A 57,049-nucleotide genomic window follows, 5' to 3' on the forward strand; every position below is an offset into this window, starting at 1 on the left:
GGATCGGTGGCGGGCGATACGGCGGTGGACAAGGTGGATCTGGCGCTGTGGAACCGCACCCTGCGCCTGGACCTGGACGGCACCATGCTGTGCTGCCGCCACGCCGTGCCGGCGATTGTGCGCGCCGGCGGCGGCGCGGTCGTCAACATGTCGTCCGGGGCCGGCCTGCGCGGCAGCTTCGGCGGGCATGCCTACACGGCCGCCAAGGGCGCGGTGATTGCCCTGACCCGCGCGCTGGCCGCCGAATACGCGCCGCATGGAGTGCGGGTCAACGCCATCTGCGCGGGCCGCATCCGCACCGAACGCATACTGCGCAACCTGGACGCCGGCGCACCGGCGCAAGCCGGCGCGGCGCAACGCTATCCATGCCGCGAGGGCGACCCGATCGACATTGCCCACATCGCGCTGTTCCTGGCCAGCCACGAGTCGCGCATGATCACCGGCGAGGCCATCGCCGCCAACGGCGGGTACTCGGCGTTCTGAGGCAGACCCAAGGCGCTTGTTGCGGCGTGGGGAGGGCGTGCCTGTCCCCGCCGGGACAGGCACGCCGGAAACAAAAAAGCCCTGGACCACGTGGCGTGTCCAAGGCTTTTCCGTCTGGTGTTTGGTGGAGCGGAGGAGGATCGAACTCCCGACCTTCGCATTGCGAACGCGACGCTCTCCCAGCTGAGCTACCGCCCCAATGAAGTCCGCAACTATACACGGATTCCGGCCGTTTTGGTAGCGGCCGGCGGAAAATTTTCGCCGGCTTGACGGGCCGCCAGGCTTTCAGGGCCGGGCAGGGACGAAGGGCCGGCCGCGCGGGCGGGTGCGCATGCCGGGCGCCAGGCGCGTCCAGGGCAGGTCGGCGGGGTCGGCCTGCATGGGGCCGGGCGCCTTGGCGATCAGCACGGCGTGGGCGATGGGTTCGAAGTCGGCGCGAAAGTGCACCGAGCTCTTGACGACCAGGATGGCGAGGTCTTCGGGGTCGATGCCGCCCAGGCGGATGAGGTTGCGGTCCAGGGTCTGGGATTTGTTGCTGCTGACGATGACGCGCACGCCGCGGTGGCGCAGGCAGACGGTGGGGCCGAGGTCGGCCGCCATGCCGTGCATCATGGGGCCGTCGTAGCGGGTCTTGCCGTCGGACTGGTGTTCGACGATGAATTCGGCTTCGCAGGGGGCGTCGCCGGCGACGCCGGACTGGCCGCCCAGGCGCAGCCGTACGCACTTGCCCACGCCGGCGGCCAGGGCCTGGGCGACGGCCTGGGGGTCGCACATGAGGCCGATGGCGGCGTTGTCGGCGTCCGCGTCGATGAGGGCGCGCAGCATGCCGGTAGTGTTGGCGTCGCCGCCGGCGCCGGGGTTGTCCTGCGTGTCGGCGATGACCACGGGGCGGCGGGCGCCTTGCGCCAGCTGCCGGGCCTGGCGGATGGCTTCGTCCGGGGCGAGGAAGTCGGGCGCCCACTGGGCTTCGAGCCCGGCGATGCGGTCGGCCAGGGTCTGCACGGCGCGCTCGACGGCGTCGCGGTCGGGGCCGTGGGCCCAGACGACCGGGCCGCACTCGGGGAAATCGGCGGCCGGAAAGCCCAGGGCGCAGGACAGGCTGGCGATGCCCGGTTCGCTGCGCTCGAGCTCGGCCAGCAGGGCATACACGCCCCGGGCGGGTTCGAGCTGGGTGCACATGCCGTTGATGGGAATGAGGAACGGCAGGCGCCGCGCGGCACCATGCCAGTGCTTGCCGGCCTGCGCGCGCGCTTGCAGCAGGGCGGCGGCGCGCGCGCCGGTGTCGGCCATGTCGACGTGCGGATAGGTGCGATAGGCCACCAGCGCGCTGGCATGCGCCAGCATGGCGCGAGTCACGTTGGCGTGCAGGTCCAGGCTGGCGACGATGGGCGTGGCGGGGCCGACGGCGTCGCGCAGGCGGCGCAGGAGTTCGCCTTCGCCGTCGTCGTGGTGTTCGGTGACCATGGCGCCGTGCAGGTCCAGGTAGACGGCGTCGTAGCGGCCGGCGCGGGCGGCCGCCTCGATCTCGCCGGCGATACGCTCGAAGGCGTCGCGCGTGACGTGCGCCGAGGGGCTGGCGCCGGCCCAGAGGACGGGGTGCACGCTGTGGCCGTCCGCCAGGGCCGCGTTCAGGAAGCCGCCGGCGGGGATGTTGACGGCGAGCAGCGCCAGCAGGTCGTCGCCGCGCACCAGGGCGGGAAAGCCTTCGCCGCGCAGGAAGTTGTCATAGCCGGCCTTGGAAGGCGCGAAGGTGTTGGTTTCGTGTTGGAAACCGGCAACCAGGATATGCATGCTTGCCTCCCGGGCGTGGGGCGCCGCCGCGGCGCCGGGCGTCAGTCGAACGCCAGGGTGGCGATGACCGGCGCGTGGTCGGACGGCTGTTCGTTGGCGCGCGGCGCCTTGTCGATGACGCAGGCCACGCAGTGCGGCTTGAGCGCGTCGGACAGCAGCACATGGTCGATGCGCAGGCCGGCGTTGCGGCGGAACGCGAACTGGCGGTAGTCCCACCAGCTGAAGGATTTCTCGGGCTGCTCGAACAGGCGGAAGGAGTCGGTCAGGCCCAGGTCCAGCAGCGCGCGGAAGGCCGCGCGTTCGGGCTCGGAGACCAGCACCTGGCCTTCCCATTTCTCGGGGTTGTGCACGTCGGCGTCGGCCGGCGCGACGTTGTAGTCGCCCAGGATGGCCAGGCGCGGATAGGTGCGCATTTCTTCCTCGAGCCAGTCGCGCAGGCCGTCGAACCAGGCCAGCTTGTAGACGTACTTGTCGCTGTCGACCGACTGGCCGTTGGGGCAATAGGCGCAGATCACGCGCACGTCGCCGGCCGGGCTGGGCAGGGTCACGGCCAGGATGCGCTGCTGCGGGTCTTCGTAGCGCGGGTTGTTGCGCACCAGCGCGAAGCCGGGCTCGCGCGAGATGATGGCCACGCCGTTATAGGTCTTCTGGCCGGCCCAGGCGGCGTGGTAGCCGGCCTCGGTAAAGGCGTCGAGCGGGAATTTGTCGTCGGTCAGCTTGAGTTCCTGGATGCACAGCGCATCGACCGGATTGGCGGCCAGCCAGTCCAGCACCTGCGGCAGGCGCACATTCAGGGAGTTGACGTTCCAAGTCGCGAGTTTCACGGGTTCTCACTGCAAAAGTTCGGCCAACGGCGGATTTTCGCAGATTTGGGCCAGGCGGGCAGGAAACGCTCAGCGCAACGCGTCGATGTAGTACATCCCCTTGGCCAGCAACACGATCGCCACGACGTGGCAGAACACGCTCAGGTGCAGCCGCCGCGAACGCCGGCCGCGCAATTGGCCGCGCCGGCGCCAGCGCATGGCGGCGGCGAAATGGCCCAGGACGCTGAGCGCCAGCACGATCTTCAGGCTGAGTAGCAGGCCGAAGCTGCTGGCCAGCGGCTGTTCGAGCGCGCCGCGGTGCTGCCAGGCCATGCCGATGCCGGCGCCGAACAGCGCCAGCAGCACCCACGGCATGATGGCGCGGGCGCGGTTGCCGATGCCGCGCTCGACCGCGTTCATGGCTTCGCGCGGCACTTGCCGCCGCACGCTTTCGAGGATGAGGACTTCGAAGAAGACGGTGCCGATGAAGACGAAGGCGGCCAGCAGGTGCAGGGCCAGCAGGATGGGGTAGGTCATGGGCGGGACCGCACGGGCGTGGCGGCGGCGGTTGGTGCGCGCAGGCGCGGGCGCACCAGCAGGGGCGCGAAACGCCACAGGTACAGGACGAACGCCAGCACCCAGGCGGCGGTGGCGCCGTGCAGCGCGGCCAGGGTGTGCGGGCCGGGCCAGAGGGCGGCCAGGCGCAGCGCGGCCGCGCCGATGACCAGGAGGTAGCAGGCGAGCATGAGGCGGTCGGTGCGCAGCGGCCGGCCCAGGTGGCCCAGGGCGGTGCGGGTGATTATGCCGATGATGAGCAGGCCGAAGCCGGCCATGCCGATGACGTGCGCAGGCCACGCGGCGCGCGCGATGCCGCCCGCCGCGCTTGCCGCCGCCACCAGCAGGCCGGCGGCCAGGCCCAGGTAGCCGGCGTACAGGATCCACAGCAGGGGCACGCCGCGCGTGGCCCAGGGGCGCCAGGACAGCCATTGCGCCAGCGCGATCAGGCCGGCCGCGGCCAGCGCCACGGCGGTCAGCGCGCCGGCCTGCGCCAGCGTCGCCGCCACGGCGACCAGGCCGGCGGCCAGTTGCCATTGGCCGCTGCGCGTATGCATGGGGATCTGCAGGCCGGCGATGGCGCGCATGGCGAAAAAGGGAATGATGCGGCGCGCGATCAGCAGGGCGATCACGGCCATGCACAGCAGGCCCGCGTTGAAGCGCTGCAGCAGCAAGGGGTAGTCGCCGGCGCGGGCGGCCAGCAGATACAGGGCGTCGGCCGCGCCCAGCCCCAGTACCAGCAAGGGCACGCCGTCGTTGCGCCGGCTGGCGCCGCGCCGGTAGATGGCCCGGCCCAGCGCGGCCGCGGCCCAGGCGAAGAACAGCAGCTCGCAGGCCACGCCGGTCCAGAAGGCGGCCATGCCCGGCAGCAGGAAGGCGGCGCGGGCCGCCAGCCACAGCGCGGCCAGCGCGGCCAGCGGCGCGCCGCGCAGCGGGTTGACGCCGGTCCAGGTGGCCGCGGCGGTCAGCAGGAAGCCCACCGCGATGGCGCCGATGAAGCCCCACAGCATTTCATGCGCATGCCAGATGACGCCCGCCATGGCGCCACCCAGCCACTGCGGCGCGCCGATCCACAGCGCCACCGACAGCGCGCCCCAGGCCGCGCCCACCAGGTAGAGCGGACGAAAGCCCAGTTCCAGGAAGGCGCGCCATTGCGGCGCGGCGCGTGCGGCGGCGGGCTCGTCGATTTGCAGCAGTTCAGCCATGGGCGAGGTCCGTGGGGGCCTGGTCGGGGCTGCGGTGCAGCTGATAGCCGTACCACAGGCTTTGCGCGATGCGGCCGGCCATCAGGCAGGCCTGTTCGGCCATGGCCTGGTTGGGCTGCGCCGCGGCGGTGGCGCGAAACAGCCGCAGCCAGCGCTCGAACAGGCCCGCGTGCAGGCCGGGCAGGGCCACGTGCCTGGGCATGGGCGTGCCGCGAAAGCGTCCGGTGCCGCGCAGTATCGACGACCAGAAGTCGACCAGCTTGGCGAGGTGGACGTCCCAGTCGTCGACATGGGTGTTGAAGATCGGTCCCAACTCGGCGTCGCGCCGCACTTCGGCGTAGAACTGGTGCACCAGTTGCGTGATGTCTTCTTCGGTACAGAGATCGGGCGCGCCCACGAGGCCTCTCCTGCGGTTTATAAGATGTATCTATAATACATCTTATGGCTTAGGCATGGGGAAGGAAAGGCTCGGGCCTTGACGCAGCGCAAGCGCGGCGCTTTCTCTTTTACACTGGGCCGACGGGCATGCGCCCGCGTATTCCGCAGCCCAGCCGCCATGATCACGCCGCCAGACCATCCCCCCCGCATCGCCATCCAGTATTGCACGCAGTGCCAGTGGCTGCTGCGCGCGGCCTGGATGGCGCAGGAGCTGCTTTCGACCTTCGGCGCCGACCTGGGCGAGGTGGCCCTGGTGCCCGGCACCGGCGGGGTGTTCCGCATCCACTACAACGGCGCGCCGCTGTGGGACCGCGAGGTCGACGGCGGCTTTCCCGAGGCCAAGGTGCTCAAGCAGCGGGTGCGCGACCATCTCGATCCGGGCCGTCCGCTCGGCCATATCGACGGCCGTCCCAAGCCCTAGGTGTGAACTGTCAATAGGTTGTATTCGTCCAGGTTGAGTCTGGAGATGGGTACAGCGCGCCCGATGCCTTGGTGGGGTCGATGCCAGTTGTAGTGGTGTAGCCAGGATTTCATGGCATCGGCTCGGTGTTGGGAGTTCTGGTAGGTGTGAGCGTAAGCCCACTCACGCAAGGCCGACTGGATGAAGCGTTCGGCCTTGCCATTGGTCTGTGGGCGGTAAGGTCGGGTAAAGCGGTGCTTGATGCCCAGCTCATGGCACAGCGCGGCGAAGGCGCGGCTGCGAAAGGCCGAGCCATTGTCGGTGAGCAAGCGCTGGATGGTCACGCCCAGGCGCTGGTAGTAGGCCACTGCGTCCTTGAGGAACTGGACGGCGCTGGGGAAGCGCTCGTCGGGGTGGATGTCGGTGAAGGCCACGCGGGCGTGGTCATCGATGGCCACGAAGACGAAGTCCCAGCCGGCCCCCTCAACGGTATCGCGTCGGTTGCCCGTGACCCGGTGGCCAGGGCGCTGGATACGTCCCAGCTTCTTGATGTCGATGTGCAGCAGATCGCCGGGGGCCTGATGCTCGTAGCGCACCACCGGCTCGGCCGGCTCCAGGTCGGCCAGGTGCGACAGACCGGCGCGGGCCAGGACGCGGCTGACGGTGCTGGCTGACACGCCCAGCGCCTGGGCGATGCGCGCTTGGGTCAGCCGCTTGCGGCGCAGCTCCACGATAGCCAGCGCCTTGGCCGGCGCAATCGCTCGGGGCGAGACCGTCGGGCGCGAGGACGCATCGGCCAAGCCCGCCTGGCCCTGAGCCAGGAAGCGGCCCAGCCATTTGCGCACAGTCGGCGCGGTGACCCCATAGGCGCGGGCCGCTTCAGGCACACAAACTTGATGGGCGATCAATTGCTGGACCATTTCGAGTCGACGTAGGAAGGTCAATCGGGCATGCTTATGGGTGTTCATCCGGCCGGGCTCCTTGAGTGAACTGGGGGGGTGGCGATTTCCAGTTTCTCAAATCCGGTTCGGATGAACCATGCATACAACCTATTGAATCTTCACACCTAGCCGTCGCGCCCGCGTCCGCCGCCGTTGCCGCGCTCGCCCGGGCCGCGTTCGGCCTTGCCCCCGCCGTCCTGGCGGCCAGGCGCGCGCGGCTGCGAGGCGGCGCGCTCTGCCTGGGGGCGCGATTCGGCGCGCGGCGCCGGCGCGGGGCGCGATGACCGCTCGGGAGGGCTGCCGGCGTCGCGCCGCGGTTCGGCCGGCCGCGCGCGCTCGGGGCGCGGCGCGTTGTGCTGGCGCGGGGCGCTTTCCTGGCGCGGCGTGCTTTGGTTGCGGCGGACGTTTTCCTGGCGGGTATTTTCCTGGCGCGCGCCGGCCTGGCGCGGGACGCTGTCCGGGCTGGGGCGCGCGTCCCGGCGCGGCGCGGAAACATCGCCGGCGCGCGCCGCCGTCGAATTGGGCGCGGTCACGGCCGGCCTGGCGGGCGTGGTCGCGTTGCATGTCGGTGGGCGGCGTGTGGCGCTCGCGCGCGGCGGCCATCTCGCGCGGGTCGGCGCGCCGCTGGATGCCGCGCGGTCCGCCGTGGTAGCCGACGCGGCTCCTGTCGATGTGCTGGACGACCACCCTGCGTTCGTAGACGTGGGTGACGCGCGTGATGTTCACATTGGTGACGGCGCGGTTGTAATAGAAGCGGTCGCGGTTTCAGTAGCCGCCTACGTAGCCGAAGCCGATGTAGCCATAGCCGTAGTTGATGCCGCCGTAAAAGCCGATGTGCGGACCCCAATAGCCGCGCCGCCACCGGTAGTAGCCGGCATCGTAGGCCCAGTAGCCCGGCGTCCACAACGCGCCCGGGTAGGGCGCCAGCATCCAGACGCCGGGCACCCAGTAGAACCCCAGGGCGTTGAGCGCCCAATAGCCCGGCACCCAGATGTAGCCGTCGCCCGGCACGGGCGGTTGCTGGTAGACCGGCAGGGGCGGCGGGGCCTCGCGGGCCACTTCGACGGGGGCCAGGTTGGCGCCGGCGGGCTCGTCGTAGGCCGGTTCAGGGTCGTAGCCGACCTGCGCCAGGGCAGGTGGCGTACTCACGCCCAGGGCCAGGGCCAGGGCGGCGAGAGGGGCTTTGGCAGTATGCATGGCAATCCGCCGCGAGCGGCGTCCATAAATCCCGATGTCAGGATTAGGCCGTCGTTTCGGCCTTGGGGTTCGCCAGCGTAACGGGTTGGAAACACAACAAGCGTGACAGTTGATTACCAAGCGTCCAAAAAAACAGGGCCGCCCGAGGCGGCCCTGCGATCGCGGCGCGGCGGCGCGGCGCTCAGTTCCAGCGACCGCCCGACCCGGCCAGGCTGAAGCGGCCCGCGCCCATGAAGGCCAGGGCGAGCGCGCCGAACAGGAACATGCCCTGCAGCTCCAGGGCCCAGCCGCCGGTGTTGCTGATGGAGAACAGTTGGCCCATGTGGGCCAGCAGAATGGCCACCACCATGTTGAGCACGACCAGCAGGGCGCCCAGGCGGCAATAGATGCCCAGGATGATCAGCAGGGGGCCGACGATTTCGCCGACGTAGGCGAAGTAGGCGAGGAAACCGGGCAAGCCATGCGAAGACAGCATGCCGGCGATGCCGCCCACGCCGCTGCTCAGTTTGGCCAGACCGTGCATGATGACCAGAATGCCCAGCGCAAGGCGAAGAATCAGCTTGCCGGCGTCGTCAGATTTAATCATGGGGATCTCTATGTTCCAGAAGTTGATCGGCGTACAGAAGCGTAAGGGGCAAGAAAAAGAGTTGGGAAAACTTCCTTACAAGCGCGCTAATTATTGCAAATTCCGCACAGAATACAAGAGTAAATAGGTAGGATAAAGTTGCCGGAATGGGACGCGAGCCCGTGGCGAGAATCGGGCGCCCCGCAGCCTGGCAGGAGGAATGCGATGAAGCGACCTACCTCGAAAGCCGCGCGCCCGAGCGTGGTGCCGCCTTACTTGCTGGACCGGCTGGCGCAGGCGGCCGACGCGCGGCTGAGCGCGCGCGCCGTCAACACCTTGCGCATCGACACCAGCCAGCGCGCCGTGCGGCTTGCCGCGCCGCCGGCGCCCGCGTCCGCGCGCCCGCCCGGGCAGGTCGACAGGCAGGTGCACGATGCCGGCGGCGGCCTGCAATTGCCGGGCGCGCTGGTGCGGTCCGAAGGGCAGCCCGCGCATGCCGACGTGGCGGTCAACGAGGCTTACGATCATCTGGGCGCGACCTATGCGCTGTTCTGGCAGGCCTACGGCCGCCATTCGCTCGATGGCGCGGGGCGGGCGCTGGTGGCCAGCGTGCACTATGGCGAGGAATACGACAACGCGTTCTGGAACGGCGCGCAGATGGTGTTCGGCGACGGCGACGGCGACGTGTTCAACCGCTTCACCATCGCGGTCGATATCGTCGCCCACGAACTGACGCACGGGGTGATCGACCACGAAGGCGGCCTGCGCTACGAAGGCCAGTCGGGCGCGTTGAACGAATCCCTGTGCGATGTGTTCGGTTCGCTGGCCAAGCAGCATGTGGCGGGCCAGCGCGCCGACCAGGCGGACTGGCTGATCGGGGCGGGGCTGTTCACCGCCAAGGTGCGGGCGCGCGCGCTGCGCTCGATGGCGCAGCCCGGCAGCGCCTACGACGATCCCCTGCTGGGCCGCGACCCGCAGCCGGGACACATGCGGGACTTCGTGCAGACCGGCGAGGACAATGGCGGCGTGCATATCAATTCCGGCATTCCCAACCGTGCATTCCATCTGGCCGCCACCGCGCTGGGCGGCCATGCCTGGGAGGTGGCCGGCCGGATCTGGTACGACACCTTGCGCCTGCCGGCGCTGACGCCGCAGGCCGATTTCGCCCTGTTCGCGCGCCTGTCGGTGGAACAGGCCGGCCGCCATGGCGCGGCCCAGGCGGCGGTGCGGCAGGCCTGGACCGATGTAGGGGTACTGACATGATTGCGCTGCCATCGCTGGAGCAGGCCGCGGAAGTGCGCGTGTCGCGCCAAGGCGGCGTGGCGTTCGTGCTGGCCCTGGTCCGCACCCGGCGCTTCGAGCTGGGGGCGTGCTCGGCAACCCTGCGCGCGCAGATCGATGCCGCCCTGCACAGCGCGGCCGGACAGGCGCGCGATGCATGCGGGCAAGGAGACCAGCGCTATTTTCGCGTCGAGGTGCATTTTGGCGCCGGGTCGCGCGCCGAACCCTTGCGTTTCGACGTGCCCGAAGAGCTGGCGCCGCACGACCTGGTATGGCTGTGGCGCAGCGCGCCGGCGCGCTGAGCCTAGGCTTTATCGTTCCAGAATGACAGCGGCGGCGGCGCCGCCATGCCGGCGGCCAGGTTGTCGCGCATGTGGGCGGCCCGGCCGGTGCCGGGTATCGCGCAGGTGACCGCGGGATGGCTGAGCACGAACTTCAGCAACACTTGCGCCCAGCTGGTTGCGCCGATGTCGGCCGCCCAGGACGGCAGGGGCCGGCCGGCCAGGCGGCGCAGCAGGCCGCCGCCGCCAAACGGCCGGTTGACCAGCACCGCCACGCCACGGTCGGCGGCCAGCGGCAACAGGCGCTGCGCGGCCTGGCGGTCGTCCAGCGCATAGTTGATCTGCAGGAAGTCCAGCCGCTCGGCGCGCAGCACCGCCTCGACTTCGTCATACGCGCTCGCCGTGTAATGGCTGATGCCGACGTAGCGGATGCGGCCGGCGGCCTGCCATTCGCGCAGCACCGGCAGGTGGGTGCGCCAGTCGAGCAGGTTGTGGATCTGCATGAGGTCGATGCGCTCGCCGCCCAGCTGGCGCAGCGACGCCTGCATTTGCGCCAGGCCGGCGGCGCGGCCGCTGGTCCACACCTTGGTGGCGACAAAGGCGCGCTGGCGCAGGCCGGCTTCGGCCAGCAGCCGGCCGGTGACGGCCTCGGCGCGTCCGTACATCGGGGAGCTGTCCAATACCGTGCCGCCGGCGGCGAACAAGGTCCGCACGACCTCGCCGAGGGCGTCGTACTCGGCCGAGGGCCGGGCGACGTCGAAACCGATGTAGGTTCCGCAGCCGATCACGGGCAGCGGGGAGCCGTCGGCCGGGACCGGCCGCGTCAGCAGACTGGGCGCGGCCGGCACGCGCGGGGCGGCCAGGCCGAGGGCAGCCGCGCCGGCCAGGCGCAGGAAGCGCGCCCGGCTCATGGGCAGGTACTCGGCCGGGCGGGGCGCGGGACCTACTTCACCAGCGTGATCGGCACGTCGGCCAGGTGGATCACCTTGCGCGCCACCGATCCCAGCAGCAGGCCGCCGACCGCGCCCAGGCCCCGGGTGCCCATGACGATACGGTCGCACTGTTTCTCCTTGGCGTAGTTGGCGATGGTCTCGCCGTACTGCCCGGTGCGCATTTCGGATTCGAACGGGATGCCGGACTCGGCGACGACGGGCAGGACGGTGGCCAGGGCGGCTTCGCCTTCGGCCTGGTAGTAGCTTTGCAGCTCGTTGTGGCGCAGGAACATCTTGGCGTGGCCGGAGATGAGCGGCAGCTGCACGTTGAGCAGATGCAGCTGGGCGCCCTTGCTGTCGTTGGCGACCTTGATGGCTTCACGCACGGCGCGCACGGCGCATTCGGAACCGTCCACGGGAACCAGGATTTTCAGCATATCAGCCTCTGTGTTGAGAGTTGTCCATGGTTCAGCATAGGTTATCGCCTTTTTCAGCACATTGACAGGAATCAATCCTGGTCGCGGCGCCTGCGTTGCCTGGCGCCCAGCAAGGCGCCCAGGCTCATGCCCACCAGCGCCAGGGCGTAATCGGCCAGCGCGACGCGCAGGTGGGTGGCTTGCGCTTCGGGGGGCAGACAGGCGTAGGACAGTCCGTGGCGGTCGAACCAGACTCCCGGCGCGAGCTCGGCCGGCCGGCCATCGGGCGGCAGGTGGGCGCGGGCGCGGTTGTACAGGCCGAGGTTGCAGCCCAGCAGCGTGGCGGCATCGATGGCGGCGAGCTGGGCCGGCGTGCATTGCTGCAGCCAGGTCGTGGCGGCGGCCAGCAGCAGGAATGCCAGTGCGGCCACGGCCAGGGCCGCCACCCGCGCGCGGGGCCAGGCGCGCCAGCACGGCGCCGGCGGCCAGGGCGCTGAGCAGGGCGAGAAAGAATGTGAGGCTCACCCGGCCGATGGGCAGCCGCTGCTGCACGGCCGGCGCAAGGTGGTTGGCCAGGATGGCATGGAGCGCGGCGCCCACCACGCCGGCCAGGCCGATGCGGGAGAACTTCGACATGGCGCGCACTATATATGAGGGCCCGATCGCGAATCGCTGGAACAGCAGGCTAAATCGGCCGTTGCGCCGGGTCATCGGGGGGCGGCGACAAGGGGGCGATGGCCGCCGGGTGCAGGCAGGCATCCACCGAGCACGGGCCCGGGCCGTGGCACCACAGCAGCGCCAGGCAGGCCAGCCACAGGGCCGAGGGCAGGGGTATCCAGAGGCCATGGGCCGGCAAGGCCAGTGCGACGCCGGCGATATGGGCGGCGGTCATGCCGGCGGCGGCGATGCGGGTGGAGGCGCCGGCCATCAGCAGCACCGCGCAGCCCGCTTCGAATGCGGCGTAGAGCGCCAGCGGCGTGGCGCCGGCGGCCACGCCATCGAACAGCGGGCGAACCGGCCGCAAGTCGACCAGGTAGCGCCAGGCGCAGAACAGTCCGCTTATGCCCATGCCCACTCGCAGCGACAGGACCGTGGCCGCCCAGGCCAGGGACAGGAGCCGGTGCGGGCGGGGGGCGAGAGAAGAGAGGCTGGTGCGCGACATCTGAGGGCGTTCGGAAAATAACCGCCCCATTATGGGAAGTCGCCTGGTTGATGTGGTCAGGACTTTATTTACAGAAGCATAGGATATTTCTTAAGTCCGTCCCGCGCGTCCAGGCACAGCCGCAGGTCGCGCGCCAGGCGGCGCGCCGTGGCGTGCTCCAGCGTGGCGATGGTGATGCGCAGGCCATGGACGTCCTCGCGTACGCCGAAGGACCTGCCGTTGCGCAAGCGCCAGCCGCGATGCGCGAGCTCCAGCAGCAGCGCGGGGCTGTCCTGGGCCAGCGGCACCCACAGGTTCAGGCCGTCGGCCGGCCACTGCGCGGCGATCCCTTCGGCGCGCAGCGCGTCGGCCAGCCAGGCGCGCCGTTGGGCGTAGGCCCTGCGCGCCTGGGCCATCCGCGCTTGCACCGGCGCGGATGCCAGGCAGCCCGCCACGACGTCCTGCAGCAGGTGGCTGACCCAGGTCGTGCCGCTGGCCAGCCGCAGGCGCAGGCGCCGCGAGGTGTCGGGATCGCTGGCGACGAAGGCCAGCCGCAGGTCGGGCCCGAGCGCCTTGGAAACCGAGCGCACCAGGGCCCAGCGCAGGGCGGCGGCGGGAATGGGGCTGTGATAGGGCGAGGCCGACAGGTGGGCGAAGTGGTCGTCGGCGATGACCATGACATGCGGGTAGCGTTGCAGCACCTGGCGCAGCGCCCGCGCGCGGGCGCGGGTGAGGCTGGCGCCGGTCGGGTTCTGTGCGCGGGGTGTCAGCAGCACGGCCTGCGCGCCGTCGGCCAGCGCGCGCTCGAGGGCGTCGGGCAGCATGCCGGCGGCGTCCAGCGCCACGCCCTCGGCGCGCAGGCCCAGCGCGCGCAGCGCATTGATGCTGCCGAGAAAGCCCGGAGCCTCGACCGCCACCGTGTCGCCCGCGGCGAGGTTGGCGCCCAGCAGGCGCTCGATGGCGTCGATGGCGCCGTGGGTGAGATCGACCTCGAAGGCGGCCGGGCAGTCGCCGGCATACCACTGGCTTGCATAGGCCTGCAGGCGCGGGTCGACCGTGGCTTCGCCGTACAGGCGCGGCGGGCTGGCGCGTCCGGCCATGATGGCCAGCGGATCGGGCAGGCGGGCGGGGTCGGGGTTGCCGCTGGCCAGGTCGATCAGGGGCGAACCGGGATGCGCGCCGTCCTGCTCGCCCGGCTCGGACGGGCCGCGGATGATGGTGCCGCGCCGGCCCTGGCTGAGCGCCAGGCCGGCGCCGACCAGCCGCTTGTAGGCGGCGGCCACGGTATTGCGATTGACCCCCAGCGTCTGCGCCAGCTCGCGCACCGGGGGCAGCGCCTGGCCGGGCAGCAGGCGGCGCGCCTGCGCCAGCTGGCGCACGCTGTCGAAGATCTCGGCCGCGCTGGCGCCGGTGATGCTCATCTGGCCTGGGTCGTTATATACTTTGTCATAGGACAAATTCTATAGGATTCGAAACAGCCATGCACGCCGATACTGCCCAGGATGCGCCCGACGCGGCGGCGCGTTACCCCCGCGCCGACAGCGTGGCCGATTTCGAGCACAACCTGGCGGCGGTGCGGGCCCGCATGGCGGCGGCCTGCCAGCGGGCCGGGCGCGACCCGGCCGGCGTGCGGCTGTTGCCGGTCAGCAAGACGGTGGACGAGGCCCGCATCCGCATGTCGTATGCCGCCGGCTGCCGCGAGCTGGGCGAGAACAAGGTCCAGGAGGCCTACCGGAAATGGGAGGCCATGGCCGACCTGGCCGACTTGCGCTGGTCGGTGATCGGCCATCTGCAGACCAACAAGGCCAAGCTGGTGGCGCGCTTCGCGGCCGAGTTCCAGGCGCTCGACAGCGTGCGCCTGGCCGAGGCGCTGGAGCGCCGCCTGCAGGCCGAGGGGCGCGCGCTGGATGTGTACGTGCAGGTCAATACTTCGGGCGAGGCCAGCAAGTACGGCCTGCATCCGGACGAGGCGGCGGCCTTCATCCGCCAACTGCCGAGCTACGGCGCGCTGCGTGTGCGCGGGCTGATGACGCTGGCGGTGCTGTCGGCCGACGCCGCGCGCGTACGGCAGTGCTTCGTGCTGCTGCGTACCTTGCGCGACCGCCTGCGGCAGGAAGCGCCGGCCGGCGTGAGCCTGGACGAGCTGTCCATGGGCATGTCGGGCGACTACGAGATCGCCATCGAGGAAGGCGCCACCGTGGTGCGGGTCGGCCAGGCGATCTATGGCGCGCGCGCCTTGCCCAACGATTATTACTGGCCCGACAGCGGCGCGGCGGACCGGGCGGAGGACGAATGATGAAGCTGGCGGCCCCCAATCCGCAGGCGCTTGCGCCGCTGCCCATCGACGTGGTGTCGATCCAGTCGCAAGTGGTGTACGGCCAGGTCGGCAACAGCGTGGCCGTGCCGGTGTTCAATGGCTTCGGCCTGCGGGTGGCGGCGGTGCCCACGGTGGTGCTGAGCAATACGCCGCACTATCCGAGCATGCATGGCGGCGCCGTGCCGCTGGATTGGTTCGAGGGTTATCTGGCCGACCTGGGCGCGCGCGGCGCGCTGGCGGGGGTGCGGGTGGTGCAGCTGGGCTACCTGGGCGGGCCGGCGCAGGCCGAGGCGCTGGGCCGCTGGATCGCGGGCCTGGTGGCGGAGCGTCCCGACCTGCGCGTGCACATCGATCCGGTGATCGGCGACCACGACAGCGGCGTGTACGTGGCGCCCGGCATGGTCGCGGCGTACCGCGATCATCTGCTGTCGCTGGCGCAGGGCTTGACGCCCAACGGCTTCGAACTGGAATGCCTGACCGGGTTGCCCACCGGCACCATGGAGCAGACCATCGCCGCAGCCCGCACCCTGCTGGGCGGGCGCGCCCGCTGGGTGATCGTGACCAGCGCGGCGCCGGCCACCTGGCCGCCGGGCCGGGTGCGCGTGGCGGTGGTCACGCACGACGACGCGCAGGTGCTGGAGCATGCCCATGTCGACACGGCGCCCAAGGGAACCGGCGATATGTTCGGTGCTGCGCTTACCGGCCACCGGCTGGCCGGCCAGCCGGTGGCCGAGGCCGCGCGCCGCGCCGCCCTGCAGGTCATCGAGGCGCTGGAACGCACGCGCGAGGCGGGCTGCGGGGAGCTGCTGCTGGCGGGGCCGCTCAGGTAGCGTCGTGTTACCTCGCGTAGTGGTATGACCGGCGCGGCCTGCAATACAGTGGTTCATCGGGCCGGCGGCAGCCGGCCATGGCCGCCACACGAGGACCGCGATGCTGCGCAAGGGAGACCGGGTTTCCAGCCCGTGGACGAATACGCTGGCGCGTCTGGAGGACGAGCGGGTGATGCTGCAGCGCATCGCCGCAGGCGTGCCCTTGACCGACGTGCTGCTGCACGTGATGCAGGCGGTCGAGGCGCAGTCCAGCGTGGAGCTGCTCACCTCGATCGCGTTCGTGGATGACTCGGGCATGCGCCTGCGCCATGTGGCGACGCCCAGCCTGCCGGCGGCCTATGTGCAGGCCACCGACGGCGCGGCGATCGGCCCGGGCGTGGCGTCGTGGGGCGCGGCGGCGTTCCTGGGCACGCCGGTCTATGTCGAGGACCTGACCGTGCATCCCAATTGGCCGCCCTGGCGCGAGGCGGCGACGCAGCACGGCTTGCGCGCCTGCTGGTCCACGCCGATCAAGGCGACCGACGGGCGCACCCTGGGCGTGTTCTCCAACTACTATCGCCAGCCGCGCCTGCCCACGCGCGAGGACATCGAGGCGATCGCGCTGGTGACGCGCACCGCGGCGCTGGCCATCGAGCGCCACCTGACCGAACAGGCGCTGCGCAACAGCAGCGTGCGCTGGCGCGGCATGTTCGAGCGCATGCAGGAGGGTTTCTTCCTGGCCGAGGCGCAGCGCGACAGCACGGGCAGCGTGGACGATTTCACGCTGCTGGAGATCAACCCGGCATTCGAGACGCAGAGCGGGCTGGCCGTCGGCCAGACGCTGGGCCCCATGCTGCGCGTCATGAGTCCGGCCGCGGCCGACAGCATCATGCGGATCTTCGTGGGCGTGATCGAGAGCGGCGAGCCGGCGCAGTTCGAAGTGGAAGCGCCCGGGCCGCCGCAGGCCTGCTACGAATGCCGCGCCGGCAAGGAAGGGCATGATCGGGTGGCGGCCTTGTTTCTCAATGTGACGGCGCGCAAGCTGGCCGAGAGCGAGCTGTGGGAGCGGCAGTACCGCAAGAATTTCCTGCTGACCCTGGGCGATCGCATGCGCGAAATCCACCAGCAGGACCAGATCGAGCAGATGGTGTGCGAGGAGTTGGGCCGGCACCTGGAACTGGGCGCGGTGGCGGTAATGGAATCCGTGCCGCAGCGTGGCGACCGCATCGCCGCAAGCTGGGGGCCGCGGCCGCCCTACGATGGACGGTCGATGCTGGAGTCCGCGCCGCTCACGCCCGATTACTACGAGGCGGTGCGCAAGGGGCGCACGGCCTATCTGTCGCCGTATCTGGCCGGCCCGGCGGGCAACCAGCAGCCTTCGGCCATCGTGGTCCCGCTGCGCCGCTGGGGCCGCGCCGACGGCACCTTGCTGGTGCGGCCCGATCCGACCCATCCGCTCAAGGGCACGGACATCGCTTTTATCGAAGAAGCGGCCGAGCGTATGTGCGAAGCGATCGAACGTTCGCAGTACGCGCGCGTGCTGGAACAACGCGTCGAGCACGCCATCGCCGAGCGCGACCGCATCTGGCGCCTGTCGCCCGAACTGCTGGCGGTGGCCGACCATGGCGGACGGCTGGTATCGGTGAACCCGGCAGTGCGCGCCATATTGGGCTGGTCGCTCGAACAGTTCCTGGCGATGGGGCTGGACGAGGGCGTGCATCCCGAGGACCTGGCGTCGATGCAGGCCACGCTGGAGGCCGAGCCCGCCGAGGGCATGCAGTCGGTGCGGCACCTGGAAAGCCGCCTGCTGCACAAGGACGGCAGCTATCACTGGATTACCTGGAGCCTGTCGCGCGCCGAGGGCAATGTGTACCTGGCCGGGCGCGACGACACCGACCTGAAGGCGCAGGCCGAAGTGCTGCGCCAGACGGAGGACGCCCTGCGGCAGTCGCAGAAGCTGGAAGCGGTGGGCCGGCGACGGGCGGGATCGCGCACGACTTCAACAATATGCTGCAGGGCATCTCCGGCGCGCTGTACCTGATAGACCGCAAGCTGCGCCGCGGCAAGCCGGAGGAGGTCGGCAAGTATGTGCGCACCGCCCAGGAATCGACCGACCGCGCCGCGCGGCTGACCCAACGGCTGCTGACTTTCTCGCGCCAGCAGGCCATCGATCCGCAGGTGTTCGATCCGGGCGATATCCTGCGTTCCATGGATGAGCTGTTTCGCCGCTATACGGGCGAGCAGGTGCGCCTGACGCTGAAGCTGCCGGCGCAGTCGTGGCGGGTGCGCTGCGACATGAACCAGTTCGAGAACGCGGTGCTGAACCTGGTGATCAACGCCTGCGACGCCATGCCGGCCGGCGGCGATCTGGAGATCGAGGTCGCCCACCGCGAACTGGACGCGGCGGCGGTGCAGACCAATCCCTGCGCCGAGGCGGGCGAGTTCGTCGAGGTCTGTGTCTCGGACATGGGATGCGGCATGGCGCCGGACGTGCTGGCGCGCGTGTTCGAGCCGTTCTTCACCACCAAGCCGATGGGGCAGGGAACCGGCCTGGGGTTGTCGATGATTTATGGTTTCGCCCAGCAGGCCGGCGGCATGGTGACGATAGCCAGCGTGCAGGCCGAAGGCACCGCGGTGCGGCTGTTCCTGCCGCGCCATGTGGGCGAGCCCGTGGTCCTGCCGGCGCCCGAGTCGTCCGAGCCGCCCGCCGCGCCCGCGCATGCGGCGGTGGTGGCGCTGGTGGAGGACGATGAGCATGTACGCGACATGGTGCGCGCGGCGCTGGAGGAGCTGAACCTGACCGTGCTGACGGCGGCCGACGGCGACGCCGGCCATCGCCTGCTGCAAAGCGACGCCAGGATAGACCTGTTGTTGAGCGATGTAGGGCTGCCCGGCATGAACGGCCACGCGCTGGCGCAGGCCGCGCGGGCGCTGCGGCCGGCCCTGCGCATCATTCTGATGACGGGCTACGCCGATGAACGCGAGAATGGCTGGGCCCGGCAGGAGCGCGACATCAGCCTGATACGCAAGCCGTTCTCGCCCGGGGAGCTGACCGCCCGCGTGTGCCGCTTGCTGGCTGCCAGTCAGGACTGAACGCGGCACAGCGCCACCGGCCAGCGCGCGAGCAGTTCGCTCAGCGCCAAGGCGCGGCCCTGGTGGCCGGCGTGGGTAAGGATGTCGCGCCAGGGCGGGGCGTCGGCCGGCAGGTGTACGCAGGTGTCGCGCCAATGCGCGGCGGCGTCCCGGTCCGGTCCGGTCTGCCCGGCCAGCGCCAGGGCGCTGGCGCGCGGCACGACGATCAGGGCCTGTTGCGGCCCGCGGGTGCGCAGGCAGGCCAGCACATGCCGGGCGCGCGCGCCGCTGACGCGCAGCCAGCGGCAAGCGCCGTGTTCGAACAGCGCGGGTTGCTCGCGGCGCCATTGCAGGGCGCGGGCCACCAGGGCCTGCTTGGCGCGGCCGTCGCGCCACAGCTCGGGCAGCGCCAGCGCGCCGTTGCCGAGACTGGCCAGCGCGCCGCGCCGCGCGGCGTAGTCCACGGCGCGGCGGTTGTCCGGGTCCACCAGGCTGAGGTCCCACGTTTCACAGCCTTGGTATAGATCCGGCACGCCGGGCAGGCCCAGCCGCAGCGCGGTCTGGGCCAGGCTGTTGACCAGTCCGGCCGGCGCCAGCCGGCGCGCCAGGGCGGCGACGGCGGGCAGCGCCGCGCCATCGTCGGCCAGGGCGCGCAGATAGCGCGCGCACAAGGTTTCGTAGGCCAGGTCGGGACAGGTCCAGCTGCTGCGCTGCCTGGCTTCGCGTAGGGCCTTGGCCTGCCAGGCGGCCACGCGCCGCAACAGCGCGGCCATGCCGGCCTGGTCGTCGGGCGCGAGGTCGGCGGGCCAGGCGCCCACCAGGGTCTGCAGCAGCATGTAGCGGTCGGCCCAGGCGGGCGGGGCGGCGCTGCCGCCGGCGTCGGCCAGCCATTGCCGGGCCCAGTCGCACCATTGTTGCGGCATTTCGCTCAGCACCGCCAGGCGCGCGCGCACGTCCTCGCCGCGCTTGTGGTCGTGGCTGGCGGTGGCCAGCAAGGCTTGCGGATGGCGGCGCGCGCGCGCGGCCACACTGCGGCGCAGCGCGCCGCCGCCCAGCGCGAACTGGGCCGGCGCGGGACCGACTTCGTTGCGCGAGAGCAGGGTGCCGTCGCGGTAGAACCAGGTATCTTCGAGGGCCTTGGCCGCCAGGGGCGGGGTGAGTTGCTGCAGGCGCCGCAGCGCCAGACGGTGCGGCGCGTCCGCCATGCGTCCGTCGAGAGCCAGGCAGAGCGCGGCCAGCAGCGCCTGCTGGGCAGGGTCGAGGTGGGCGTTGGCGCGGGTCTGCGCCGTCTGGCGCCAGGCCTGGTCGGCGGCCTGGCCGGCGCCGCCTTCGGCATAGGTGCGGTAGACGGGAAAGCAGGCCAGCCATTGCGTGAGCACAGGGTCGATGGCGGCCGCCGAGGCGCGCAGTTCGGGCAAGTCGGCCAGGCTGCGCGCCAGCGCGCGCCGCTCGGCGCCGAAGTGGCGCCGCAACAACCGTAGACGTATCCGCCGCAATTGTTCGCGCCAGTGTGGCCAGGTGCCGGCATTGTCGCGCCAGAACGCGGCCAGCGGCGCGGCGCCGCGCGCGTCGTGCAGCCAGGCCGAGGCTTCGTTCATGAAGTCGTAGCCGGTGGTGCCCTGGACCGGCCAGTCGGTGCGCAGCGTCTCCTTGTCGCCGAGGATCTTCTCCACCACCACATAGGGTTCGGCGCTCAGGCCGCGCGCGGCGCGCGCCTGGCCGGCCTGCGCGAGCTCGGCGCGCAGGCGGCGGCAATAGGCGCCGGGCTCGGCCAGGCCATCGACATGATCGATGCGCAGCCCATCGATCAGGCCCGCGCGGTACAGCGCCAGGGGCAGTGCATGCACGGCGTCGAATACCTCGGGCCGTTCGACCCGTACGCCCACCAGATCGCCGATCTCGAAGAAGCGCCGCCAGTTGATGGCCTGCGCCGCGCTGCGCCACCATGCCAGGCGGTAGGCCTGCGCCCGCAGCAAGGCATGCCATTGGGCGGGCGTTCCGCCATGGTGCAGCAGCAGCGCGGCCATGGGCAGGCTCGCCGGCGCCAACGGCAGGTCCAGCCCGTTGGCATGCAGCGCCGGCGTGCCGTCGGAGCCGGCGCGCAGCCCGATCTCGCCGCTGGCCAGCGCGGCGCGCGCGCCGCAGGTGAGCACGGGCAGCAGCACCCGGCCGCGCAAGGTCCGGCCGGGGGGGCGCCAGTCGATGTCGAACCAGTCGGCATAGGCGCTGGCCGGACCGTCGCGCAGCACCTCGCGCCACCAGCGATTGTCCGGATGGGCGGCCATGTGGTTGGGCACGATGTCGAGGATCAGGCCCATGCCGCGCGCACGCGCCGCGCCGGCCAGGCGCCGCAGCGCCGCCAGCCCGCCCAGTTCGGGGTTGACCTGGGCGTGGTCGATCACGTCGTAGCCATGGGTGGAGCCGCACCGCGCGCGGGCGACCGGCGACAGGTACAGATGGCTGATGCCCAGCGCGTCGTAGTAGTCCAGCTGGGCGCCGGCGGCGTCGAGCGTGAAGCCGGCATGCAACTGCAGGCGGACGGTGGCGCGGATCATGGCCGTCCCCGGTGCGCGGCGATCGCCGCCAGCGCCAGGCGCGCGGCCGGCTGCGCCAGCATCGCCGCGGCGGTTGCGGGCATGCGCCGGCGCCAATTGGGATGGTCCGGGCAGCCCGGCACGTTGGGCTGTTCGGCCAGCCCCGCCAGATCCTCGAGCGGCACCAGCATCAGCGGCGCACGGCTGCGCGCCACATGGGACAGCAGGGCGGCGCAGGGCGGCTCGGCGGGCGGCGCCGTAGCGGCCAGGCCGGGCGGGGCCGCCTGGCGCCACAGGGCGCGCCGGTCCTGGTCGCGCTGCCGGCGCTGCGCGTCGGCCTCGTGCGCAGGCACGCACCAGTCCAGATCGCGCGCCTGCCACCAGCCTCGCAGGGTAGGCAAGTCGTGCGTGCTGGTCATGGCGACGGCGCTGGCGGGCCAGCGGCCCGGCGGGCGAAAGCGTCCCGCGCCGCCTGGCCCGGTTTCGCGCTGCAGCCACAGTACGTCCATCCCGAGCACGCCGTGCGCGCGCAGGCGCGCGTTGAAGTCCCGCGGCACCGTGCCGAGGTTCTCGCCGATGAGCACGGCGCGGTGGCGCCACGCTTCCAGGGCCGCCAGGCGCAGCAGGTCTTCGACCGGAAAGGCCAGGTACGCGCCCTGGTCGGGCGACGCGCCCTCGGGGATGACCCAAAGGCGCGCCAGGCCGAGTACGTGGTCGATGCGCACGCCGCCGGCGCTGGCCAGCGCGCGGCGCAGCATGTCGATGTAGGCCGCGTAGCCTTGCGTGGCGAGCGTGGCGGGCGAGCAGGCGGTCAGGCGCCAGTCCTGCCCGCCGGGGTGGCGCAGGTCGGGCGCCGCGCCCACGTTCAGCCCGCCGAGCATGGCGTCGGGCTGGGCCCAGGTCTGGCTGCCGGCCGGGTCCACCCCGACGGCGAGGTCTGCGATCAGTCCCACGCCCATGCCTGCCGCGCGCGCGGCGGCCTGGGCGTGCGCGGCGGCGCGACAGCCAAGGCGATGGACGCGCTGCCCAGCCGCAGCGTGTGGTAGCCGGGTTGCCTGGGTGCGCGCAGCGCCAGGCCGCCGGCGCCATCGGGCTCGGCCAGGCCGTGCGCCACCTGGCCGTCGTCCAGCTCGATGGCATAGCGCGTGGCGGTGTCGCCGGGCACGCGCAACATCCCGCCGGCGCGCGCGGTCAGCATGGCGGGAGGCCGGGCGCGCCAGCGCGCCAGGGTGTCGGCGGTCTGGGCCGGCGTGGCCGCCGGCAGGTCGAGCGCGGCCAGGACCGCGCGCAAGACCGGCGGGGCGACGTCACGCGCGGCCCCATACATCGGTCCAGCGCGGCGAGACGCCCGCCAGCGCGCACAGCCGGGCGAGGGCCTGGTTCTCGCTCATGGCGCGGGCTCCCACAGCGCCAGCGCGCAGCCGCCGCGCAGCACGCCGGCGACCAGGTCCTGGCCCGCGCCGGCTAGTTGTGAAGATTCAATAGGTTGTATGCATGGTTCATCCGAACCGGATTTGAGAAACTGGAAATCGCCACCCCCCCAGTTCACTCAAGGAGCCCGGCCGGATGAACACCCATAAGCATGCCCGATTGACCTTCCTACGTCGACTCGAAATGGTCCAGCAATTGATCGCCCATCAAGTTTGTGTGCCTGAAGCGGCCCGCGCCTATGGGGTCACCGCGCCGACTGTGCGCAAATGGCTGGGCCGCTTCCTGGCTCAGGGCCAGGCGGGCTTGGCCGATGCGTCCTCGCGCCCGACGGTCTCGCCCCGAGCGATTGCGCCGGCCAAGGCGCTGGCTATCGTGGAGCTGCGCCGCAAGCGGCTGACCCAAGCGCGCATCGCCCAGGCGCTGGGCGTGTCAGCCAGCACCGTCAGCCGCGTCCTGGCCCGCGCCGGTCTGTCGCACCTGGCCGACCTGGAGCCGGCCGAGCCGGTGGTGCGCTACGAGCATCAGGCCCCCGGCGATCTGCTGCACATCGACATCAAGAAGCTGGGACGTATCCAGCGCCCTGGCCACCGGGTCACGGGCAACCGACGCGATACCGTTGAGGGGGCCGGCTGGGACTTCGTCTTCGTGGCCATCGATGACCACGCCCGCTTGGCCTTCACCGACATCCACCCCGACGAGCGCTTCCCCAGCGCCGTCCAGTTCCTCAAGGACGCAGTGGCCTACTACCAGCGCCTGGGCGTGACCATCCAGCGCTTGCTCACCGACAATGGCTCGGCCTTTCGCAGCCGCGCCTTCGCCGCGCTGTGCCATGAGCTGGGCATCAAGCACCGCTTTACCCGACCTTACCGCCCACAGACCAATGGCAAGGCCGAACGCTTCATCCAGTCGGCCTTGCGTGAGTGGGCTTACGCTCACACCTACCAGAACTCCCAACACCGAGCCGATGCCATGAAATCCTGGCTACACCACTACAACTGGCATCGACCCCACCAAGGCATCGGGCGCGCTGTACCCATCTCCAGACTCAACCTGGACGAATACAACCTATTGACAGTTCACAGCTAGTGTGGCATAGGCCAGCTGGCCCGCCGGCGGCGCGGGCACGATGACGCTGCCGGGCAGCAGGTTGGCGTACAGCGTGAGCCGGGCGCCATCGCCCAGTCGCCACGCGGCGCGCACCGCCGCCGGGCCCAACGCCGCGGCGCCGTCTGCGCGCGCGCCAGTCAGGCGCTCGCCCAGCAGGCGCGCGCGCAGGCGCAGCAGTTCGCGGTAGTACTCGAACCAGGCCTGGCGTTCGGCGCCGGGCGGCGGCCAGGGGCACGAGCGGCGGTAAGTGTCCGGATCGTTCGGATCGGGCGGGGGATCGCAATCATGCATCGACGCCGCGAACTCGCGCGCCCGGCCCGCGCGCACCGCGGCGGCCAGCTCGGGACCGTGGCTGGTGAAGTAGAAGAAGGGCGCGGTCGAGCCGTACTCTTCGCCCATGAAGAGCAGGGGAATGTGCGGCGCCAGCAACTGCAACGCGATGGCCGCGCGCAGGGCCGGCGAGCCGGGAGCAAGCAGCGAGGTCAGCCGCAGGCCGTCGGCGCGGTTGCCGACCTGGTCATGATTGTGCAGGAACAGCACGAAGGCCCACGGCGGCAGGTGCGCGCTGGGCTCGCCGCGCGCGCGCCCGCCGCGCGTGGGCGCGGCCTGGCCCTGGTACACGTAGCCTTCGCCGAGCGCGCGCGCCAGCAGCGCGGCGGGCGCCTGCGCGTAGTCGGCGTAATAGCCTTGCCGCTCGCCGGTCAGCAGATGGTGCAGGACATGGTGGGCGTCGTCGTTCCATTGGGCATCGAACCCCTGTTCCAGCAGGCTGGCCTGGTTGGCGTCGTTTTCCACCACGAGGTGGACGCGGCGGTCCGGACAGGCCGCGCGCGCCTCGCGGGCCAGCCCGGCCAGCCAGTCGGTGCGGCCCATGGCGTGCACGGCGTCGAGCCGCAGGCCGTCGAAACGATATTTCCGCAGCCAGTACAGCGCGTTGTCGATGAAGTAGCGCTGCACGGCCTGCTGCCGATAGTCGATGGCCGCGCCCCACGGCGTGTCGGCGCGCGCGTCAAAGAAGTCGGCGGCGTAGCGATGGAGGTAATTGCCGTCGGGCCCGAAGTGGTTGTAGACCACGTCCAGCATGACGCCCATCTCCAGGCCGTGCGCCGCATCGATGAGGGCCTTCAGTTCATCGGGCGTGCCGTAGGCGGTGTCCGGCGCGTACGGCAGCACGCCGTCGTAGCCCCAGTTGCGCGGGCCGGGAAAATCCGCGATGGGCATGAGTTCGAGCAGCGTGACGCCCAGGCGCGCCACCTCGGGCAGGCGGCGGCGCAGGCCGGCGTAGCCGCCGCACAGGCCGGCATGCGCTTCGTAGATGACGCTGTCCTGCCAGGGACGGCCGCGCCACCCGGTGTGGCGCCACGGATAGCGGTCGGGTCCGACCACCACGCTGTGGCCGTGCACGTCGCCGTCCTGCAGCCGCGAGGCGGGGTCCGGTACGACGCAATCCGCGGCGAGCCGATAGCGATAGCGCAGGCCGGGCGCGCCGTCCACGATGGCCTGGGCGTAGCCGTCGGGGCCGGGCCGCAGGGCGATGGGCGCGCGGCCTTCGATCTCCAGGGCGAGCGCGGGCGGCGCGCTGGGGGCCCAGAGCCGGAAGCGGATCTTGCCGGGCGCGCAGACGGTCGCGCCGAGGGGCGCTGGCTCGTTCATGGCGCGTGCGCGCCGTCGACCGACGCCGTCAACAGCAGCACGGCGCGCGCGCCCACGATCGCTTCGCCCCCATCGCAAGGCGCGGCCGGCGCCTCGGGCGAGGCGCTGTCGAGCGCCAGGGTCCAGGCCAGCGTCGGCGCCGGCAGGACGCAGGGCCGCGGCTCGGCCGCGGCGTTGCACAGCAGCAGGGTGACGTCGACGCGGCCAGGCTGGGCCGGGTCCGGCAGGGCGCGGCGCAGGACCAGCAGACGGCCTTCGGGCGCGTCCCAGTCCGCGGACGTCATGGGCGCGCCCCGCCCATTGAACCAGTCGATGGCGCCCAGGCCTTCCTGCCATTGGTGCGCGGGGTCGCCGTAGCGCGTCGCGCGCAGGCTGGGGTGGGCGCGGCGCAGCCCCGCCAGCCGTGCGGCGTAGGCGGTTAGGGCGCGGCCCGGCGTGCTCTGGGCGACGGCCCAGTCCAGCCAGCCCATCGGGCCGTCCTGGCAGTAGGCGTTGTTGTTGCCGCCCTGGCTGTTGCCGAACTCGTCGCCGGCCAGCAGCATGGGCGTGCCGTCGGCCAGCATGACGGTGGCCAGCAGGGCGCGCTGCACCCGGGCGCGGGTTTCGCGGATGGCCGCGCTGCTGGCGGCTCCCTCGACGCCCCAGTTGCTGCTGTAGTTCTCGCCGTGGCCGTCGGCGCCGTCCTCGCCGTTGGCCTCGTTGTGGCGCTCGGCGAAGCTGACCACGTCCTGCAGCGTGAAGCCGTCATGGGCGGCGGCGAAATTGATGCTGCTCCAGGGCCGCCGGTGGCGGTGGTCGAACACGTCGCGCGAGGCGGTCAGGCGCGTCGCCAGCGCGCCGGCCATGCCCGCGTCGCCGCGCCAGAAGCGCCGCGCGGTGTCGCGGAACTGGTCGTTCCACTCGGCCATGCCGGGCGGGTGGCGGCCCAGCTGGTAGCCGTCGGGGCCGACGTCCCAGGGTTCGGAAATCAGCTTGACGCGCGCCAGCACCGGATCCTGCAGCAAGGCGTCGAAAAAGCCGCTGCCGGCATCGAAGCCGGTACCCTCGCGGCCCAGGGTCACGCCCAGGTCGAAGCGAAAGCCGTCGACGCGGTAGTGGACGGCCCAATGGCGCAGCGAGTCCATGACCATCTGCAGCACGCGCGGATGCGACAGGTTGAGGGTGTTGCCGGTGCCCGTGTCGTCGATGTAGCGGCGTTCGTCGCCGGGCACCAGCCGGTAATAGCTGGCGTTGTCGAGCCCGCGCCACGACAGCGTGGGACCGAGTTCGTTGCCTTCGCAGGTGTGGTTGTAGACCACGTCCAGGATGACTTCGATGCCGGCCGCGTGCAGGCGGCGGATGGCGCGCCGCAGGTCGTGGGGCTGGCCGTCGGCCAGATAGGCCGGCTCGGGCGCGAAGTACGCCAGGGTGTTGTAGCCCCAGTAGTTGCGCAGCCCGCGTTCGACCAGGGTGCGGTCCTGCAGGAAGGCATGCACCGGCATCAGTTCCAGCGCGGTGACGCCCAGTCGGTGGAGATGGTCGATGAAGCGGGGGTCGGACAGGGCGGCGCAGGTGCCGCGGATGGGTTCGCGCAGGTCGCTGCGCAGCATGGACACGCCGCGCACGTGCGCTTCGTAGATGACCGTGTGCGCCCACGCCGCGGCGGGGCGCCGCGTTGCGCCCCAGTGGAACGCCGGCTCGGTCACCACGGCTTTGGGCACGCCGGCGGCGCTGTCGCGCCGGTCCATGCTGAGGTCGGCGCGCGGGTGCTGCATGCGGTAGCCGAACAGCGCGTCCGACCAGCGCAGCGCGCCGGTCAGGGCGGTGGCGTACGGGTCGAGCAGCAGCTTGTGCGGATTGAAGCGATGGCCGGCGCGCGGGTTGTACGGACCGTGGGCGCGATAGCCGTAGACCAGGCCCGGCTGCGCGTCGGGCAGGTAGCCGTGCCACACCTCGTCGGTGCATTCGGGCATGGGCAGGCGCGCCAGCTCCTTGCGGCCGCGCGCGTCGAACAGGCAAAGCTCGATGCGCGCGGCGTTGGCCGAGAACACGGCGAAATTCACGCCCAGGCCGTCGCTGGTGGCGCCCAGCGGGGCGGGCAGGCCGGGCAGCAGTCGGTCGGGCAGCGACGGATACATGGCTTTACTCCGAGTGGCGCAGGTACAGCGCGGTGAAGCCGGGCAGGTCCAGGACCAGCGATTGCGGGTGCCCATGGGCCGGGATGGGTTCGCTGCGCAGGCAGATGGGCGGACCGCCGCCGGCGCCGCCGTAGCGCGTCGCCCCGGTGTCCACGCGTACGCGCCAGTCGCCCGCGTGGGGTACGCCGAAGCGATAGCCCGGTCGCGGCACCGGCGTGAAGTTGCACACGGCCACCAGGCAATGGCTGGCGTCCACGCGGGCGAAGGCGAGCACGCTGTTGTCCGCGTCGTCGCCGACGATCCAGGCGAAGCCGCTCGGGTCGGCGTCGCGGCAATGCAGTTCGGGCAGGGTGGCGTAGACGTGGTTGAGATCCGCGACCAGGCGCTGCAGCCCGCGATGGGCCGGATCGTCCAGCAACGACCACTGCAGCATGGCGTCGTGGTTCCACTCGCCTTGCTGGCCGAACTCGCCGCCCATGAACAGCAGCTTCTTGCCGGGATGGGCCCACATGAAGGCGTAGTACAGCCGCAACTGGGCCAGCTGGGCGGCCCGCTCGCCCGGCATCTTGCCCAGCAGCGAGCCCTTGCCGTGCACCACTTCGTCATGCGAGAGCGGCAGCACGAAGCGTTCGGCATAGGCATAGACCATGCCGAAGCTGAGATCGTGGTGGTGATGGCGGCGATGGATCGGATCGCGCCGCATGTAGCGCAGCGTGTCGTGCATCCAGCCCATGTTCCACTTGTAGTCGAAGCCCAGACCGCCGTTGGCCACCGGCGCGGTCACGCCGGGCCAGGCGGTGGACTCCTCGGCCACGGTGATGGCGCCGGGGCACTGGACGCCCACGGCGGCGTTGAGTTCGCGCAGGAAGTCGATGGCTTCGAGATTCTCGCGCCTGCCGTGGCGGTTGGGGATCCACTGGCCGGCCGGGCGGCTGTAGTCGCGATACAGCATGGACGCGACCGCGTCCACGCGCAGCCCGTCTACATGGTAATGGCGCAGCCAGTGGATGGCGCTGGCGATGAGAAAGGTCCGCACCTCGCGGCGGCCGTAGTTGTAGATCAGCGTGTTCCAGTCGGGATGGCGGCCTTCGCGCGGGTCGGCGTGCTCGTAGAGCGGCGTGCCGTCCAGGCGCGCCAGCCCGTGCGCGTCGTCGGGGAAGTGGGCCGGAACCCAGTCCAGGATGACGCCCAGCCCGGCCTCGTGGCAACGGTCGACGAAATGCGCGAAGTCGGCCGGCGCGCCGTGCGCGGCCGCCGGCGCGAACAGTCCGAGCGGCTGGTAGCCCCACGAACCGCCGAAGGGATGCGCCATCACGGGCAGCAGCTCGATATGGGTGAAGCCCAGCGAGCGCGCGTATTCGGGCAGGCGGGCGGCCAGGTTTTGCCAGCGCGGCGCGCCGGCGTCGTCGAACCAGGAGCCGGCATGCACTTCGTAGATGGAGATCGGCGCGTCGCAACGCTGGCGCGCCGCGCGTTGTTCCATCCAGGCCTTGTCGGTCCACGCGAAGGGGCGTTCGTCGGGGACGATGGACGCGGTGGCAGGCGGCGCCTCGGCCTGGCGCGCCAGCGGGTCGGCCTTGAGCACGGTATGGCCGTCGGCGCCCAGCACCTGGAATTTGTAGCGCGCGCCCGGCCCCACGTCGGGCAGGAACAGCTCCCAGACGCCCGCCGGATAGCGCAGGCGCATGGCGTGGCGCCGGCCATCCCAGCCGTTGAAATCGCCCACCACCGCCACGCGCCGGGCATTGGGCGCCCATAGCGCGAAGCGGGTGCCCGCGCAGCCGTCCACGCTGGCGGCGTGCGCGCCCAGCAGGCCGGCCAGGTAGCGCCAGCCGCCGGCCGCGCAATGGTCGAGCTGGGCGGCGTCGAGCACCGGCCCGAATGCGTAGGGGTCGGCGGTGTGCTGGATGCCTCCCTCCCATTCGATGCACAGTCGGTAGGCTGCCGGCGCGCCCGGCTGCAGGCCCGGCACGGTGTTTTCGAACAGGCCGGGCTGCATGGGCAGCAAGGGTGTGCGCTGGCCGCCGGGCAGCACGGCCATCACGGTGCGCGCGCCGGGCGCCAGCACCCGCACCACGGTATGCGCGCCGGCCTGGTGCGGCCCCAGCACGGAAAACGGATCGGCATGGCGGCCGGCCAGCAGCGCGTGCTGGGTGGCCGCGTCCAGCGTGCCCTGGATGGAAGGCGAATCTCGCATCATGGCGCCGGTCCTTCATCGTGGTCGACGGCGGCCGCCAGCAGCGCGGCGCGGGCGGTTTCGGCCAGGCCATGGATGGGCACCGGCAGGCGCTCGGGCCGGTAGGCCGACTCGTAGCAGATTTCGTAGGCGGCCTTCTCCAGCAGGTACAGGCAGGTAAGCGCCTGGGCACGCTCGGGCGGCAAGGCCAGCACGGGGTCGATGGCATTGCCATAGCTGGCCAGCAGGGCCGCGCCGGCGCGCTGCCGGAAGCGCGCCAGCAGCGCCTCGCGCGTTTCCCGGGGCGCGCTGGCCGGGTCGGCCGGCTCGGCCACGCCGGTGTTGAAGTCGCGCGGCGCGCCGCCCAGCGGATCGTCGCGGCTGAGTTCGGCCACCGCATAGTCGAACGAGCGCAGAATACCGGCAACGTCCTTGAACGGGCTGCTCAGTTGCCGGCGCTCGGCCATGGGCCGGGCCGGCTCGCCCTCGAAATCGATCAGGTAGGCGTCGGTCTGCGCGACCAGGATCTGGCCGAGATGGAAGTCGCCGTGCACGCGGATGCGCAGCGCGCCGGTTTCGGCCTGCGCCAGTGTCATGATGTGGGCCGCCAGCCGGTCGCGATGCTCGAACAGCCATTGCGCGCAGGCGTGCGATGCAGGGGCGAGCCCGCTCTCGCACGCCCGCAAGGCCTGCAGCGCGCGGTCCAGCTGCGCCACCGCGCGCTCGCCCGCCAGGGCGGCGTCGCGCTCGCTGGCCGGCCGCGGCGCGAAGCCCGGCAGTTCGCCGGCGCGCGCCAGCACCGAGTGCATCTGAGCCAGGCGTTGCCCGATGGTGCCGGCCAGCACTTCGTAGCCGGCCAGTTCCTGCTGGTAGTCGTCGGCGCTGGCGCCGGTCAGTATGGCGGCGTCGAGCGTGCGTTTCAGGTAGGCCACGGTCCAGTTCCACGCATCGCCTTCGTTGACGACGTAGGCGTGGGCCAGCGCCAGCGTATGGGGCGCCTGGTCGCCCTGCACGCGCACGACCTCGCCTAGCTGTGAAGATTCAATAGGTTGTATGCATGGTTCATCCGAACCGGATTTGAGAAACTGGAAATCGCCGATCCCCCAGTTCACTCAAGGAGCCCGGCCGGATGAACACCCATAAGCATGCCCGATTGACCTTCCTACGTCGACTCGAAATGGTCCAGCAATTGATCGCCCATCAAGTTTGTGTGCCTGAAGCGGCCCGCGCCTATGGGGTCACCGCGCCGACTGTGCGCAAATGGCTGGGCCGCTTCCTGGCTCAGGGCCAGGCGGGCTTGGCCGATGCGTCCTCGCGCCCGACGGTCTCGCCCCGAGCGATTGCGCCGGCCAAGGCGCTGGCTATCGTGGAGCTGCGCCGCAAGCGGCTGACCCAAGCGCGCATCGCCCAGGCGCTGGGCGTGTCAGCCAGCACCGTCAGCCGCGTCCTGGCCCGCGCCGGTCTGTCGCACCTGGCCGACCTGGAGCCGGCCGAGCCGGTGGTGCGCTACGAGCATCAGGCCCCCGGCGATCTGCTGCACATCGACATCAAGAAGCTGGGACGTATCCAGCGCCCTGGCCACCGGGTCACGGGCAACCGACGCGATACCGTTGAGGGGGCCGGCTGGGACTTCGTCTTCGTGGCCATCGATGACCACGCCCGCGTGGCCTTCACCGACATCCACCCCGACGAGCGCTTCCCCAGCGCCGTCCAGTTCCTCAAGGACGCAGTGGCCTACTACCAGCGCCTGGGCGTGACCATCCAGCGCTTGCTCACCGACAATGGCTCGGCCTTTCGCAGCCGCGCCTTCGCCGCGCTGTGCCATGAGCTGGGCATCAAGCACCGCTTTACCCGACCTTACCGCCCACAGACCAATGGCAAGGCCGAACGCTTCATCCAGTCGGCCTTGCGTGAGTGGGCTTACGCTCACACCTACCAGAACTCCCAACACCGAGCCGATGCCATGAAATCCTGGCTACACCACTACAACTGGCATCGACCCCACCAAGGCATCGGGCGCGCTGTACCCATCTCCAGACTCAACCTGGACGAATACAACCTATTGACAGTTCACACCTAGCAGCGCCGGCGTATGCGCGTAGCCGGCCTGGGTGAGGTAGCGCGTCATCTCGGCTTCGGGGTGCGGGCCGGCATGCAGCTCGCGCAGCAGCTTGAACACGACGCGCTCGCCGACCAGCAGCGAACTGTTGGACTGGTCGGCGCTGAGCGCGCGCACCTCGCTGTCATCGCGCAGCGCCAGGTCGGCCAGGCCCGGCTCGGGCAGGAAGCGCAGCCGCACGGCGGGCTCGCCGCCGGCCTGGATATCGCGGCCGGCCGTCAGGGCCGCCAGCAGCACGCGCGCATAGCCGGGCTGCAGCGAGGCGTCGGTGAGCGTGCCCAGCTGCGCGCCGCGCCGCACGCGCGCCAGCGGATACTGGGCGGCGGTATCGTCCTGCCAGGCCAGCGCCACCGGCGTATGGAAGCGGCGCGGCGGTCCGTCGTCGCTGACTTCGATCTCGGCTTCGTAATAGCTTTCCACGTCGTCGTTCAGCGGCACGCTGTAGGCCAGCCGCATGACGCCGGGCTTGCGGCGCGCGGCATACCAGCGCTGCCGCTGCAGGTAGGCCGGCAGCACGTCCGCTTCCAGCTGGCGGCGCGATGCCTCGGTCAGGCGCAGCGCCGCGCCCGCGCCGCGCGACACCAGGGTGATCGATTCCGGCATTTGCGGCGGCAGCTCGCTGTGCCACGCGGGCGGCGCGGCGCCGGCGCTCAGGTCCAGCCAGTAGAAGCCGAAAGGCGGCAGCGTCAGCAGATAGGGCAGCTCGCCGATCTGCGGAAAGGCGGTGCCGCCCAGCATTTCCACCGGTACGCGGCCGGCGTACTCGGACAGGTGCAGTTCGACCGGCTGGGCCGCCTGCGAAAGGTTGGCCACGCACAGCACCACCGTGTCTTCCCAGGTGCGCAGATAGGCCAGGATCTTGCGGTTGCCCGGATACAGGAACGACAGTTCGCCACGGCCGAACACATGGCTCTGGCGGCGCTTGGCCAGCATGCGGCGGGTCCAGTTCAGCAGCGAATGCGGGTCGCGCTGCTGCGCCTCCACGTTGACCGCCTCGTAGCCGTACAGCGGCCCCATCAGCAGCGGCAGCGGCAGGCGCTCGGGGTCGGCGCGCGAGAAGCCGCCGTTGCGGTCGGGCGACCATTGCATGGGCGTGCGCACGCCGTCGCGGTCGCCCAGGTGGATGTTGTCGCCCATGCCCAGCTCGTCGCCGTAGTACAGCACCGGCGTGCCCGGCATGGACAGCAGCAGGCTGTTCATCAGTTCGATGCGGCGCCGGTCGCGCTCGAGCAGCGGCGCCAGGCGGCGCCGGATGCCCAGGTTGATGCGCGCGCGCGGCTCGGCCGCGTAGACGTTCCACAGGTAGTCGCGTTCGCGGCTGGTCACCATCTCCAGGGTCAGCTCGTCGTGGTTGCGCAGGAAAATGGCCCATTGGCATTGCGGCGCGATGGACGGCGTCTGGCGGATGATGTCGGTGACGGGCAGGCGGTCCTCCTGCGCGATGGCCATGTACATGCGCGGCATCAGGGGAAAGTGGAACGCCATGTGGCATTCGTCGCCGGCGCCGAAGTACTCTTGCGCGTCCTCGGGCCACTGGTTGGCCTCGGCCAGCAGCATCCTGCCGGGATACTCGCTGTCGATGACGCGGCGGATGCGCCGCAGGATGGCGTGGGTTTCCGGCAGGTTCTCGTTGTTGGTGCCTTCCCGCTCGACCAGGTAGGGCACCGCGTCCAGGCGCAGGCCGTCCACGCCCATGTCCAGCCAGTAGCGCATCGCGCCCAGCACTTCGCGCAGCACCTGCGGATTGTCGTAGTTCAGGTCGGGCTGGTGCGAATAGAAGCGGTGCCAGAAATAGGCGCCGGCCACCGGGTCCCAGGTCCAGTTGGACTTTTCCGTGTCGCAGAAGATGATGCGCGTGCCGGCATAGGCCTTGTCGTCGTCCGACCAGACGTAATAGGCGCGGTGCGCCGAACCCGGCCGCGCGGCGCGGGCGCGCTGGAACCAAGGGTGCTGGTCGGAGGTGTGGTTGATGACCAGCTCGGTGATGACGCGCAGGCCGCGCGCGTGGGCCGCCCGCACCAGCAGCCGGGCGTCGGCCAGCGAGCCATAGTCGGGGTGCACCCCGCGATAGTCGGCGATGTCGTAGCCGTCGTCGCGGCGCGGCGACGGATAGAACGGCAGCAGCCAGATGGTATTGACGCCCAGCTCGACGATGTAGTCCAGCTTGGCCAGCAGGCCGGCGAAGTCGCCCACGCCGTCGTCGTTGGCGTCGAAGAAGGACTTGACGTGCAACTGGTAGATGACGGCGTCCTTGTACCAGAGCGGGTCGGGAGCGGGATGGGTGGCAGGCATGATCGGTACGCTCAGGATGACAGGGGTCGGGACCACAGGCGCCACAGCCGGTATGGACGTTGCGGCGTCAATTCCAGGTCCAGCGCGGCCTCGCGCCAGCTTGCGCGCGCGCCGTCGAGCAGGTCCTCGCCGTGCAGGTCGGCGCTGTCGTCCAGGCCGAACAGCCAGCGCGGCAGGGCCACCCGGACCGATTGCGGCGCCCAGGGGTCCAGGCTGATCGCCACCAGCACCACGCTGGCCCGGTTCGGCGTGGCCTTGCAGAACGTCAGCACCTGCTCGTTGGCGCACTGCAGCGGCACGTAGCCCAGGTGGCTGTGCAGCGCCGGGTTGGCGCGGCGGATGCGATTGAGCGCCGCGATCTCGGCGGTCACGTTGCCGGGGGCATGCCAGTCGCGCTGGCGCAACTGGTACTTCTCGGAGTCCAGGTATTCCTCCTTGCCGGGCACCGGCTGGGCCTCGCACAGTTCGAAGCCGCTGTACATGCCCCACAGTCCGCTGCCGGCGGTGGCCAGCGCGGCGCGGATGAGAAAGCCGGCCCGGCCCGAGGCCTGCAGGAAATACGGATTGATGTCGGGCGTGTTGACGAAGAAGTTGGGCCGGAACCACTCGCAGACCGGCGGGCGCGACAGTTCGCGCAGATAGCTGTCCAGCTCATGGCGGGTATTGCGCCAGGTGAAATAGGTATACGACTGGGTGAAGCCCAGCTTGGCCAGGCGGTACATCATGCGCGGGCGCGTGAAGGCTTCGGAAAGAAACACCACGTCGGGGTGGCGGGCGTGGACGTCGGCGATCAGCCACTGCCAGAACGGCAGCGGCTTGGTATGCGGATTGTCGACGCGGAAAATGCGCACGCCGGCGTCGATCCAGTACAGCAGCACATCGCGCAGCGCGCGCCACAGCGCCCGGCGCGGGCGGCCGCTGGCCTGGTCGTAGAAGCTGACATTGACGATGTCTTCATAGCGCTTGGGCGGGTTCTCGGCGTGCCGGATCGAGCCATCGGCGCGGTGCTCGAACCAGTCGGGGTGGCGTTGCAGCCAGGGATGGTCCGGCGAACACTGGATCGCGAAGTCCAGCGCGACTTCCATGCCATGCGCCGCGGCGGCTTGCACCAGCCGCGCGAAGTCGGCCCGGGTGCCCAGCTGCGGGTGGATGGCGTCGTGGCCGCCGTCGGGCGAACCAATCGCGTAGGGGCTGCCGGGGTCGTCGGCGGCGGCCTGCAGCGCGTTGTTGCGGCCCTTGCGCTGCGACTGGCCGATGGGGTGAATGGGCGGCAGGTACAGGACGTCGAAATCCATGGCGCGCAGCGCGGGCAGGCGCGCGATCACGTCGTCGAAGGTGCCGTGCGCGCCGGCGGGCACGGCCTGCGACCGCGGGAACAGTTCGTACCAGCTGCCGTGGCCGGCGGCCGCGCGGTCGACCCAGAGCGGTCGGCTTGCGCTGGTGTGCATGAAGGGCCGCGCGGCCAGCGCGCACATGGCCTGGGCCAGTCCGTCGCGCAGCAGGGCGGCCACGGCGTCGGCCGGCGCCGGTCCGCCATTCAGCATGGACAGGGCCGCTTCGATGGGCGCGCGTCGCCGCGCGCCTGGCGCCGCGCCAGGGCTGTCCGCAGGTGCGCGGCATCCTCGGCGAGGTCCAGCGCGATGTCCTGGTCGGCCTCGTGCTTGAGGCGCAGCTCGCGGCAGAAAGTCAGCCAGGTGTCGCGCCAGGCGCACACGCGGAACTCATGCAGGCCGACCCGGCGCGGCGCGAAGCGCGCGTGCCAGCGGTCGTTGTCGCCCGGCGCCAGCGGCACGCCGTGCCAGCCGGCCTGGTCGACGGCCCGCCATTGCAGCTCGCCGGCCAGCTGTTCGTGTCCGTCCGAGATCAGGTCGACGCCGACTTCGACCGGCACATGGGCCAGGGCCTTGGCGGCCAGGCTGCCGTGCGCCACCGAAGGCGCGACGTGCTCGAAGACGACGCGGGCGTCGCGGTCGCACGCCGAGGGCGGGCCGGGCAACAGCGCGCCCGCCGTGGCGCGCACCGGACGCTCGGCGGCAACGCGGTACAGCGCGCAGTGTTCGACCGGGTCGGCCAGGTGCCTAGGCACGCCGGCCGGCAGCAACGCGGCGCCGGCGCTCCAGTCGACCCGCGGCTCATGCGCGGCCTGCGGATCCAGCGCCAGCATGTGGCTCGTGCCGGGCGGGCCCGGGCGGATGATCAGCGTGGCCCAGCCATCGCGCCCGCACAGCAAGACCGGCCGGCCGCGCGGCGCGGCCTGGCGGCGCCAGCGCAGCGCGCGCGCCACGGCGGGCATCATGCGCTGCAGTTCGCTGCCCACCAGCAGCCCGTCGCCCCACAGCGCGGCCACCCAGAGGGCGCGCAGCGCGGCGTGCGCGGCCGCGCTGGCGGGCGCCAGCGGCGCGCCGCCGGCCGAGGCGAGCGGGGCGGCGAGCAGCGGCGCTATCTCGCGCAGGCGCTGCGATTCGGCGTCCAGCCACGTGGCGTCGGGCGACCACCAGGGGATCGAGCCGAATACGCCGTCGAACCCCACGCCGGCCAGGGCGGCCGATTGCGCCGGCGTCAGGCCCGCGGTCCAGGCCAGCAGCCGCAGCGCCGGCCGGCTGGCCCGCAAGGGTTCGAACAGGGCGCGCCAGTCGGAAGGATCGAGACGCTGCGGCGCGGTGCAGCGAAAGCCGGCCACGCCGGCGTCCAGCCATCCGGCTAGTTGTGAAGATTCAATAGGTTGTATGCATGGTTCATCCGAACCGGATTTGAGAAACTGGAAATCGCCACCCCCCCAGTTCACTCAAGGAGCCCGGCCGGATGAACACCCATAAGCATGCCCGATTGACCTTCCTACGTCGACTCGAAATGGTCCAGCAATTGATCGCCCATCAAGTTTGTGTGCCTGAAGCGGCCCGCGCCTATGGGGTCACCGCGCCGACTGTGCGCAAATGGCTGGGCCGCTTCCTGGCTCAGGGCCAGGCGGGCTTGGCCGATGCGTCCTCGCGCCCGACGGTCTCGCCCCGAGCGATTGCGCCGGCCAAGGCGCTGGCTATCGTGGAGCTGCGCCGCAAGCGGCTGACCCAAGCGCGCATCGCCCAGGCGCTGGGCGTGTCAGCCAGCACCGTCAGCCGCGTCCTGGCCCGCGCCGGTCTGTCGCACCTGGCCGACCTGGAGCCGGCCGAGCCGGTGGTGCGCTACGAGCATCAGGCCCCCGGCGATCTGCTGCACATCGACATCAAGAAGCTGGGACGTATCCAGCGCCCTGGCCACCGGGTCACGGGCAACCGACGCGATACCGTTGAGGGGGCCGGCTGGGACTTCGTCTTCGTGGCCATCGATGACCACGCCCGCGTGGCCTTCACCGACATCCACCCCGACGAGCGCTTCCCCAGCGCCGTCCAGTTCCTCAAGGACGCAGTGGCCTACTACCAGCGCCTGGGCGTGACCATCCAGCGCTTGCTCACCGACAATGGCTCGGCCTTTCGCAGCCGCGCCTTCGCCGCGCTGTGCCATGAGCTGGGCATCAAGCACCGCTTTACCCGACCTTACCGCCCACAGACCAATGGCAAGGCCGAACGCTTCATCCAGTCGGCCTTGCGTGAGTGGGCTTACGCTCACACCTACCAGAACTCCCAACACCGAGCCGATGCCATGAAATCCTGGCTACACCACTACAACTGGCATCGACCCCACCAAGGCATCGGGCGCGCTGTACCCATCTCCAGACTCAACCTGGACGAATACAACCTATTGACAGTTCACAACTAGGCCGCCCATCTGTAACATCGGACTTTCGCTTGCACAGCGCCGCGATTTCCTTTGTTGCCTGGATTACGGCAGGTTTGCGACGGACTTAAGCAAAAAAAGTGAAGTTCGGAAATGTGCGGGGGAATCTGGCTGCAAAGGGCATGCTCCTGCGGGGACAGGCGCCCGTGCGGCGGGGGCGGGATGCGGCAGGCGCCCGTGTGGCGCGGATGGGATGGGGCAGGGTGCCTGTCCCCGCAGGGGGACTGGCACCGTTGGCGCAGCGCTCGGCAGGCAGGCGCCGCGCGGCCATGGCATGCGCCTATACCACCTGCGCCAGGTGATGGGCGGTGGGCAGGCGGGCCCAGGCTTGCTCCTTGAGGCGGGCGCGGATGCGGGCGGTGGCCTGGGCGCGCAGTTGGCACACGCGCGCCTCGGTGACGTTGAGCACGGCGCCGATTTCCTTGAGGTTCAGGCCTTGTTCGTAGCACAGCGACAGCAGCAGCTTCTCGCGTTCGGGCAGGCCGTCGATGGCGTCGATGAGGGCGCGGCGCAGGTCGCCGGCGAGCAGGGCGTCGAGCGGATCGGCATGTTCGGCGCTGCTTTCAGCCCACGGGCTGTCGCTGTCGCCGTCGGTATTGAAATCTTCGTAGTGCAGGATCTGCACGCCTTGCGCATCGGCCAGCATGCCCTGGTACTCGGCCAGCGGCACGCCCAGCTCCTCGGCGATCTCGCCTTCGCTGGGAGCGCGCATCAATTCCTGTTCCTTGCGCTGGATGGCGGTTTCGATGCGGCGGCTCTTGCTGCGCACGCTGCGCGGCAGCCAGTCCTGGCTGCGCAGCTCGTCGAGCATGGCGCCGCGGATGCGCGCGGTGGCGTAGGTCTCGAACTGCGCGTCAGGGCTTTCCTGGTAGCGCCGCACGGCGTCGAGCAGGCCGATCATGCCGGCCTGCACCAGGTCGTCCAGCTGCACGCTGGAGGGCAGGCGCGCCAGGAGCTGTAGCGCCAGTTTGCGCACCAGCGGGGCATATTGGACCAGGCTGTCTTCGGGGTTGGGCATTCAGGTTCTGTCTGCGGATGTCTCGCGCGAACAAAGCTGCGAACGGGTGGGGTGTTGCTGGGCGGCGACAGTGGCCTGGCGGTCAGGCCGCTGGGCGCGGACCGGTTCGACCCTGTCGTTTCAAGGGGAGATTGTCGGCAAATAGCCGCTTTTCATTCGGAGAAGAACGCAACTTTTTATACGTTTATTTACGAAATTGCCGACATCGAAATGCAAATAATGTTACTAGTTAGTAACTTTACCGGAGATAATCTGCAAAATATCAATGTTTTGTCATAAAAGTCATAAAAAATGACACAATTCATGGTAAATTGCATTCAAATTGCGATGAAATAATACATTTCGCATTAAGACGAAAGCAGGCTGGCGCGGGGTTCTCGGGGCGCGCCGCCTGGAGTTCAGCCCCCCGGCTTGCCTAAGTCTCAGGAGTCATGTGTGAAAACAGCCGATAGTTCCTTGCTCGCGGATATTCGGGAAGTCAATCTTTCGTATCTGTTGCTGGCCCAGCGCATGCTGCGCGACGACTATGCCGCGTCGATGTTCCGCCTGGGTTTCAGCAATGAAGTGGCCGATATCCTGATGCGGCTATCGCCGGCCCAGCTGGTGAAGCTGGCCAACTCCAGCTCGCTGCTGTGCCGATTTCGCTTCGACGATTACAGCCTCCTGTCGGCCCTGACACAGGACGTGCTGGGCGGCGCCCTGCAACAGGCGCACGCCACCATCCTGCTGGCGCGCCAGCCTGTCGAAGAGCTGGCCTGAGCGCCGGCTGGATAGATAGGAACAAGAGGGCGCAATGGCCACCAAGAGTGTTTCGCAGGAAGCCGACGAGATCCTGCTTGCCAGTTCGATGATCACGCTGGGCGCGCGTCTGCAGGTGCTGCAGGCCGAAACCGGCCTCAGCCACGACCGGCTGGCGCGGCTGTACCGCGAAATTCGCGGCTGTTCGCCCCCCAAGGGCATGCTGCCGTTCTCGGTGGACTGGTTCATGACCTGGCTGCCGAACATCCATTCCTCGCTGTTCTACAACGTGTATACGTTCCTGAACCAGCGCACCTCGAGCCAGGGCATCCGGGCCGTGATCGACGCATACCGCCTGTACCTGGAGCACGCGCCGGCCGATGCCGCCGAGCCGGTGCTCAGCTTCACGCGGGCCTGGATGCTGGTGCGGTTCTTCGACGGCGGCATGCTGCAGCTGTCGGGCTGCCGCCAGTGCGGCGGGCATTTCATCGCCCACGCGCACGATCCGCAGACCGATTTCGTCTGCGCCATCTGCCGGCCGCCGCCCCGGGCCGGCAAGACGCGCGCGGCGGCCCGCGCGCGCGCCGGGCAGCTCGCCGCGCCGGCGCGGCCTTGAGCGCGCCAACTTCCAAATAGGCCAAAAGCACCAGAAAACCCCCCATAACCCGCGTTTTTGCCCGACGGGTCAGGGGGGATCATTGGCGTCGGTTCTAGACTTCGTTGGCAGAGGCCTGATGTGTTGATTGTTATCGGTTATGCAGTGGTCATCCTGGCGGTGGTCGGCAGTTTCATCGGCCTGGGCGGCCATCTGGGCGCGCTCTACCAGCCTTTCGAGCTGACGCTGATCGCCGGCGCGGCCGTGGGCGCCTTCATGGCGGGCAACAGCCGCAAGTCGCTCGGCCTGGTCGCCAAGGCGATCCCGGAGGCGTTTCGCAGCTCGCCCTACAGCAAGGACGTGTACATGGAGCTGATGGCGCTCCTGTACGTGCTGCTGAACAAGGCGCGCCGCGAAGGGCTGATGGCCATCGAATCGCACATCGAGGATCCGCTGTCCAGCCCGATCTTCAATGAGTATCCGCGCATCATGAAGGATGCCAAGCTGATGGAGTTCATCACGGACTACCTGCGCATCATGATCAGCGGCAACATGAGCTCGTTCGAGATCGAAACGCTGATGGACGAGGAGATCGAGACCTACCGGCACGAGCGCGAAGTGCCCACCCATGCGCTGCAGCAGGTGGCCGACGCCTTGCCGGCCTTCGGCATCGTGGCCGCCGTGCTGGGCGTGATCAAGGCGCTGGCGGCGGTGGACCAGCCGCCGGCGATCCTGGGCGACCTGATCTCCAAGGCCATGGTCGGCACCTTCCTGGGCGTGCTGCTGGCCTACGGTTTCGTGGCGCCGATGGCCGCCCGCATCGAACGGCGCACCTCGGAATCGGTCAAGGTGCTCGAATGCATCAAGGTGACCTTGCTGGCCAGCATGAACGGCTATCCGCCCCAACTGGCGGTGGAGTTCGGCCGCAAGGTGCTGTTCTCGGCGGTGCGCCCCTCGTTCGGCGAGCTGGAAGAGCATGTGCGCCAGGCCAAGAGCGCGGCCACCGGCCGCGCCTGACGGAGCCGCCGCATGAGCACGGTCAACAATCACCGTGTGGTGATCCGGCGCCGCAAGGTGCGCCGCGGCGGACACCACGGCGGCAGCTGGAAGATCGCCTACGCCGACTTCATCACGGCCATGATGGCGTTCTTCCTCGTCATGTGGCTGATCAGCATCGTGCCGCGCGAAGAACTCAAGGGCATCGCCGAGTATTTCCGCATGCCCCTGCGGGTGGCCCTGACCGGCGGCCCCAGCAGCTCGGCCGAGACCAGCGCGATCCCCGGCGGCGGGCAGGACCCGCTGCGCAGCCAGGGCGACGTGCGGCGCGCCGAGGGCAACCGGGTCGAGGCCCAGCCCATGGGCGACGCCGAGCGGCGCGACCGCCATCGCCTGGAACGCCTGAAGGTCCGCCTGGAAAACCTGATCGAGGAAAGCCCGGTCCTGAAGAATTTCCGGCCACAGCTGCTGATCGACATGACGACCGAGGGCTTGCGCATCCAGATCGTCGACAACCAGAACCGCCCCATGTTCGCCACCGGCAGCGCCGACGTGCAGCCGTACATGCGCGACATCCTGCGCGAGCTGGGGCCGGTGCTCAACGACCTGCCCAACAAGATCAGCATCGCCGGCCATACCGACGCGTCGCAGTACGCGCGCGGCGAGCGCGCCTACAGCAATTGGGAGCTGTCGGCCGACCGCGCCAACGCGTCGCGCCAGGAGCTGGTGGCCGGCGGCATGCACGAGGGCAAGGTGTTGCGCATCCAGGGCCTGGCCTCGAGCATGAGCCTGGTTAAAGATGACCCGTTTGCTGCCGTTAACAGACGTATCAGTCTGGTGGTGCTCAATGCATCGACCCAGCGGCGCATCGAGAACGAGAACGCCGCGGCGGCCGATGTCAACGCGCGCGACGCGCAGGGCGTCGGCGCGGCGCTGGCCGGCCAGTTGGCGGCCAGCGGCTCGGACGGGGGCGCCAGGTAGCGATAGGGAGAGGCATGACGGCAAGAATTCTGGTGGCGGACGATTCGGCGACGATGCGCATGATCGTGCAGGCCGCGTTGACGGGGGCGGGTTGACAGGTCGTGACCGCCAGCGACGGCAAACAGGCGCTCGAACTGGCCCAGGCGCAGGCTGTCGACCTGGTCGTCAGTGACTGGAACATGCCCGTCATGGGCGGGCTGGGCCTGATCCGGGGCTTGCGTGGGCAGGCCCGCTACCAGGATCTGCCCGTGCTGGTGCTGACCACCGAGGACGATGGCGACAGCAAGGCCGCCGCGCGCGATCTGGGCGTATGCGGCTGGCTCAACAAGCCGCTCGATCCGGATGTGCTGGTCGATCTGGCGGCGGAGCTGCTTGGCGTGGCGCCAGGCGCGTAGCGGTTTCTATAGGAAGCATACGGGTCATGAGTTCAGGTCTGGACCTCAGTCAGTTCTACGAAACATTCTTCGACGAAGCCGACGAGCTGCTCGCGCAGATGGAGCAGTTGCTGCTCGAGCTGGATGTGGGCGCGCCCGACATCGAGCAGCTCAACGCGATTTTCCGCGCCGCGCATTCCATCAAGGGCGGCGCGGCCACTTTCGGCTGCTTCCAGAAGCTGGCCGGAACCACGCATTTGCTTGAAAACCTGCTGGACGCGATCCGGCGCGGCGAGATGGGACTGCGCGCCGACATGGTGGACATTTTCCTGGAAACGAAAGACGTGCTCAAAAGCCAACTGGACGCCTACCGGGCCTCCGAAGAGCCCGAAGATGCCGTGTTCGAGCGCATTTGCGCCGTGTTGCGCCAGCTGGCGCTGGAAGGCGGACAGGCGCCGGCGGCCGCGGCGCCGGCGCCGGTAGCGGCTCCCGAACCCGACCCGGAACCCGAACCCGCGCCCCAGCCCGCCGCGGCATCGACGGCGGCGGGCCTGCCGTTGCGGGTGCGTTTCAGCAAGGTCTCGGACAAGGATGCCCAGTCGCTGCTGGAGGAAATGGGCAACCTGGGCGACGTGCGCGCCAGCGAGCGCGCCGGCCAGACGTTGACGGTGTGGGTCGACACGACCTGCTCGCCGGACGATATCGAAGCGGTGTGCTGCTTCATCATCGACGCGGACCAACTGGAAATCGCCCGCGAGGCCGAGCCGGCCCATGCGCCGGCGCAGGCGGCCGTAGCGGCCGCGCCGGATGCCGCCGCCACGCCGACGCCGGCTCCCGCTCCCGCCGCGGCCCAGGCCGCCGAGCCGGCGCGCGCCGCGCGCCCGAGCATTGCGCCCGCGCACGCCGACAAGGAGTCGACCTCGATCCGCGTCGGCGTCGAAAAGGTCGACCAGGTGATCAACCTGGTCGGCGAACTGGTGATCACGCAGGCGATGCTGGCGCAGACCGCCTCGACGCTCGATCCGGTGCTGCACGATCGCCTGCTCAATGGCATGGAGCAGCTCGAGCGCAATGCGCGCGACCTGCAGGAAGCGGTCATGTCCATCCGCATGATGCCGATGGACTACGTGTTCAGCTGCTTTCCGCGCCTGGTGCGCGATATCGCCGGCAAGATGGGCAAGCAGATCGAACTGCAGACCTATGGGCGGGCCACCGAGCTGGACAAGAGCCTGATCGAGCGCATCATCGACCCCTTGACGCACCTGGTGCGCAACAGCCTGGACCATGGCATCGAAACGCCGGACAAGCGCGTGGCGGCCGGCAAGGAGCCGGTGGGCCAGCTGGTGCTCTCGGCGCAGCACAATGGCGGCAACATCGTCATCGAGGTCAGCGACGATGGCGGCGGCCTGAGCCGCGAGCGCATCCTCAGGAAGGCCGTGGCCCAGGGGCTGACGGTCAACGAGAACTCGCCCGACGACGAGATCTGGCAACTGATCTTCGCGCCCGGTTTCTCCACCGCCGACCAGGTCACGGACATCTCCGGGCGCGGAGTCGGCATGGACGTCGTGCGCCGCAATATCCAAGACATGGGCGGCCACGTGCAGCTCTCCAGCGTGCCGGGGCAGGGAACGACCACGCGCATCGTGCTGCCGCTGACGCTGGCCATCCTGGACGGCATGTCGGTGCGGGTGGGCGAGGAAACCTTCATCCTGCCGCTGAACCATGTGACGGAATCGCTGCAGCCGCAGGTCGACCAGATCTATTCGGTGGCCGGCAACGAGCGCGTGATGCAGGTGCGCGGCGAATACCTGCCGCTGGTGGAAATGCACCGGGTGTTTTCGGTGGGCCAGGCGCAGGCCGATCCCACCCAGGCCATCGCCGTCATCATGCAGGCCGAGGAGCGCCGCTTCGCGCTGCTGGTCGATCACCTCGTCGGCCAGCACCAGGTGGTGGTGAAGAATCTCGAATCGAATTATCGCAAGGTGTCTGGCATTTCGGCCGCCACCATCCTGGGCGACGGCAGCGTGGCGCTGATCGTGGACGTATTAGCGCTGGCGCGCGCCAATCGGGAAAAGTGGTCCCAGCCCGAAGCCATTCTGAATTGACGGAGAGACATATCATGGCAGCCAAACCGCACACCCAGGCCACGCGCGCCGAAGACGTGGGCAACGAGTTCCTGGTCTTCACGCTGGGCGAGGAAGAATACGGCATCGACATCCTGAAAGTGCAGGAAATCCGCGGCTACGACGCGGCCACGGTCACGCGCATCGCGAACGTGCCGTCCTTCATCAAGGGCGTGACCAACCTGCGCGGCATCATCGTGCCCATCGTGGACCTGCGCATCAAGTTCAACCTGGGCAGCGTCGAATACAACGAGCAGACCGTCGTCATCATCCTCAACCTGGACCGCCGCGTGGTCGGCATCGTGGTCGACGGGGTGTCGGACGTGCTGATGCTCAACGCGGCCCAGGTGCGTCCGGCGCCCGAGTTCGGCGCCACCCTGTCCACCGAGTACCTGACCGGCCTGGGCACGGTGGACGAACGCATGCTCATCCTGGTCGACATCGAGAAGCTGATGACCAGCGACGAGATGGCGCTGGTGGAGAAAGTGGCGTCCTGACGGCGGTCAGTCCGCGGGCGGTGCGCCGCCCGTCGTTTCGTTCAACGCTTGCAGTCAAGGAGTGGTTCCTGTCATGCGCAAGTTCCTCGCGAACCTGTCGATACGCGGCAGCCTGTTGGGCGTGCTGGCGTTCTTCTCTTTCATGCTGGTCGTCGGCGCCGCCCTGGGCGTGCTGTCGCTGCGGGTCAGCAACGACACGTTGCAGGGAGTCAAACAGACCCAGGATGTCGCCGACGCGATGGATCGCGTCGTCAACAGCTACAAGGACGCGCTCAACGGCCTGGGCCGCGTCGCGGCGTCGCACTATGGCGCGATCGTGAGCGCCATCGGCCAGCCGGTGCAGGTCGAACAGGGCCTGGGCAGCGAGGCGGCGGGCTTGCTGCAGCGCGCCAAGGCTTCGCTCAACCGCGCCGAGACCGAATACGAGTACTACAAGGGCCTGGCCCGGCCGGCCAGCGCCGCCGACAGCCTGAAAGAAGTCGAGAACGCCTTCGAGGCGCTGGTCGGCCAGGGGCTCCATCCGCTGGCCGCCGCGTTGGAGAAGGGCGACATGGCCGGCTACCAGTCGCATGCGCAGAACGTCCTTGACGCGCTGGAAGGGCGTTTCTCGGGCGCCATCGCCGCATTCGACTTCTGGCGCGCCAGCGAGCTGCTCGACGCCCACGAAGTGGCCGAGACGCGCTATCGCTTCGTGCTGGCGGCCGTGGCCGCGGGCGGGGTGCTGGCCGCGCTGCTGGTGTTTTCGACCTATCTGTTCCTGCGCCGCCGCGTGCTGCAGCCGCTGCGCGAAGTGGGCCAGCATTTCGACAAGATCGCCGCGGGCGACCTGACCGCGCGGGTGGACGTGCGCAACAGCAACGAGATCGGCCAGCTGTTCGCCGGCCTCAAGCGCATGGAGGAAAGCCTGACGCGTACCGTCGCGGCGGTGCGCCGCGGGGTGGACGAGATCAACGTGGGTTCGCGCGAGATTTCGGCCGGCAACACGGACCTGTCCAGCCGCACCGAAGAGCAGGCGGCCTCGCTGGAAGAGACCGCGGCCTCGATGGAGCAGCTGGCCTCGACGGTCAAGCAGAACGCCGACAACGCGCGCCAGGCCAACCAGCTGGCGGGAGTCGCCTCGGACGTGGCCGAGCGTGGCGGTTCGGCGGTGTCCGAGGTGGTGACGACGATGCAGGACATCTCGGCCAGCTCGCGCAAGATCTCCGAGATCGTGTCGGTGATCGACGGGATCGCGTTCCAGACCAATATCCTGGCGCTGAACGCGGCGGTGGAAGCGGCGCGCGCGGGCGAGCAGGGCAAGGGTTTCGCGGTGGTGGCGGGCGAGGTGCGCTCGCTGGCGCAGCGCAGCGCCCAGGCGGCCAAGGAGATCAAGGTGCTGATCGAGGATTCGGTCGGCAAGGTCGGCACGGGTTCGCAGCAGGTCGAGCGCGCCGGCGCGACGATGCAGGAGATCGTGGCCTCGGTCAAGCGGGTGACGGACATCATGGGCGAGATCTCGGCGGCCTCGGAAGAGCAGTCCAGCGGGATCGAGCAGGTCAACCGCGCGGTGTCGCAGATGGACGAGGCGACGCAGCAGAACGCGGCGCTGGTGGAAGAGGCCGCGGCGGCGGCCGGCTCGCTGCAGGAGCAGGCGCAGCGCCTGGCCGAGGCGGTCGCGGTGTTCAAGATCAATACCGGCGAAGTGATCGAAGTGCCGGCGCACCAACTGGGATCGAGGCAGGCGCCGGGTGCGCGCGAGGCGGCGCTGGCGCGCGATGACGCGCTGGCGCTGGGGCACTGAGGTCAGGCGTGGCGACAGCAATGACGACGCCGGCTTTCAGCGCCGAGCGCCAGTTCGAGTTCCGCGACGCGGACTTCGCCCGGGTACGGCAGATGATCTACGCGCGCGCCGGCATTTCGCTGGGCGCGCACAAGCGCGAAATGGTGTACAGCCGCCTGGCGCGGCGCCTGCGCGCGCTGGGGCAGCAGGAGTTCCGCGTCTACCTGGACGGGCTGGAGAACGAGCCGGCCGCGCCCGAGTGGGAAGACTTCGTCAACGCCCTGACGACCAACCTGACCGCCTTCTTTCGCGAGTCGCATCACTTTCCCATCCTGGCCGATTTCGCGCGCCAGCGCGGCGGGCCGGTATCGGTGTGGTGCTGCGCCGCCTCGACCGGCGAAGAGCCGTACTCGATCGCCATGACGCTGGTCGAGAGCCTGGGCGCGCGCCCAGGCCAGCCAGGTGCTGGCCACCGATATCGATACCAACTGCCTGCAGCGCGCGCGCGCGGGCGTCTATCCGTACGAGCGGGTGGCCAAGCTGGACCCGGCGCGCCTGAAGCGGTTTTTCATGCGCGGACGCGGCGCCAATGAAGGGCAGGTCAAGGTGCGCGCGGAGCTGGCCGACATGGTGCGCTTCGAGACCTTGAACCTGCTGGCGCCGCACTGGCCGATCAACGAGAAATTCGACGCGATCTTCTGCCGCAATGTCATGATTTACTTCGACAAGCCGACCCAGGCCAGGATCCTGCGGCGGTTCGTCCCCTTGCTCAAGCCGGGCGGACTGCTGTTTGCCGGGCATTCCGAGAATTTCACCTATATCAGCCGCGACTTCCGCCTGCGCGGACAGACTGTCTATGAGCAGGCCAGCGGCGAGTTGCCAGTATGAAGAAGATCAAGGTCTTGTGCGTGGATGATTCCGCGCTGGTGCGCGGTCTGATGACCGAGATCATCAACAGCCATCCGGACATGGAGGTGGTCGCGACCGCGCCCGATCCGCTGGTGGCGCGCGAACTGATCAAGAAGCACAACCCGGACGTGCTGACGCTGGATGTGGAAATGCCGCGCATGGACGGCCTGGATTTCCTCGAAAAGCTGATGCGGCTGCGGCCCATGCCGGTGGTGATGGTGTCGTCGCTGACCGAGCGCGGCGGCGAGATCACGCTGCGGGCGCTGGAACTGGGCGCGATCGATTTCGTGACCAAGCCCAAGCTGGGGATCCGCGACGGGTTGATCGAGTATTCCGAGGTGATCGCGGACAAGATCCGCGCCGCCTCGCGCGCGCGCCTGCGCGCGCTGGCGCCGGCGAGCCACGCGGCGCCGCTGCGCCTGCGCAGTCCGTTCGCCAGCTCCGAGAAGCTGGTGATCGTGGGCGCATCGACCGGCGGCACCGAAGCGATCCGCGAGGTGCTGCAGCCCCTGCCGGCCGACAGCCCGGCGATCCTCATCACCCAGCACATGCTGGCCGGCTTCACGCGCTCGTTCGCGCAGCGCCTGGACGCGCTGTGCGCGGTGACCGTGCGCGAAGCCAGCGACGGCGAGCGGGTGCTGCCTGGCCACGTGTACCTGGCGCCGGGCGGCGAGACGCATATGCGCCTGGGCCGCAGCGGCGCCAACTACGTGATCGGGCTGCAGGCCAGCGAGCCGGTCAACCGGCACCGCCCCTCGGTGGACGTGCTGTTCCATTCGGCCGCCGAGGCGGCCGGCGGCAATGCGATCGGGGTGATACTGACCGGCATGGGTAAGGATGGCGCGGCCGGCTTGCTGGCCATGAAACGCGCCGGCGCACGGACCATGGCGCAGGACGAGGCCAGTTGCGTGGTCTTCGGCATGCCGCGCGAGGCCATCGCGCTGGGCGCGGCCGACGAGGTCGTGCCGCTGGCCGACATCAGTGAGCGGATTCTGACGCGTCTGGGCGACCGCGGGCATCGCGTTTGACGCCCCGGTCCCAACGGAGCGGGCGTCCGGACATTATTTTCTTGGAGTTGAGATGGTAGATAAGGGAATGAAGATACTGGTGGTGGATGATTTCCCCACCATGCGGCGCATCATACGCAACCTGCTCAAGGAGCTGGGTTTCGAGAACGTCGACGAGGCCGAGGACGGCGCCATCGGGCTGGAGAAACTGCGCAACGGCGCCTTCCAGTTCGTGGTGTCGGACTGGAACATGCCGAACCTCGACGGCCTGGAAATGCTCAAGCAGATCCGCGCCGACGCGGCGCTGAAGTCGTTGCCGGTGCTGATGGTGACGGCCGAGGCCAAGAAGGAGAACATCGTGGCGGCGGCCCAGGCCGGCGCCAACGGCTACGTGGTCAAGCCGTTCACGGCCGCGACGCTGGAAGAGAAGCTGAACAAGATCTTCGAGAAACTCGCCGGCTGAGGTACCGAATGAATGCGACGGACACTGGCATGCAGGCAGACCCGACCGACCTGATCCAGCGGATCGCCTCGTTGACGCGCATGCTGCGCGACAGCATGCGCGAGCTCGGGCTGGACCAGGCCATCAAGGATGCCGCCGAGGCGATTCCCGATGCGCGCGACCGCCTGCGCTACGTGGCGCAGATGACCGAGCAGGCCGCCAATCGGGTATTGAACGCCACCGAGGCCGCCGGCCCCATCCAGGACGGCATGGCGCGCGGCGCCCAGGCGCTGGACGAGCGCTGGCAGCAATGGTACGACCAGCCGCTCGAGTTGCCGCAGGCGCGCGCCCTGGTGCAGGACACGCGGGCCTTCCTGGCCGCCGTGCCGCAGCACACGCAGCAGACCCAGGCCAAGCTGATGGAAATCGTCATGGCGCAGGATTTCCAGGACCTGACCGGCCAGGTCATCATGCGCATGATGGACGTGGTGGGCGCGATCGAGCGTGAACTGCTGCAGGTGCTGCTGGACAACGTGCCGCAGGAGCGCCGCGACGAAGCCAATTCGCTGCTCAACGGCCCGCAGGTCAACCCCGGCGGCAAGGCCGACGTCGTCACCAGCCAGGACCAGGTCGACGACCTGCTGGCCAGCCTGGGCTTCTGAGCAGGGCAGGGTGCCTGTCCCCGCGGGGACAGATACCGTCTTGGCAGTCAACCGTTCATGGCGTAATTGGGCTGGTAGGGGATGCGGTTTTTGAGGACCCCGAAGCACAGATGCACCAGTTTTCTCATGGCCGCGCCCAGCGCGGCCTTTTTGCTTTTTCCTGTTTTGAGCAGGCGCTGGTAAAGGGCGCGGATGTGGGGGTTGTGGCGGGTCCCAACCAGGGCCGCCATGTATAACGTGGCGCGCACCTGGGAGGGGCCGGCTTTGGACAGGCGTGCGCAGCTGTTCAGACTGCTGCCGGATTGGCGCTGCACAGGGACCACCCCGAGATAGGCGGCCAGGCTCTGGGCGGAGTCGATATGCCGATTGTGCATGACGGCCAGGATGGCGTTGCCGGCCTGAGGCCCGATGGCGGGGATGGAGTTCAGCAGCTCGCAGTCTTGCTTGAGGTCGGGGTGGTTGTCGATGTGCTGATCGATCGCCCGCTCGATTTGTTTGATCTGTTCGCGCAAGAACGCGATGGCCTTGTCGATGGAACCATCGACCAAGGGCGCCGAGGGGCTGAACTGGCTCTTCTCTTTGCGATTGAGCTCACGCAACAGATCCTTGCTCAGCGCCTCGCGTCGCGTCAACAAGGCGCGCAGTTGACGCGCATGCAAGGGCGCCGGGTGCCACAGCGCCGGGCTCAGCGTCTGTCCATAGCGAGCCAGCACGTAGCTGTCGAGCGCATCATTTTTGGAGCGCAGCGCCAAGGCCTTGGCAAAGTCCCGGGCCTGGGCGGGATTGACCAAAGAGACCCGGACCTGGGGCAGCGCCGTGGCCGCTTGCTCGTGATACAGACCCGTAGGCTCCAGGATGGCGTGCAACTGCGCCGGCTGTGCGCCGTGTTTGGCGCACCACGCCAGCAGGGCTTGTACGCCCGCGGCGGTGTTGACCACCACCTTGGTCTTACGCTTGTCAGCCTCAGCCGTCAGCAACGTGCAATCCAGCTTGGCCTTTGATACATCAATACCTATGAAAACATGGACTTGGCCTCCTGCAGATAACAAACTGCTGTCAGCCACTGCGCCCACTTGCCTTGTACATACAGGGTCCTCGCCCTACGATACCGTCCAGTGTCTCGCCGGCCCAGCAGTGCGCTGCCGAGCCGCTATCTGTCCCACAAAGTCCTCGCTTTGGGCACCAACTCGCGGTCATCGGCGCGCGGTGGTGATAGCTAATCACCACCGGAGGAAAGATACAAGGCACCCCGTCATCAGGACGCCTGGTGCCTGCCCGCGCGCAGCAGCCGCAAGCCGTTGGCGACCACCAGCAGGCTGGCGCCGACGTCGGCGAACACCGCCATCCACAGCGTGGCCTGGCCGGCCATCGCCAGCACCAGGAACACCGCCTTGATGCCCAGCGCCAGGACGATGTTCTGGGTCAGGATGCGGTGGGTGGCGCGCGACAGGCGCACGAACGTGCCGATCTTGCGCAGGTCGTCGTCCATCAGCGCCACGTCGGCGGTTTCGATGGCGGTGCCGGTGCCGGCCGCGCCCATGGCGAAGCCGATGTCGGCGCGCGCCAGCGCCGGCGCGTCGTTGATGCCGTCGCCCACCATGCCCACGCGCAGGGCCGGATCCAGCTTGGCCTCGACGGCGTCCAGCTTGTCCTGCGGCAGCAGGTCGCCGCGCGCCTCGTCGATGCCGGCCTGGGCGGCCACCGCCTGGGCGGCGCGGGTGTTGTCGCCGGTCAGCATGAGGGTGCGCACGCCCAACCGGTGCAGGTCGGCCACGGCGGCGGCGCTGCTGGCCTTGAGCGTGTCGGCCACCGCGGCCAGCAGCAGGACGCGCTGCCCGTCGGCCAGGGCGATGGCGGTCTTGCCGGCCGCTTCATAGGCGTCGATGCGGGCCTCGATATCGGGCGTGCTGACGCCCAGCTCGCGCATCAGGCGGCGGTTGCCCAGCTGGAAGCGCTCGCCGCCGATCTCGCCCTGCACGCCGCGGCCGGGCAGGGCGGCGAAACCGTTCACCTCGTCCAGCGGCGCGTCCAGGGCGTGGTCGGCCTGGGCCAGCGCGCGCGACACGGGGTGGTCCGAGCGCGCCGCCAGGCTGACCGCGGCGCGCAGCGCCGGGCGCCCGCCCGCGCTGGCGTCGTGCAGCAGTTCCAGGTCGGTCTGCACCGGCTTGCCCTGGGTCAGCGTGCCGGTCTTGTCCAGCGCCAGCCAGCGCAGCTTGCGTCCTTCCTCCAGGTAGACGCCGCCCTTGATCAGGATGCCGCGCCGCGCGGCGGCGGTCAGGCCGCTGACCACGCTGACCGGGGTGGAAATCACCAGCGCGCAGGGGCAGGCGATGATCAGCAGCGCCAGCGCGCGGTACACGGAGTCGAGCCAGGCGTGGCCCAGCAGCAGCGGCGGCGCCAGCGCGACCAGCACCGCCAGCCCGACCACGGCCGGCGTGTAGATGCGCGAGAAGCGGTCGATGAAGCGCTGGGTCGGGGCGCGCGCGCCCTGGGCCTGTTCGACCGCGTGGATGATGCGGTCCAGCGTGGTATTGCCGGCCGCCGCCGTGACGCGGTAGTCGAACGACCCGGAGGCATTGACGGTGCCGGCGTAGACGTCGTCGTCCGGGCCTTTTTCCACCGGCAGGCTTTCGCCGGTGATGGGCGACTGGTCGATCGCGGACTGGCCTTCGCTGATGGTGCCGTCGGCGGCGATGCGCTCGCCCGGGCGCACCCGCACCAGGTCGCCCGGGCGCAGTCGCGCCGCCGGCACCTCGGCCCACGAGCCGTCCGGCTGGCGCGCGGTGGCGGTCTGCGGCGCCAGGTCCAGCAGGCCGCGCACCGCATGGCGGGCGCGGTCCAGGGCGCGGGCCTCGATCAGCTCGGCCACGTTGAACAGGAACATCACCATGGCCGCTTCCGGCCATTGGCCGATGAGCATCGCGCCGGTCACGGCGATGCTCATCAGGGCATTGATGTTGAGGTTGCCGTTGCGCACCGCGATCCAGCCCTTGCGGTAGGTCGACAGCCCGCAGGCCAGGATGGCCGCCAGCGCCAGGGCGGCGGCGACATAGACCGGCTGGCCGGTGAAGTGGGCGAGCTCGGACAGCGCCGCCAGCACCCCGCCGGCGGCCAGCAGGCGCCAGCCGCGCGAAGGCGCGGCCGCGCCGGCTGGGGTCGCCGGGGCGTCGCCGGCCAGGGGCTCGGGCGTCATGCCCAGCGAGCGGATCGCCGCGTCGATGCGATCGAGCGCGCCGTCGGCATGCAGCACGATCAGTACGCGCTGCATCAGGTTGAAGTCGAGCTCGTGCACCTCGGGCAGGCTGGCCAGCTTCTTGCGGATCAGCGTTTCCTCGGTGGGGCAGTCCATCTGCCCGATGCGCACCCGCGTGACCTGCTGGCCCGGACCGGGCTGCCAGGCCGGGGCGGCCGCGGGCGCGGCCGGCTGGCCGTGCCCATGGCCGCAGCAGGCCGGGATGCCATGGTCGTGGGCATGGTCGTGCCCGGCATGGTCATGGCCTGCGTGGTCGTGGCCTGCGTGGTCGTGGCCGTGGGCGTCCGTGCGTTGGCCAGATGGCATATCGAGGGCAAGGTCGCGGGTCGTGGAGGGCATCTGGTACGTCCTTTCTGGATGTTGGACGCATTTCACACCCTGGAGTTACTATAGGGTCAAGCACCCGGATCAAGGAGCCCCCATGAAAATCGGCGAACTGGCCCGCACGGCGGGCACCACGGTGGAAACCGTGCGCTATTACGAGAAGGAAGGGCTGTTGCCCGCGCCCGAGCGCGGCCTGAACAACTACCGCAGCTACGGCGAGGCCCATGTCGAGCGGCTGCGCCTGATCCGCAATTGCCGCGCGCTGGACATGACGCAGGACGAGATTCGCACCGTCCTGGCCCTGGCGGACAACCACGAGGCCGGCTGCGCTCCGATCAACCAGGTGTTCGACGAGCACATCGCCCACGTGGACGCCCGCATCGCCGAGCTGACCCAGCTGAAGGCCCAGCTGGGCGAGCTGCGCCAGCGCTGCGCCTCGGCCCGCCCGGACGCCGAGGACTGCGGCATCCTGCACGGCCTGAGCGAGATGCAGGTCGAAGAGCGTCCCGAGCGCCACACCCACCTCGGCTAGCTGTGAAGATTCAATAGGTTGTATGCATGGTTCATCCGAACCGGATTTGAGAAACTGGAAATCGCCACCCCCCCAGTTCACTCAAGGAGCCCGGCCGGATGAACACCCATAAGCATGCCCGATTGACCTTCCTACGTCGACTCGAAATGGTCCAGCAATTGATCGCCCATCAAGTTTGTGTGCCTGAAGCGGCCCGCGCCTATGGGGTCACCGCGCCGACTGTGCGCAAATGGCTGGGCCGCTTCCTGGCTCAGGGCCAGGCGGGCTTGGCCGATGCGTCCTCGCGCCCGACGGTCTCGCCCCGAGCGATTGCGCCGGCCAAGGCGCTGGCTATCGTGGAGCTGCGCCGCAAGCGGCTGACCCAAGCGCGCATCGCCCAGGCGCTGGGCGTGTCAGCCAGCACCGTCAGCCGCGTCCTGGCCCGCGCCGGTCTGTCGCACCTGGCCGACCTGGAGCCGGCCGAGCCGGTGGTGCGCTACGAGCATCAGGCCCCCGGCGATCTGCTGCACATCGACATCAAGAAGCTGGGACGTATCCAGCGCCCTGGCCACCGGGTCACGGGCAACCGACGCGATACCGTTGAGGGGGCCGGCTGGGACTTCGTCTTCGTGGCCATCGATGACCACGCCCGCGTGGCCTTCACCGACATCCACCCCGACGAGCGCTTCCCCAGCGCCGTCCAGTTCCTCAAGGACGCAGTGGCCTACTACCAGCGCCTGGGCGTGACCATCCAGCGCTTGCTCACCGACAATGGCTCGGCCTTTCGCAGCCGCGCCTTCGCCGCGCTGTGCCATGAGCTGGGCATCAAGCACCGCTTTACCCGACCTTACCGCCCACAGACCAATGGCAAGGCCGAACGCTTCATCCAGTCGGCCTTGCGTGAGTGGGCTTACGCTCACACCTACCAGAACTCCCAACACCGAGCCGATGCCATGAAATCCTGGCTACACCACTACAACTGGCATCGACCCCACCAAGGCATCGGGCGCGCTGTACCCATCTCCAGACTCAACCTGGACGAATACAACCTATTGACAGTTCACAGCTAGCTGGCCGCCGCGCCGCCCAGCTCCCATTGCGACAGGCCGCGCGTCAGCTCCAGCGCCTGGCGTTCGAACAGGCGCCGGTACACGCCGCCGTGCAGGCGGATCAGCGCTTCGTGGCTGCCTTCCTCGATGACGCGGCCCCGGTCCATGACCAGCAGGCGATCCAGCGCGCGGACGGTGGACAGGCGGTGCGCCACCACCAGCGTGGTGCGGCCCTCCATCAGGCGCTCCATGGCCCGCTGGATGAGCACCTCGCTTTCGCTGTCCAGGCTGGAGGTGGCTTCGTCCAGGATGAGGATGGGCGCATCGGCCAGGAAGGCGCGCGCGATCGCCACGCGCTGGCGTTCCCCGCCCGACAGCTTGACGCCGCGCTCGCCCACCAGCGTGTCGTAGCCCTTGGGCAGCGCCATGATGAAGTCGTGCGCGCTGGCCAGCCGGGCGGCGCGCTCGATCTCGGCCTGCGTGGCCCCGGGCCGCCCGTAGGCGATGTTCTCGGCCAGCGAGCGGTGGAACAGCACCGGGTCCTGCTGCACGATGGCGATCTGGCTGCGCAGCGACGCCTGCCGCACCGCGGCGATGTCCTGCCCATCGATGGTGATGCGTCCGCCGTCCACGTCGTACAGGCGCTGGATCAGCTTGATGAACGTGGTCTTGCCCGAGCCGGAGTGGCCGACCAGGCCGACCCGTTCGCCCGGCGCGATGCGCACCGAGAAGTCGCGGTACAGCGGCTGCTCGTGCGGGCCATAGCGGAACGTGACGTTCTCGAAGCGGATCTCGCCCGCGCCGATGTCGATCGGCCCGGCGCCGGGCAGGTCCTCGACATCCAGCGGCTGGCGCTGCAGCGAGACCAGCTCCTCCATGTCGTTGATCGAGCGCTGCAGGTTGCGGATGTTCATGCCCACGTCGCGCAGGTAGCCCTGCAGCATGAAGAAGGTCGTGAAGGCGAAGGTCACGTCGCCCACGCTGGCCTGGCCGCGCTGCCACAGCAGCAGCGCCACGCCGAGGATGGCCGCCTGCATGGCCACCAGCATCGCGCCCTGCACGCCGCCGTTGATGGTTCCGCGCACCCACCCGCGCCGGGTGCGGTGGCGCCATTTGTCGGTGACGCGGGCCAGCCGGGCTTCCTCGCGCCATTCGGCGCCGAAGGCCTTGACCACGGCGTTGCAGCTCACCGCGTCGGCCAGCGCGCCGCCCATGCGGGTGTCCCAGGCGTTGCCCAGGCGCGCCGCGGGCGCCACGTAGTCCAGCGACAGCGCCATCGTTACCGCCACGTACAGCAGCGAGCCCAGTCCGACCACCAGCCCCATGAGGGGCCAGTGCCAGCCCAGCAGAGCGGTGGCGCCGGCCAGCATGGCCAGCGAGGGCAGCAGGGCGATCAGCAGCGTGTCGTTGAGCAGGTCGAGCGCCCACATGCCGCGCGTGATCTTGCGCACGGTCGAGCCGGCGAAGGTGTTGGCGTGCCAGTCGGACGACAGCCGCTGCACCTGGTGGAACGCCAGGCCGACGATGTCGTGCATCATCTTCAGCGTCAGCGCGATGATGTTCATGAAGATGGCCTGGCGCAGCAAGGTGGCGCCCACGCCCAGCGCGATCAGCAGCCAGAAGGCGCCGAGCGCGGCGTTGCGCGCCACCGTGTCGGCGGGCGCGCCGCCGGCCACGGCGTCGATCAGCCGGCCGACGTACAGGGGCGTGAGAATGTCGGCCAGCGCCGAGAGCAGCGCCAGCATGGCGATGAGGCCGATGCGCCAGGGTTGCCTGGCCCAGTGCCTGAAAGTAAAGCCGAGAACGGCCTTGAACGCGGATCCGCGCAAGTCGAGTTTATTGCGAGCCATTTGCCAGGGTCCGGCCACGCGGCGCGCGCCAGGACGTCAGTAGAAAGTGAATGCCAGCCAGCGCGGGCCGCCCATGGGGGGCCGGCAGGCTACGGATTGCGTAGGGGAGGGCGCGTGGGCCGCGATGCGGCCCG

47 protein-coding genes, 1 tRNA gene and 5 pseudogenes (1 of these 53 cut by a window edge) are annotated in these 57,049 nt (G+C 69.7%); 25 read left to right on the forward strand and 28 right to left on the reverse strand.

Annotated elements, in window-relative coordinates:
• Positions 1-483, forward strand: partial view of an SDR family NAD(P)-dependent oxidoreductase gene (locus BN118_RS07240; RefSeq protein ID WP_019247851.1) — the 3' portion only. 351 nt of this gene lie to the left of the window's left edge; the window shows 483 of its 834 coding nt (coding positions 352-834); its start codon lies beyond the left edge, outside the window; the stop codon is at positions 481-483.
• Between the two features lie 122 nt (positions 484-605).
• Here the strand turns inward: BN118_RS07240 and BN118_RS07245 are convergent.
• The 6 genes from BN118_RS07245 to BN118_RS07270 form a co-directional block, all read right to left on the reverse strand.
• A tRNA-Ala gene (locus tag BN118_RS07245) sits at positions 606-681 on the reverse strand.
• A gap of 87 nt (positions 682-768) precedes the next feature.
• A complete protein-coding gene (locus BN118_RS07250; RefSeq protein WP_014905672.1) occupies positions 769-2,274 on the reverse strand; it encodes a M81 family metallopeptidase in 1,506 nt (501 codons plus the stop codon).
• 41 nt (positions 2,275-2,315) lie between these two features.
• Positions 2,316-3,098 carry an exodeoxyribonuclease III gene (xth, locus tag BN118_RS07255; protein ID WP_003812032.1) on the reverse strand — a complete coding sequence of 261 codons (783 nt, stop codon included), beginning with the start codon at positions 3,096-3,098 and terminating at the stop codon, positions 2,316-2,318.
• A gap of 69 nt (positions 3,099-3,167) precedes the next feature.
• Positions 3,168-3,614 (reverse strand): CopD family copper resistance protein, encoded by a 447-nt coding sequence (locus tag BN118_RS07260; protein ID WP_003812030.1) that lies wholly within the window; start codon positions 3,612-3,614, stop codon positions 3,168-3,170.
• Positions 3,611-4,837, reverse strand: coding sequence for an NnrS family protein (locus BN118_RS07265; protein ID WP_010930743.1), 1,227 nt, complete (start codon positions 4,835-4,837; stop codon positions 3,611-3,613). Before BN118_RS07265 ends, BN118_RS07260 begins: the two co-directional genes overlap by 4 nt.
• On the reverse strand, positions 4,830-5,234 hold the full coding sequence (locus BN118_RS07270; protein ID WP_003812026.1) for a group III truncated hemoglobin: 405 nt from the start codon (positions 5,232-5,234) through the stop codon (positions 4,830-4,832). Before BN118_RS07270 ends, BN118_RS07265 begins: the two co-directional genes overlap by 8 nt.
• A gap of 159 nt (positions 5,235-5,393) precedes the next feature.
• Between BN118_RS07270 and BN118_RS07275 the strand changes: the two genes are divergently transcribed.
• Entirely contained in the window at positions 5,394-5,696 is a 303-nt protein-coding gene (locus tag BN118_RS07275) for an Rdx family protein (RefSeq protein WP_003812024.1), read from the forward strand.
• Here BN118_RS07275 and BN118_RS07280 read toward each other — a convergent pair.
• On the reverse strand, positions 5,693-6,643 hold the full coding sequence (locus BN118_RS07280; protein WP_005013747.1) for an IS481-like element IS481 family transposase: 951 nt from the start codon (positions 6,641-6,643) through the stop codon (positions 5,693-5,695). The genes BN118_RS07275 and BN118_RS07280 overlap by 4 nt on opposite strands.
• A gap of 17 nt (positions 6,644-6,660) precedes the next feature.
• On the opposite strand from BN118_RS07280, the gene BN118_RS20395 reads away from it, so the two are divergent.
• Complete coding sequence (locus BN118_RS20395) at positions 6,661-6,900, forward strand: hypothetical protein (protein ID WP_023999972.1); 240 nt, start codon at positions 6,661-6,663, stop codon at positions 6,898-6,900.
• 481 nt (positions 6,901-7,381) lie between these two features.
• Here the strand turns inward: BN118_RS20395 and BN118_RS07290 are convergent, their stop codons facing one another.
• Entirely contained in the window at positions 7,382-7,813 is a 432-nt protein-coding gene (locus BN118_RS07290; protein ID WP_019247530.1) for a YXWGXW repeat-containing protein, read from the reverse strand.
• Between the two features lie 181 nt (positions 7,814-7,994).
• The gene (locus BN118_RS07295; RefSeq protein ID WP_003811318.1) at positions 7,995-8,399 is read right to left on the reverse strand and encodes a DoxX family protein; all 405 of its coding nucleotides are present in this window, start codon (positions 8,397-8,399) and stop codon (positions 7,995-7,997) included.
• 204 nt (positions 8,400-8,603) lie between these two features.
• Between BN118_RS07295 and BN118_RS07300 the strand changes: the two genes are divergently transcribed.
• A complete protein-coding gene (locus BN118_RS07300; RefSeq protein WP_003811319.1) occupies positions 8,604-9,641 on the forward strand; it encodes a M4 family metallopeptidase in 1,038 nt (345 codons plus the stop codon).
• Positions 9,638-9,961, forward strand: a complete 324-nt coding sequence (locus BN118_RS07305) for a protealysin inhibitor emfourin (RefSeq protein ID WP_010930301.1) — start codon at positions 9,638-9,640, stop codon at positions 9,959-9,961. Before BN118_RS07300 ends, BN118_RS07305 begins: the two co-directional genes overlap by 4 nt.
• A gap of 2 nt (positions 9,962-9,963) precedes the next feature.
• On the opposite strand, the gene BN118_RS07310 is transcribed toward BN118_RS07305, so the two are convergent.
• The 5 genes from BN118_RS07310 to ptsJ all read right to left on the reverse strand — a co-directional run bounded on the left by BN118_RS07310 (position 9,964) and on the right by ptsJ (position 13,850).
• Entirely contained in the window at positions 9,964-10,851 is an 888-nt protein-coding gene (locus tag BN118_RS07310) for an aldo/keto reductase (RefSeq protein ID WP_010926674.1), read from the reverse strand.
• Positions 10,852-10,883: 32 nt separating this feature from the next.
• Positions 10,884-11,309: a universal stress protein gene (locus BN118_RS07315; protein ID WP_003811322.1), complete on the reverse strand. Its 426-nt coding sequence runs from the start codon at positions 11,307-11,309 to the stop codon at positions 10,884-10,886.
• A 71-nt stretch (positions 11,310-11,380) separates the two neighbouring features.
• The gene (locus BN118_RS07320; protein ID WP_080361848.1) at positions 11,381-11,719 is read right to left on the reverse strand and encodes a hypothetical protein; all 339 of its coding nucleotides are present in this window, start codon (positions 11,717-11,719) and stop codon (positions 11,381-11,383) included.
• Between the two features lie 254 nt (positions 11,720-11,973).
• Positions 11,974-12,480: a hypothetical protein gene (locus BN118_RS07325; protein WP_003811324.1), complete on the reverse strand. Its 507-nt coding sequence runs from the start codon at positions 12,478-12,480 to the stop codon at positions 11,974-11,976.
• A 38-nt stretch (positions 12,481-12,518) separates the two neighbouring features.
• On the reverse strand, positions 12,519-13,850 hold the full coding sequence (gene ptsJ, locus BN118_RS07330; protein ID WP_014905673.1) for a MocR-like B6 salvage transcription factor PtsJ: 1,332 nt from the start codon (positions 13,848-13,850) through the stop codon (positions 12,519-12,521).
• A 59-nt stretch (positions 13,851-13,909) separates the two neighbouring features.
• On the opposite strand from ptsJ, the gene BN118_RS07335 reads away from it, so the two are divergent.
• From BN118_RS07335 to BN118_RS07345, 3 genes and pseudogenes are all read left to right on the forward strand, one after another.
• Positions 13,910-14,725 carry a YggS family pyridoxal phosphate-dependent enzyme gene (locus BN118_RS07335; protein ID WP_003811326.1) on the forward strand — a complete coding sequence of 272 codons (816 nt, stop codon included), beginning with the start codon at positions 13,910-13,912 and terminating at the stop codon, positions 14,723-14,725.
• Positions 14,722-15,576: a pyridoxine/pyridoxal/pyridoxamine kinase gene (pdxK, locus tag BN118_RS07340; protein WP_010930303.1), complete on the forward strand. Its 855-nt coding sequence runs from the start codon at positions 14,722-14,724 to the stop codon at positions 15,574-15,576. The genes BN118_RS07335 and pdxK overlap by 4 nt, the downstream gene beginning before the upstream one ends.
• A gap of 100 nt (positions 15,577-15,676) precedes the next feature.
• Positions 15,677-18,648, forward strand: a pseudogene (locus BN118_RS07345) (GAF domain-containing protein).
• Here BN118_RS07345 and treY read toward each other — a convergent pair.
• Genes treY through BN118_RS20525 form a run of 4 tightly spaced genes read right to left on the reverse strand, consistent with a single transcriptional unit; the run spans position 18,639 to position 22,710 of the window.
• A complete protein-coding gene (gene treY, locus BN118_RS07350) occupies positions 18,639-21,182 on the reverse strand; it encodes a malto-oligosyltrehalose synthase (RefSeq protein WP_010930304.1) in 2,544 nt (847 codons plus the stop codon). The pseudogene BN118_RS07345 and the gene treY overlap by 10 nt on opposite strands.
• Positions 21,179-22,114: a 4-alpha-glucanotransferase gene (locus BN118_RS07355; RefSeq protein ID WP_050692325.1), complete on the reverse strand. Its 936-nt coding sequence runs from the start codon at positions 22,112-22,114 to the stop codon at positions 21,179-21,181. Before BN118_RS07355 ends, treY begins: the two co-directional genes overlap by 4 nt.
• Positions 22,105-22,488, reverse strand: a complete 384-nt coding sequence (locus BN118_RS20730) for a hypothetical protein (protein WP_019247536.1) — start codon at positions 22,486-22,488, stop codon at positions 22,105-22,107. The genes BN118_RS07355 and BN118_RS20730 overlap by 10 nt, the downstream gene beginning before the upstream one ends.
• A gap of 60 nt (positions 22,489-22,548) precedes the next feature.
• Entirely contained in the window at positions 22,549-22,710 is a 162-nt protein-coding gene (locus tag BN118_RS20525) for a hypothetical protein (protein WP_197536196.1), read from the reverse strand.
• A 17-nt stretch (positions 22,711-22,727) separates the two neighbouring features.
• On the opposite strand from BN118_RS20525, the gene BN118_RS07365 reads away from it, so the two are divergent.
• A complete protein-coding gene (locus BN118_RS07365) occupies positions 22,728-23,678 on the forward strand; it encodes an IS481-like element IS481 family transposase (protein WP_014905674.1) in 951 nt (316 codons plus the stop codon).
• Here BN118_RS07365 and treZ read toward each other — a convergent pair.
• Genes treZ through BN118_RS07385 form a run of 4 tightly spaced genes read right to left on the reverse strand, consistent with a single transcriptional unit; the run spans position 23,658 to position 30,757 of the window.
• Positions 23,658-25,352 carry a malto-oligosyltrehalose trehalohydrolase gene (gene treZ, locus BN118_RS07370; RefSeq protein WP_014905675.1) on the reverse strand — a complete coding sequence of 565 codons (1,695 nt, stop codon included), beginning with the start codon at positions 25,350-25,352 and terminating at the stop codon, positions 23,658-23,660. The two genes, BN118_RS07365 and treZ, sit on opposite strands and share 21 nt — an antisense overlap.
• Entirely contained in the window at positions 25,349-27,469 is a 2,121-nt protein-coding gene (gene glgX, locus BN118_RS07375; RefSeq protein ID WP_010930306.1) for a glycogen debranching protein GlgX, read from the reverse strand. Before glgX ends, treZ begins: the two co-directional genes overlap by 4 nt.
• Before the next feature lie 4 nt (positions 27,470-27,473).
• A complete protein-coding gene (gene glgB / locus BN118_RS07380; protein ID WP_010930307.1) occupies positions 27,474-29,669 on the reverse strand; it encodes a 1,4-alpha-glucan branching protein GlgB in 2,196 nt (731 codons plus the stop codon).
• Positions 29,666-30,757, reverse strand: a complete 1,092-nt coding sequence (locus BN118_RS07385) for a putative maltokinase (RefSeq protein ID WP_080019426.1) — start codon at positions 30,755-30,757, stop codon at positions 29,666-29,668. The genes glgB and BN118_RS07385 overlap by 4 nt, the downstream gene beginning before the upstream one ends.
• Before the next feature lie 17 nt (positions 30,758-30,774).
• On the opposite strand from BN118_RS07385, the gene BN118_RS07390 reads away from it, so the two are divergent.
• Positions 30,775-31,725, forward strand: coding sequence for an IS481-like element IS481 family transposase (locus tag BN118_RS07390; RefSeq protein ID WP_005013747.1), 951 nt, complete (start codon positions 30,775-30,777; stop codon positions 31,723-31,725).
• On the opposite strand, the pseudogene treS reads toward BN118_RS07390, so the two are convergent.
• Together treS and BN118_RS21355 are read right to left on the reverse strand one after the other, a co-directional pair.
• A pseudogene (treS, locus tag BN118_RS07395) lies at positions 31,720-34,056 on the reverse strand (maltose alpha-D-glucosyltransferase); the annotation flags it as partial. The gene BN118_RS07390 and the pseudogene treS overlap by 6 nt on opposite strands.
• An 11-nt stretch (positions 34,057-34,067) precedes the next feature.
• Positions 34,068-36,766, reverse strand: a pseudogene (locus tag BN118_RS21355) (maltotransferase domain-containing protein); the annotation flags it as partial.
• A 92-nt stretch (positions 36,767-36,858) separates the two neighbouring features.
• On the opposite strand from BN118_RS21355, the gene BN118_RS07410 reads away from it, so the two are divergent.
• The gene (locus BN118_RS07410; protein WP_005012808.1) at positions 36,859-37,809 is read left to right on the forward strand and encodes an IS481-like element IS481 family transposase; all 951 of its coding nucleotides are present in this window, start codon (positions 36,859-36,861) and stop codon (positions 37,807-37,809) included.
• 298 nt (positions 37,810-38,107) lie between these two features.
• On the opposite strand, the gene BN118_RS07415 is transcribed toward BN118_RS07410, so the two are convergent.
• A complete protein-coding gene (locus tag BN118_RS07415; RefSeq protein WP_003811933.1) occupies positions 38,108-38,845 on the reverse strand; it encodes an RNA polymerase sigma factor FliA in 738 nt (245 codons plus the stop codon).
• A 435-nt stretch (positions 38,846-39,280) separates the two neighbouring features.
• Between BN118_RS07415 and flhD the strand changes: the two genes are divergently transcribed.
• From flhD to cheZ, 12 genes and pseudogenes are all read left to right on the forward strand, one after another.
• Positions 39,281-39,604: a flagellar transcriptional regulator FlhD gene (gene flhD, locus BN118_RS07420; RefSeq protein WP_010930143.1), complete on the forward strand. Its 324-nt coding sequence runs from the start codon at positions 39,281-39,283 to the stop codon at positions 39,602-39,604.
• 34 nt (positions 39,605-39,638) lie between these two features.
• Entirely contained in the window at positions 39,639-40,199 is a 561-nt protein-coding gene (gene flhC / locus BN118_RS07425; RefSeq protein WP_003811929.1) for a flagellar transcriptional regulator FlhC, read from the forward strand.
• A gap of 120 nt (positions 40,200-40,319) precedes the next feature.
• Positions 40,320-41,195, forward strand: coding sequence for a flagellar motor stator protein MotA (motA, locus tag BN118_RS07430; RefSeq protein ID WP_003811927.1), 876 nt, complete (start codon positions 40,320-40,322; stop codon positions 41,193-41,195).
• A 12-nt stretch (positions 41,196-41,207) separates the two neighbouring features.
• Positions 41,208-42,155 carry a flagellar motor protein MotB gene (motB, locus tag BN118_RS07435; protein WP_003817154.1) on the forward strand — a complete coding sequence of 316 codons (948 nt, stop codon included), beginning with the start codon at positions 41,208-41,210 and terminating at the stop codon, positions 42,153-42,155.
• A 14-nt stretch (positions 42,156-42,169) separates the two neighbouring features.
• Positions 42,170-42,550: pseudogene (locus tag BN118_RS07440) on the forward strand (response regulator).
• A 26-nt stretch (positions 42,551-42,576) separates the two neighbouring features.
• Positions 42,577-44,634 carry a chemotaxis protein CheA gene (cheA, locus tag BN118_RS07445; protein ID WP_014905676.1) on the forward strand — a complete coding sequence of 686 codons (2,058 nt, stop codon included), beginning with the start codon at positions 42,577-42,579 and terminating at the stop codon, positions 44,632-44,634.
• A 14-nt stretch (positions 44,635-44,648) separates the two neighbouring features.
• On the forward strand, positions 44,649-45,149 hold the full coding sequence (gene cheW / locus BN118_RS07450; RefSeq protein ID WP_003811919.1) for a chemotaxis protein CheW: 501 nt from the start codon (positions 44,649-44,651) through the stop codon (positions 45,147-45,149).
• A gap of 73 nt (positions 45,150-45,222) precedes the next feature.
• Positions 45,223-46,929, forward strand: coding sequence for a methyl-accepting chemotaxis protein (locus tag BN118_RS07455; RefSeq protein WP_014905677.1), 1,707 nt, complete (start codon positions 45,223-45,225; stop codon positions 46,927-46,929).
• Positions 46,930-46,937: 8 nt separating this feature from the next.
• Positions 46,938-47,796, forward strand: a pseudogene (locus BN118_RS07460) (CheR family methyltransferase).
• A complete protein-coding gene (locus BN118_RS07465) occupies positions 47,793-48,845 on the forward strand; it encodes a protein-glutamate methylesterase/protein-glutamine glutaminase (protein ID WP_010930146.1) in 1,053 nt (350 codons plus the stop codon). The pseudogene BN118_RS07460 and the gene BN118_RS07465 overlap by 4 nt, the downstream one beginning before the upstream one ends.
• A 52-nt stretch (positions 48,846-48,897) precedes the next feature.
• A complete protein-coding gene (cheY, locus tag BN118_RS07470; RefSeq protein WP_003811911.1) occupies positions 48,898-49,287 on the forward strand; it encodes a chemotaxis response regulator CheY in 390 nt (129 codons plus the stop codon).
• A gap of 8 nt (positions 49,288-49,295) precedes the next feature.
• Positions 49,296-49,928, forward strand: a complete 633-nt coding sequence (gene cheZ, locus BN118_RS07475) for a protein phosphatase CheZ (RefSeq protein ID WP_003817162.1) — start codon at positions 49,296-49,298, stop codon at positions 49,926-49,928.
• A gap of 47 nt (positions 49,929-49,975) precedes the next feature.
• Here cheZ and BN118_RS07480 read toward each other — a convergent pair whose 3' ends face one another.
• On the reverse strand, positions 49,976-50,992 hold the full coding sequence (locus BN118_RS07480; protein ID WP_014905678.1) for an IS110-like element IS1663 family transposase: 1,017 nt from the start codon (positions 50,990-50,992) through the stop codon (positions 49,976-49,978).
• Between the two features lie 191 nt (positions 50,993-51,183).
• Positions 51,184-53,520 carry a heavy metal translocating P-type ATPase gene (locus BN118_RS07485; protein WP_010931098.1) on the reverse strand — a complete coding sequence of 779 codons (2,337 nt, stop codon included), beginning with the start codon at positions 53,518-53,520 and terminating at the stop codon, positions 51,184-51,186.
• Positions 53,521-53,602: 82 nt separating this feature from the next.
• On the opposite strand from BN118_RS07485, the gene cadR reads away from it, so the two are divergent.
• Both cadR and BN118_RS07495 read left to right on the forward strand, forming a co-directional pair.
• Positions 53,603-54,037 carry a Cd(II)/Pb(II)-responsive transcriptional regulator gene (cadR, locus tag BN118_RS07490; protein ID WP_003812014.1) on the forward strand — a complete coding sequence of 145 codons (435 nt, stop codon included), beginning with the start codon at positions 53,603-53,605 and terminating at the stop codon, positions 54,035-54,037.
• Between the two features lie 98 nt (positions 54,038-54,135).
• On the forward strand, positions 54,136-55,086 hold the full coding sequence (locus BN118_RS07495) for an IS481-like element IS481 family transposase (RefSeq protein ID WP_005012067.1): 951 nt from the start codon (positions 54,136-54,138) through the stop codon (positions 55,084-55,086).
• Here the strand turns inward: BN118_RS07495 and BN118_RS07500 are convergent.
• The gene (locus tag BN118_RS07500) at positions 55,083-56,915 is read right to left on the reverse strand and encodes an ABC transporter ATP-binding protein (RefSeq protein ID WP_010930051.1); all 1,833 of its coding nucleotides are present in this window, start codon (positions 56,913-56,915) and stop codon (positions 55,083-55,085) included. The two genes, BN118_RS07495 and BN118_RS07500, sit on opposite strands and share 4 nt — an antisense overlap.
• Between the last annotated feature and the right edge of the window lie 134 nt (positions 56,916-57,049).

This window comes from Bordetella pertussis 18323, assembly GCF_000306945.1.
In the GTDB taxonomy this organism is placed as follows: domain Bacteria; phylum Pseudomonadota; class Gammaproteobacteria; order Burkholderiales; family Burkholderiaceae_B; genus Bordetella; species Bordetella pertussis.

Coding starts and splice junctions, on each gene's coding strand:
- BN118_RS07365 (WP_014905674.1), top strand. CDS start 22,728: ATGAACACCCATAAGCATGCCCGATTGACCTTCCTACGTCGACTCGAA.
- BN118_RS07310 (WP_010926674.1), bottom strand. CDS start 10,851: ATGAGCCGGGCGCGCTTCCTGCGCCTGGCCGGCGCGGCTGCCCTCGGC.
- BN118_RS07415 (WP_003811933.1), bottom strand. CDS start 38,845: ATGCCCAACCCCGAAGACAGCCTGGTCCAATATGCCCCGCTGGTGCGC.
- glgX (WP_010930306.1), bottom strand. CDS start 27,469: ATGTATCCGTCGCTGCCCGACCGACTGCTGCCCGGCCTGCCCGCCCCG.
- BN118_RS20730 (WP_019247536.1), bottom strand. CDS start 22,488: ATGTATGGGGCCGCGCGTGACGTCGCCCCGCCGGTCTTGCGCGCGGTC.
- motB (WP_003817154.1), top strand. CDS start 41,208: ATGAGCACGGTCAACAATCACCGTGTGGTGATCCGGCGCCGCAAGGTG.
- BN118_RS07290 (WP_019247530.1), bottom strand. CDS start 7,813: ATGCATACTGCCAAAGCCCCTCTCGCCGCCCTGGCCCTGGCCCTGGGC.
- treY (WP_010930304.1), bottom strand. CDS start 21,182: ATGATCCGCGCCACCGTCCGCCTGCAGTTGCATGCCGGCTTCACGCTC.
- cheZ (WP_003817162.1), top strand. CDS start 49,296: ATGAATGCGACGGACACTGGCATGCAGGCAGACCCGACCGACCTGATC.
- BN118_RS07485 (WP_010931098.1), bottom strand. CDS start 53,520: ATGCCCTCCACGACCCGCGACCTTGCCCTCGATATGCCATCTGGCCAA.
- BN118_RS07300 (WP_003811319.1), top strand. CDS start 8,604: ATGAAGCGACCTACCTCGAAAGCCGCGCGCCCGAGCGTGGTGCCGCCT.
- cadR (WP_003812014.1), top strand. CDS start 53,603: ATGAAAATCGGCGAACTGGCCCGCACGGCGGGCACCACGGTGGAAACC.
- BN118_RS07410 (WP_005012808.1), top strand. CDS start 36,859: ATGAACACCCATAAGCATGCCCGATTGACCTTCCTACGTCGACTCGAA.
- BN118_RS07305 (WP_010930301.1), top strand. CDS start 9,638: ATGATTGCGCTGCCATCGCTGGAGCAGGCCGCGGAAGTGCGCGTGTCG.
- flhC (WP_003811929.1), top strand. CDS start 39,639: ATGGCCACCAAGAGTGTTTCGCAGGAAGCCGACGAGATCCTGCTTGCC.
- cheY (WP_003811911.1), top strand. CDS start 48,898: ATGGTAGATAAGGGAATGAAGATACTGGTGGTGGATGATTTCCCCACC.
- BN118_RS07495 (WP_005012067.1), top strand. CDS start 54,136: ATGAACACCCATAAGCATGCCCGATTGACCTTCCTACGTCGACTCGAA.
- BN118_RS07325 (WP_003811324.1), bottom strand. CDS start 12,480: ATGGGGCGGTTATTTTCCGAACGCCCTCAGATGTCGCGCACCAGCCTC.
- BN118_RS07265 (WP_010930743.1), bottom strand. CDS start 4,837: ATGGCTGAACTGCTGCAAATCGACGAGCCCGCCGCCGCACGCGCCGCG.
- BN118_RS07390 (WP_005013747.1), top strand. CDS start 30,775: ATGAACACCCATAAGCATGCCCGATTGACCTTCCTACGTCGACTCGAA.
- glgB (WP_010930307.1), bottom strand. CDS start 29,669: ATGATGCGAGATTCGCCTTCCATCCAGGGCACGCTGGACGCGGCCACC.
- BN118_RS07260 (WP_003812030.1), bottom strand. CDS start 3,614: ATGACCTACCCCATCCTGCTGGCCCTGCACCTGCTGGCCGCCTTCGTC.
- BN118_RS07250 (WP_014905672.1), bottom strand. CDS start 2,274: ATGCATATCCTGGTTGCCGGTTTCCAACACGAAACCAACACCTTCGCG.
- BN118_RS07275 (WP_003812024.1), top strand. CDS start 5,394: ATGATCACGCCGCCAGACCATCCCCCCCGCATCGCCATCCAGTATTGC.
- pdxK (WP_010930303.1), top strand. CDS start 14,722: ATGATGAAGCTGGCGGCCCCCAATCCGCAGGCGCTTGCGCCGCTGCCC.
- cheA (WP_014905676.1), top strand. CDS start 42,577: ATGAGTTCAGGTCTGGACCTCAGTCAGTTCTACGAAACATTCTTCGAC.
- BN118_RS07465 (WP_010930146.1), top strand. CDS start 47,793: ATGAAGAAGATCAAGGTCTTGTGCGTGGATGATTCCGCGCTGGTGCGC.
- BN118_RS07295 (WP_003811318.1), bottom strand. CDS start 8,399: ATGATTAAATCTGACGACGCCGGCAAGCTGATTCTTCGCCTTGCGCTG.
- cheW (WP_003811919.1), top strand. CDS start 44,649: ATGGCAGCCAAACCGCACACCCAGGCCACGCGCGCCGAAGACGTGGGC.
- ptsJ (WP_014905673.1), bottom strand. CDS start 13,850: ATGAGCATCACCGGCGCCAGCGCGGCCGAGATCTTCGACAGCGTGCGC.
- BN118_RS07280 (WP_005013747.1), bottom strand. CDS start 6,643: ATGAACACCCATAAGCATGCCCGATTGACCTTCCTACGTCGACTCGAA.
- BN118_RS07315 (WP_003811322.1), bottom strand. CDS start 11,309: ATGCTGAAAATCCTGGTTCCCGTGGACGGTTCCGAATGCGCCGTGCGC.
- BN118_RS07500 (WP_010930051.1), bottom strand. CDS start 56,915: ATGGCTCGCAATAAACTCGACTTGCGCGGATCCGCGTTCAAGGCCGTT.
- treZ (WP_014905675.1), bottom strand. CDS start 25,352: ATGAACGAGCCAGCGCCCCTCGGCGCGACCGTCTGCGCGCCCGGCAAG.
- BN118_RS07455 (WP_014905677.1), top strand. CDS start 45,223: ATGCGCAAGTTCCTCGCGAACCTGTCGATACGCGGCAGCCTGTTGGGC.
- BN118_RS07335 (WP_003811326.1), top strand. CDS start 13,910: ATGCACGCCGATACTGCCCAGGATGCGCCCGACGCGGCGGCGCGTTAC.